The 56,220-nt window shown below is 68.1% G+C and carries 59 protein-coding genes and 1 pseudogene (1 of these 60 running past the window's edge); 20 read left to right on the plus strand and 40 right to left on the minus strand.

Going from position 1 to position 56,220, the window contains the following annotated elements:
• The 4 genes and pseudogenes from MSZK_RS28235 to MSZK_RS28250 form a co-directional block, all read right to left on the minus strand.
• A pseudogene (locus MSZK_RS28235) lies at positions 1 to 204 on the minus strand (hypothetical protein); the annotation flags it as partial.
• A gap of 144 nt (positions 205 to 348) precedes the next feature.
• Entirely contained in the window at positions 349 to 1,578 is a 1,230-nt protein-coding gene (locus MSZK_RS28240; RefSeq protein ID WP_371411401.1) for an MFS transporter, read from the minus strand.
• Positions 1,579 to 1,627: 49 nt separating this feature from the next.
• A complete protein-coding gene (locus MSZK_RS28245) occupies positions 1,628 to 1,918 on the minus strand; it encodes a metal-sensitive transcriptional regulator (protein ID WP_099251832.1) in 291 nt (96 codons plus the stop codon).
• Complete coding sequence (locus MSZK_RS28250; RefSeq protein WP_099251833.1) at positions 1,919 to 2,515, minus strand: DUF305 domain-containing protein; 597 nt, start codon at positions 2,513 to 2,515, stop codon at positions 1,919 to 1,921.
• Between the two features lie 80 nt (positions 2,516 to 2,595).
• Here MSZK_RS28250 and ilvD point away from each other — a divergent pair, with 80 nt between their 5' ends.
• Complete coding sequence (ilvD, locus tag MSZK_RS28255; protein WP_099251834.1) at positions 2,596 to 4,293, plus strand: dihydroxy-acid dehydratase; 1,698 nt, start codon at positions 2,596 to 2,598, stop codon at positions 4,291 to 4,293.
• 137 nt (positions 4,294 to 4,430) lie between these two features.
• On the opposite strand, the gene MSZK_RS28260 is transcribed toward ilvD, so the two are convergent.
• The 3 genes from MSZK_RS28260 to MSZK_RS28270 form a co-directional block, all read right to left on the minus strand.
• The gene (locus MSZK_RS28260) at positions 4,431 to 5,789 is read right to left on the minus strand and encodes a PE-PPE domain-containing protein (protein ID WP_158230652.1); all 1,359 of its coding nucleotides are present in this window, start codon (positions 5,787 to 5,789) and stop codon (positions 4,431 to 4,433) included.
• Positions 5,790 to 5,994: 205 nt separating this feature from the next.
• A complete protein-coding gene (locus MSZK_RS28265) occupies positions 5,995 to 6,777 on the minus strand; it encodes a DAPG hydrolase family protein (RefSeq protein WP_099251836.1) in 783 nt (260 codons plus the stop codon).
• Positions 6,777 to 8,117, minus strand: coding sequence for an FAD-binding oxidoreductase (locus tag MSZK_RS28270; protein WP_099251897.1), 1,341 nt, complete (start codon positions 8,115 to 8,117; stop codon positions 6,777 to 6,779). Before MSZK_RS28270 ends, MSZK_RS28265 begins: the two co-directional genes overlap by 1 nt.
• Positions 8,118 to 8,204: 87 nt before the next feature.
• Between MSZK_RS28270 and MSZK_RS28275 the strand changes: the two genes are divergently transcribed.
• The gene (locus tag MSZK_RS28275) at positions 8,205 to 8,960 is read left to right on the plus strand and encodes an IclR family transcriptional regulator (protein ID WP_233211559.1); all 756 of its coding nucleotides are present in this window, start codon (positions 8,205 to 8,207) and stop codon (positions 8,958 to 8,960) included.
• A 196-nt stretch (positions 8,961 to 9,156) separates the two neighbouring features.
• Positions 9,157 to 11,376, plus strand: coding sequence for a molybdopterin oxidoreductase family protein (locus MSZK_RS28280; RefSeq protein WP_099251837.1), 2,220 nt, complete (start codon positions 9,157 to 9,159; stop codon positions 11,374 to 11,376).
• A 14-nt stretch (positions 11,377 to 11,390) separates the two neighbouring features.
• On the opposite strand, the gene MSZK_RS28285 is transcribed toward MSZK_RS28280, so the two are convergent.
• Both MSZK_RS28285 and MSZK_RS28290 read right to left on the minus strand, forming a co-directional pair.
• On the minus strand, positions 11,391 to 12,515 hold the full coding sequence (locus tag MSZK_RS28285; protein ID WP_099251838.1) for a sensor histidine kinase: 1,125 nt from the start codon (positions 12,513 to 12,515) through the stop codon (positions 11,391 to 11,393).
• The gene (locus tag MSZK_RS28290) at positions 12,509 to 13,162 is read right to left on the minus strand and encodes a response regulator transcription factor (RefSeq protein WP_099251839.1); all 654 of its coding nucleotides are present in this window, start codon (positions 13,160 to 13,162) and stop codon (positions 12,509 to 12,511) included. Before MSZK_RS28290 ends, MSZK_RS28285 begins: the two co-directional genes overlap by 7 nt.
• A 328-nt stretch (positions 13,163 to 13,490) precedes the next feature.
• Between MSZK_RS28290 and MSZK_RS28295 the strand changes: the two genes are divergently transcribed.
• Both MSZK_RS28295 and MSZK_RS28300 read left to right on the plus strand, forming a co-directional pair.
• Complete coding sequence (locus tag MSZK_RS28295; RefSeq protein ID WP_233211560.1) at positions 13,491 to 15,317, plus strand: ABC transporter ATP-binding protein; 1,827 nt, start codon at positions 13,491 to 13,493, stop codon at positions 15,315 to 15,317.
• A gap of 41 nt (positions 15,318 to 15,358) precedes the next feature.
• Positions 15,359 to 15,997, plus strand: a complete 639-nt coding sequence (locus tag MSZK_RS28300) for an MspA family porin (protein WP_099251840.1) — start codon at positions 15,359 to 15,361, stop codon at positions 15,995 to 15,997.
• Between the two features lie 21 nt (positions 15,998 to 16,018).
• Here the strand turns inward: MSZK_RS28300 and MSZK_RS28305 are convergent, their stop codons facing one another.
• The 5 genes from MSZK_RS28305 to MSZK_RS28325 are packed head-to-tail and all read right to left on the minus strand — an operon-like array spanning position 16,019 to position 19,810.
• The gene (locus MSZK_RS28305; RefSeq protein WP_099251841.1) at positions 16,019 to 16,633 is read right to left on the minus strand and encodes a pyridoxamine 5'-phosphate oxidase family protein; all 615 of its coding nucleotides are present in this window, start codon (positions 16,631 to 16,633) and stop codon (positions 16,019 to 16,021) included.
• Positions 16,634 to 16,644: 11 nt separating this feature from the next.
• On the minus strand, positions 16,645 to 17,142 hold the full coding sequence (locus MSZK_RS28310) for a TIGR04338 family metallohydrolase (protein WP_099251842.1): 498 nt from the start codon (positions 17,140 to 17,142) through the stop codon (positions 16,645 to 16,647).
• Positions 17,139 to 17,888, minus strand: a complete 750-nt coding sequence (locus tag MSZK_RS28315) for a DUF2786 domain-containing protein (RefSeq protein WP_099251843.1) — start codon at positions 17,886 to 17,888, stop codon at positions 17,139 to 17,141. Before MSZK_RS28315 ends, MSZK_RS28310 begins: the two co-directional genes overlap by 4 nt.
• A 48-nt stretch (positions 17,889 to 17,936) precedes the next feature.
• A complete protein-coding gene (locus MSZK_RS28320; protein WP_099251844.1) occupies positions 17,937 to 18,974 on the minus strand; it encodes a S9 family peptidase in 1,038 nt (345 codons plus the stop codon).
• Entirely contained in the window at positions 18,971 to 19,810 is an 840-nt protein-coding gene (locus tag MSZK_RS28325; protein ID WP_099251845.1) for an alpha/beta hydrolase, read from the minus strand. The genes MSZK_RS28320 and MSZK_RS28325 overlap by 4 nt, the downstream gene beginning before the upstream one ends.
• A gap of 62 nt (positions 19,811 to 19,872) precedes the next feature.
• Here MSZK_RS28325 and MSZK_RS28330 point away from each other — a divergent pair, with 62 nt between their 5' ends.
• Positions 19,873 to 20,880: a sigma-70 family RNA polymerase sigma factor gene (locus MSZK_RS28330; protein ID WP_099251900.1), complete on the plus strand. Its 1,008-nt coding sequence runs from the start codon at positions 19,873 to 19,875 to the stop codon at positions 20,878 to 20,880.
• Between the two features lie 6 nt (positions 20,881 to 20,886).
• Here MSZK_RS28330 and MSZK_RS28335 read toward each other — a convergent pair whose 3' ends face one another.
• The 4 genes from MSZK_RS28335 to MSZK_RS33270 all read right to left on the minus strand — a co-directional run bounded on the left by MSZK_RS28335 (position 20,887) and on the right by MSZK_RS33270 (position 23,817).
• A complete protein-coding gene (locus MSZK_RS28335; protein ID WP_099251846.1) occupies positions 20,887 to 21,309 on the minus strand; it encodes a nitroreductase family deazaflavin-dependent oxidoreductase in 423 nt (140 codons plus the stop codon).
• A gap of 17 nt (positions 21,310 to 21,326) precedes the next feature.
• Positions 21,327 to 22,280, minus strand: coding sequence for an L-lactate dehydrogenase (locus MSZK_RS28340; RefSeq protein WP_099251847.1), 954 nt, complete (start codon positions 22,278 to 22,280; stop codon positions 21,327 to 21,329).
• Positions 22,281 to 22,318: 38 nt separating this feature from the next.
• Positions 22,319 to 23,281, minus strand: coding sequence for a hypothetical protein (locus tag MSZK_RS28345; RefSeq protein ID WP_099251848.1), 963 nt, complete (start codon positions 23,279 to 23,281; stop codon positions 22,319 to 22,321).
• Between the two features lie 215 nt (positions 23,282 to 23,496).
• Positions 23,497 to 23,817, minus strand: a complete 321-nt coding sequence (locus MSZK_RS33270; protein ID WP_233211568.1) for a hypothetical protein — start codon at positions 23,815 to 23,817, stop codon at positions 23,497 to 23,499.
• Here MSZK_RS33270 and MSZK_RS28350 point away from each other — a divergent pair.
• Positions 23,729 to 24,073: a heme-binding protein gene (locus MSZK_RS28350; RefSeq protein WP_371411404.1), complete on the plus strand. Its 345-nt coding sequence runs from the start codon at positions 23,729 to 23,731 to the stop codon at positions 24,071 to 24,073. The two genes, MSZK_RS33270 and MSZK_RS28350, sit on opposite strands and share 89 nt — an antisense overlap.
• Before the next feature lie 73 nt (positions 24,074 to 24,146).
• Here MSZK_RS28350 and MSZK_RS28355 read toward each other — a convergent pair whose 3' ends face one another.
• On the minus strand, positions 24,147 to 24,605 hold the full coding sequence (locus tag MSZK_RS28355; protein ID WP_099251850.1) for a MarR family winged helix-turn-helix transcriptional regulator: 459 nt from the start codon (positions 24,603 to 24,605) through the stop codon (positions 24,147 to 24,149).
• Positions 24,606 to 24,696: 91 nt separating this feature from the next.
• On the opposite strand from MSZK_RS28355, the gene MSZK_RS28360 reads away from it, so the two are divergent.
• Together MSZK_RS28360 and MSZK_RS28365 are read left to right on the plus strand one after the other, a co-directional pair.
• Positions 24,697 to 25,452, plus strand: coding sequence for a pirin-like bicupin family protein (locus MSZK_RS28360; protein ID WP_099251851.1), 756 nt, complete (start codon positions 24,697 to 24,699; stop codon positions 25,450 to 25,452).
• The gene (locus MSZK_RS28365; protein ID WP_099251852.1) at positions 25,433 to 26,704 is read left to right on the plus strand and encodes a sorbosone dehydrogenase family protein; all 1,272 of its coding nucleotides are present in this window, start codon (positions 25,433 to 25,435) and stop codon (positions 26,702 to 26,704) included. Before MSZK_RS28360 ends, MSZK_RS28365 begins: the two co-directional genes overlap by 20 nt.
• Positions 26,705 to 26,709: 5 nt before the next feature.
• On the opposite strand, the gene MSZK_RS28370 is transcribed toward MSZK_RS28365, so the two are convergent.
• Positions 26,710 to 26,988, minus strand: a complete 279-nt coding sequence (locus MSZK_RS28370) for a GlsB/YeaQ/YmgE family stress response membrane protein (protein ID WP_099251853.1) — start codon at positions 26,986 to 26,988, stop codon at positions 26,710 to 26,712.
• Positions 26,989 to 27,227: 239 nt separating this feature from the next.
• On the opposite strand from MSZK_RS28370, the gene MSZK_RS28375 reads away from it, so the two are divergent.
• On the plus strand, positions 27,228 to 28,307 hold the full coding sequence (locus MSZK_RS28375; protein ID WP_099251854.1) for a phosphodiester glycosidase family protein: 1,080 nt from the start codon (positions 27,228 to 27,230) through the stop codon (positions 28,305 to 28,307).
• A 67-nt stretch (positions 28,308 to 28,374) separates the two neighbouring features.
• Here the strand turns inward: MSZK_RS28375 and MSZK_RS28380 are convergent, their stop codons facing one another.
• The 15 genes from MSZK_RS28380 to fadD5 form a co-directional block, all read right to left on the minus strand.
• Positions 28,375 to 29,199, minus strand: coding sequence for an SDR family NAD(P)-dependent oxidoreductase (locus tag MSZK_RS28380; protein WP_099251855.1), 825 nt, complete (start codon positions 29,197 to 29,199; stop codon positions 28,375 to 28,377).
• A gap of 14 nt (positions 29,200 to 29,213) precedes the next feature.
• On the minus strand, positions 29,214 to 29,897 hold the full coding sequence (locus MSZK_RS28385) for a YoaK family protein (protein WP_099251856.1): 684 nt from the start codon (positions 29,895 to 29,897) through the stop codon (positions 29,214 to 29,216).
• Positions 29,898 to 29,922: 25 nt separating this feature from the next.
• The gene (locus MSZK_RS28390) at positions 29,923 to 30,567 is read right to left on the minus strand and encodes an Mce protein (RefSeq protein WP_099251857.1); all 645 of its coding nucleotides are present in this window, start codon (positions 30,565 to 30,567) and stop codon (positions 29,923 to 29,925) included.
• Positions 30,534 to 31,091: a mammalian cell entry protein gene (locus tag MSZK_RS28395; protein WP_099251858.1), complete on the minus strand. Its 558-nt coding sequence runs from the start codon at positions 31,089 to 31,091 to the stop codon at positions 30,534 to 30,536. The genes MSZK_RS28390 and MSZK_RS28395 overlap by 34 nt, the downstream gene beginning before the upstream one ends.
• On the minus strand, positions 31,088 to 32,068 hold the full coding sequence (locus tag MSZK_RS28400) for an RDD family protein (RefSeq protein ID WP_099251901.1): 981 nt from the start codon (positions 32,066 to 32,068) through the stop codon (positions 31,088 to 31,090). The genes MSZK_RS28395 and MSZK_RS28400 overlap by 4 nt, the downstream gene beginning before the upstream one ends.
• A 23-nt stretch (positions 32,069 to 32,091) precedes the next feature.
• Entirely contained in the window at positions 32,092 to 32,787 is a 696-nt protein-coding gene (locus tag MSZK_RS28405) for an Mce protein (RefSeq protein ID WP_099251859.1), read from the minus strand.
• Entirely contained in the window at positions 32,757 to 34,307 is a 1,551-nt protein-coding gene (locus MSZK_RS28410; RefSeq protein WP_099251860.1) for an MCE family protein, read from the minus strand. The genes MSZK_RS28405 and MSZK_RS28410 overlap by 31 nt, the downstream gene beginning before the upstream one ends.
• Positions 34,308 to 34,321: 14 nt before the next feature.
• Entirely contained in the window at positions 34,322 to 35,476 is a 1,155-nt protein-coding gene (locus MSZK_RS28415) for a virulence factor Mce family protein (protein WP_099251861.1), read from the minus strand.
• Entirely contained in the window at positions 35,473 to 37,092 is a 1,620-nt protein-coding gene (locus MSZK_RS28420; RefSeq protein WP_099251862.1) for a virulence factor Mce family protein, read from the minus strand. The genes MSZK_RS28415 and MSZK_RS28420 overlap by 4 nt, the downstream gene beginning before the upstream one ends.
• Positions 37,093 to 38,640: a virulence factor Mce family protein gene (locus MSZK_RS28425; RefSeq protein ID WP_099251902.1), complete on the minus strand. Its 1,548-nt coding sequence runs from the start codon at positions 38,638 to 38,640 to the stop codon at positions 37,093 to 37,095. It abuts the gene before it with no gap.
• Complete coding sequence (locus MSZK_RS28430) at positions 38,637 to 39,677, minus strand: virulence factor Mce family protein (RefSeq protein ID WP_099251863.1); 1,041 nt, start codon at positions 39,675 to 39,677, stop codon at positions 38,637 to 38,639. The genes MSZK_RS28425 and MSZK_RS28430 overlap by 4 nt, the downstream gene beginning before the upstream one ends.
• A complete protein-coding gene (locus tag MSZK_RS28435) occupies positions 39,674 to 40,885 on the minus strand; it encodes an MCE family protein (protein ID WP_099251864.1) in 1,212 nt (403 codons plus the stop codon). The genes MSZK_RS28430 and MSZK_RS28435 overlap by 4 nt, the downstream gene beginning before the upstream one ends.
• Before the next feature lie 4 nt (positions 40,886 to 40,889).
• Positions 40,890 to 41,675: an MlaE family ABC transporter permease gene (locus MSZK_RS28440; protein ID WP_371411405.1), complete on the minus strand. Its 786-nt coding sequence runs from the start codon at positions 41,673 to 41,675 to the stop codon at positions 40,890 to 40,892.
• Between the two features lie 85 nt (positions 41,676 to 41,760).
• Positions 41,761 to 42,477, minus strand: a complete 717-nt coding sequence (locus tag MSZK_RS28445; protein WP_371411406.1) for an MlaE family ABC transporter permease — start codon at positions 42,475 to 42,477, stop codon at positions 41,761 to 41,763.
• A gap of 314 nt (positions 42,478 to 42,791) precedes the next feature.
• Entirely contained in the window at positions 42,792 to 44,417 is a 1,626-nt protein-coding gene (gene fadD5 / locus MSZK_RS28450) for a fatty-acid--CoA ligase FadD5 (protein WP_099251867.1), read from the minus strand.
• 145 nt (positions 44,418 to 44,562) lie between these two features.
• On the opposite strand from fadD5, the gene MSZK_RS28455 reads away from it, so the two are divergent.
• Entirely contained in the window at positions 44,563 to 45,255 is a 693-nt protein-coding gene (locus MSZK_RS28455; RefSeq protein WP_199203525.1) for a GntR family transcriptional regulator, read from the plus strand.
• Between the two features lie 8 nt (positions 45,256 to 45,263).
• On the opposite strand, the gene MSZK_RS28460 is transcribed toward MSZK_RS28455, so the two are convergent.
• On the minus strand, positions 45,264 to 45,707 hold the full coding sequence (locus tag MSZK_RS28460; RefSeq protein ID WP_099251869.1) for an SRPBCC family protein: 444 nt from the start codon (positions 45,705 to 45,707) through the stop codon (positions 45,264 to 45,266).
• A gap of 36 nt (positions 45,708 to 45,743) precedes the next feature.
• Complete coding sequence (locus tag MSZK_RS28465; protein ID WP_099251903.1) at positions 45,744 to 46,394, minus strand: TetR/AcrR family transcriptional regulator; 651 nt, start codon at positions 46,392 to 46,394, stop codon at positions 45,744 to 45,746.
• Between the two features lie 133 nt (positions 46,395 to 46,527).
• Here MSZK_RS28465 and MSZK_RS28470 point away from each other — a divergent pair, with 133 nt between their 5' ends.
• Genes MSZK_RS28470 through MSZK_RS28480 form a run of 3 tightly spaced genes read left to right on the plus strand, consistent with a single transcriptional unit; the run spans position 46,528 to position 48,275 of the window.
• Entirely contained in the window at positions 46,528 to 46,638 is a 111-nt protein-coding gene (locus tag MSZK_RS28470) for a hypothetical protein (RefSeq protein ID WP_005142555.1), read from the plus strand.
• A gap of 18 nt (positions 46,639 to 46,656) precedes the next feature.
• On the plus strand, positions 46,657 to 47,805 hold the full coding sequence (locus tag MSZK_RS28475; protein WP_199203526.1) for a low temperature requirement protein A: 1,149 nt from the start codon (positions 46,657 to 46,659) through the stop codon (positions 47,803 to 47,805).
• Positions 47,802 to 48,275: an acyl-CoA thioesterase gene (locus MSZK_RS28480; protein WP_233211562.1), complete on the plus strand. Its 474-nt coding sequence runs from the start codon at positions 47,802 to 47,804 to the stop codon at positions 48,273 to 48,275. The genes MSZK_RS28475 and MSZK_RS28480 overlap by 4 nt, the downstream gene beginning before the upstream one ends.
• A gap of 55 nt (positions 48,276 to 48,330) precedes the next feature.
• On the opposite strand, the gene MSZK_RS28485 is transcribed toward MSZK_RS28480, so the two are convergent.
• Both MSZK_RS28485 and MSZK_RS28490 read right to left on the minus strand, forming a co-directional pair.
• Positions 48,331 to 49,536: a sensor histidine kinase gene (locus MSZK_RS28485; RefSeq protein ID WP_099251871.1), complete on the minus strand. Its 1,206-nt coding sequence runs from the start codon at positions 49,534 to 49,536 to the stop codon at positions 48,331 to 48,333.
• Positions 49,529 to 50,173: a response regulator transcription factor gene (locus MSZK_RS28490; RefSeq protein ID WP_099251872.1), complete on the minus strand. Its 645-nt coding sequence runs from the start codon at positions 50,171 to 50,173 to the stop codon at positions 49,529 to 49,531. Before MSZK_RS28490 ends, MSZK_RS28485 begins: the two co-directional genes overlap by 8 nt.
• 150 nt (positions 50,174 to 50,323) lie before the next feature.
• On the opposite strand from MSZK_RS28490, the gene MSZK_RS28495 reads away from it, so the two are divergent.
• The 4 genes from MSZK_RS28495 to MSZK_RS28510 all read left to right on the plus strand — a co-directional run bounded on the left by MSZK_RS28495 (position 50,324) and on the right by MSZK_RS28510 (position 52,962).
• Positions 50,324 to 50,503: a hypothetical protein gene (locus MSZK_RS28495; protein ID WP_099251873.1), complete on the plus strand. Its 180-nt coding sequence runs from the start codon at positions 50,324 to 50,326 to the stop codon at positions 50,501 to 50,503.
• Between the two features lie 28 nt (positions 50,504 to 50,531).
• On the plus strand, positions 50,532 to 50,735 hold the full coding sequence (locus tag MSZK_RS28500) for a hypothetical protein (protein ID WP_099251874.1): 204 nt from the start codon (positions 50,532 to 50,534) through the stop codon (positions 50,733 to 50,735).
• 209 nt (positions 50,736 to 50,944) lie between these two features.
• Positions 50,945 to 52,171, plus strand: coding sequence for an acyl-CoA dehydrogenase family protein (locus tag MSZK_RS28505; protein WP_099251905.1), 1,227 nt, complete (start codon positions 50,945 to 50,947; stop codon positions 52,169 to 52,171).
• Positions 52,168 to 52,962 carry a tyrosine-protein phosphatase gene (locus MSZK_RS28510; protein ID WP_099251875.1) on the plus strand — a complete coding sequence of 265 codons (795 nt, stop codon included), beginning with the start codon at positions 52,168 to 52,170 and terminating at the stop codon, positions 52,960 to 52,962. Before MSZK_RS28505 ends, MSZK_RS28510 begins: the two co-directional genes overlap by 4 nt.
• On the opposite strand, the gene MSZK_RS28515 is transcribed toward MSZK_RS28510, so the two are convergent.
• Positions 52,951 to 53,436, minus strand: coding sequence for a DUF456 domain-containing protein (locus MSZK_RS28515; protein ID WP_099251876.1), 486 nt, complete (start codon positions 53,434 to 53,436; stop codon positions 52,951 to 52,953). The two genes, MSZK_RS28510 and MSZK_RS28515, sit on opposite strands and share 12 nt — an antisense overlap.
• A gap of 293 nt (positions 53,437 to 53,729) precedes the next feature.
• Here MSZK_RS28515 and MSZK_RS28520 point away from each other — a divergent pair, with 293 nt between their 5' ends.
• Positions 53,730 to 55,262 carry a Re/Si-specific NAD(P)(+) transhydrogenase subunit alpha gene (locus MSZK_RS28520; protein WP_099251877.1) on the plus strand — a complete coding sequence of 511 codons (1,533 nt, stop codon included), beginning with the start codon at positions 53,730 to 53,732 and terminating at the stop codon, positions 55,260 to 55,262.
• 1 nt (position 55,263) lies between these two features.
• Positions 55,264 to 56,220: the 5' portion of a Re/Si-specific NAD(P)(+) transhydrogenase subunit beta gene (gene pntB / locus MSZK_RS28525; protein WP_099251878.1), read on the plus strand. Its footprint extends 465 nt past the window's final position; 957 of the gene's 1,422 nt are visible here — the first part of the coding sequence; it begins with the start codon at positions 55,264 to 55,266; its stop codon lies beyond the right edge, outside the window.

Consider the following 56,220-nt stretch of genomic DNA (forward strand, 5'->3'; position numbering starts at 1 on the left):
TGGCAGCGCGGCCGGGTCGGCCGGCGGCGCGAGCGGATCGGGCGGCGGGGGCGGGACCTGGACCGGCGGCACGTCGACGATCCCGGGGTCGACGGGCGACTGGTCCGGATCGGCCAACGCCGATCCGCTGCCGAGACTGATTCCGGCGGCCACCCCGACCACGCACAACGTGGCGGCGATCGCCCCTCGCACTCGCAGCGCCATAACCAAAACTCCCTCGAAACCGACTCCGACCAGTCTGACACAGCCGAGCCGGGTGCCCTTTCGGACGAATTCGCTGGCGAACCCGGCCCCAATCGTTGGCAGCGTCCTGAACTGTGCGGATAGTCGCCGGTCCGGGGACAGGCGTTACATTTCGCTGGTAGCCGGGTCCATCGCGAACAGGCCTCGGCGTAGCGCCACACAGGCCAGAGCGCCCAGCATCAACAGCGCCGACGCGCCGAGCATGGCCACCACCCCCACCCGCTGGTAGAGCAGCCCGCCGGTGAGCGATCCGGCCATGATGCCGACCTGGAAGGCAGCCACGTACAGGCCCGACGCCCCGTCGGGGTCGGCCGGGGAGTGGCGCATGGCGGCCGCCTGCAGCATCGGGGGCATCGCGTTGGCGGTCGCCCCCCACAGCACGATCGCCACCGCCCCGACCAGCGCGGCGGCGAACACCCGCCACTGCGCGTGGCCCAGCATCGCCAACACGGCGAACGCCACCGACGACCCGGCCAGGCAGGTCAGCACCGCCGCTTTGGGCCGCCGGTCGCCGGGCCGCGCCAGCACGGCCATCCCCGTCAGCCCGGCCACGCCGTACGCGGCGAGCAGCCAGGCCTGATGGGCGCCGTGCACACCGACCACGTCGCGGATGATCACCACGATGAAGGTGTAGGAGATGAAGTGCGCGGTGACCCCGACCAGGGTCAGGACGCACAGGACCACCAGCGGCCGGTTGCGGTGATGACCGCCCCGCCGCGGCCCGGCCCCGGCCACCGCACCGGCCGCCGCCATGGCGGGCAGCGCCACCCGCGCGGCCGCCAGCACCAGCACCGAGGCAGCCGCGATCGCGCCGACCGCGGGTCGCCAGCCCCACAGTTCGCTCATCGCCGCGGTCAGCGGACTGCCCACCACCAGGGCGAGCCCGGTACCGACGTAGACCGCCATCGTGGCGCGGCCGGCATGGCTCGGCGGGACCAGCCGGGCACCGATCGGCGCGATCACCGACCACATCAGCCCGTGGGTCAGCGCGCACAGCACCCGGCCGACGGCCAGCACCGCGAACGTCGGAGCCAGGGCCGAGATCAGTTGGGACACCGACAGGCAGGCCAGCGTCAGCAGCAGGGTGCGCCGCCGCGGCCAGGTCGCGGTCCAGCGCACCAGCGGCATCGTGGCCACCGCGGCCACCAGCGCGTAACTGGCCAGCAGCGTGCCGACCACGGCCTCGCTGACCTGCAGGTCGCGCGCGATGGCGGACAGCGCGCCGACCGGCATGATCTCGGCGGTGACGTAGATGAACGCCGCGGCGGCGAGCACGCCCAGCGCGATGGTGACTCTCGGTGTCCACGGGCCGGTGCGATGGGGCACGGTGGACACCCGGCCACGGTATCGGCTGCCTAGCCGAAACCGGCGGACATTGCCATGCTCAGGAGCGCACCAGCCGAGCGATCGCGGCCGAGGCCTCGGCCAGTTTCTTGTCGGCCTCCTCGCCGCCCTCGGCGACCGCATGGCTGACGCAGTGACTGAGGTGTTCTTCGAGCAACCCGAGCGCCACCGATTGCAGCGCACTGTTCACGGCGCTGATCTGGGTCAGGACGTCGATGCAGTACTTGTCCTCGTCGATCATCTTGGCGATCCCGCGGACCTGTCCCTCGATGCGGCGCAGCCGTTTGGCGTAGTTCTCCTTGCGCGGCGAATATCCGTGTGCGCCGGTCATTTACCCTCCCAGCATCTGCTTCATCTGGTCGATCTCCGCCTGCTGCGCGGTGACCATGGTCTTGGCCATCGCGATCATGTCGGCGCTGCGGCCGTTGGCGATCTCGGCCTTGGCCATCTCGATGGCGCCCTGGTGATGGCCGATCATGGCCTGCAGCCACAGTGTGTCGAATTCGGGGCCGTTGAGCGACCCGAGCCTGGCCATCGTCGCGTCGTCGACCATGCCCTGCATCGCCCCGCCGTGCCCGGCGTGGTCATCCATGGCGTCCGGGTCGATCTCCCACTGCAGCAGCAGTGCCTTCATCGCCTGGATCTCCGGCTGCTGTTGGGCGGCGATGGCCGACGCCAGGGTCAGCAGCGCCTGGTTCGAGGTGTGTTGCGGCGCCAGTCCGCTGAGCTCGACCGCCTGCTGATGATGCGGGATCATCATCTGGGCGAACATGACGTCGTCGGCGTTGTGCGCGGCCACGGCCGCGGCGCTGGTGGTGGCCGAGGTGGCGTGCTGGCTGTGGTCGTCGGCCTTGCTGCAGGCCGCGACGACGACGGCGGTGGACAGAGCTGCGGCGACCGCGACGATGCGGCCGGGTGTGGACGTCATCACCCCACCGTACCTTCAATACCCCTCGGGGGTATAAAAAGCAATTTGGTGACCACCCACGACCACGGCATACTTGTGCGGTGACTCAAACGCCCGATCTCAAGCCCCGCAGTCGTGACGTCACCGACGGTCTGGAGAAGGCCGCCGCCCGCGGCATGCTCCGCGCGGTAGGCATGGGCGACGAGGACTTCGCCAAACCCCAGATCGGGGTGGCGTCCTCGTGGAACGAGATCACCCCCTGCAACCTGTCGCTGCAGCGGCTCGCGCAGGCCGCCAAGGAGGGCGTGCACGGTGCCGGCGGCTACCCGATGGAGTTCGGCACCATCTCGGTGTCCGACGGCATCTCGATGGGCCACGAGGGCATGCACTTCTCGCTGGTGTCCCGCGAGGTGATCGCCGACAGCGTGGAGACCGTGATGATGGCCGAGCGCCTGGACGGCTCGGTGCTGCTGGCCGGCTGCGACAAGTCGCTGCCGGGCATGCTGATGGCCGCCGCCCGCCTCGACCTCGCCGCGGTGTTCCTCTACGCCGGCTCGATCCTGCCGGGCCGGGCCAAGCTGTCCGACGGCACCGAGATGGACGTGACGATCATCGACGCGTTCGAGGCCGTCGGCGCGTGCGCGCGCGGGCTGATGTCACGTGACGACGTCGACACCATCGAGCGGGCGATCTGTCCCGGCGAGGGCGCGTGCGGCGGCATGTTCACCGCCAACACGATGGCGTCTGCGGCCGAGGCGCTGGGTATGTCGCTGCCGGGCAGCGCGGCGCCGCCGGCAACCGACCGCCGCCGCGACGGGTACGCCCGCCGCAGTGGTGAAGCGGTCGTCGAGCTGCTGCGCCGGGGCATCACCGCCCGCGACATCCTGACCAAGGAGGCGTTCGAGAACGCGATCGCGGTGGTGATGGCATTCGGCGGGTCCACCAACGCGGTGCTGCATCTGATGGCGATCGCCCACGAGGCCAACGTGAAGCTGGATCTGGCGGACTTCACCCGGATCGGCGCGAAGGTGCCGCACCTGGCCGACGTCAAGCCGTTCGGCAAGCACGTGATGTTCGACGTGGACCGCATCGGCGGCGTGCCGGTGGTGATGAAGGCACTGCTCGACGCCGGGCTGTTGCACGGCGACGTCATGACGGTCACCGGCGAGACCATGGCGGCCAACCTGGCGCACATCGCGCCGCCGGACCCGGACGGCAAGGTGCTGCGCGCGCTGAGCAATCCGATCCACCCCACCGGCGGCATCACGATCCTGCACGGTTCGCTGGCCCCCGAGGGCGCGGTGGTCAAGTCGGCCGGCTTCGACTCCGACGTGTTCGAAGGCACCGCACGGGTTTTCGACGGCGAGCGGGCGGCCATGGATGCCTTGGAGGACGGCACCATCGTGCCGGGTGACGTCGTCGTCATCCGCTACGAGGGCCCCAAGGGCGGCCCCGGCATGCGCGAGATGCTGGCGATCACCGGCGCGATCAAGGGCGCCGGGCTGGGCAAGGACGTTCTGCTGATGACCGACGGCCGGTTCTCCGGCGGTACCACCGGCCTGTGCGTCGGGCACATCGCACCGGAGGCTGTCGACGGCGGGCCCATCGCCTTCGTCGCCGATGGCGACCGGATCCGCCTCGACGTCGGCAAGGGCACGTTGGACGTGCTGGTCGACACCGACGAATTCGATTCCCGCAAGGCGGGATTCACCCCGCCGGCGCCCAAGTACACCACCGGCGTGCTGGCCAAGTACCGCAAGCTGGTCGGCTCGGCGGCCAACGGCGCCGTCTGCGGGTAGGGCGCAGACCCGACCGCCCCAACATTGGCAAGTGTGAGAACCCGCCGCGGGGCGTGTGCTGTCACAGAACGTGATAGCACCCGTGATATCGCGTTCTGGACAAACACACGATGGCGCCCGGACCGGGGCGCCTGCGACTAACTGGCCCGCTTGGACCCGCCCACGCCCTTCTTGGCCGAGGGCTTCGGCGCTGAAGCCTTCTTGCTCGACGTCGAACTCGACTTCTTCGACGGCTTGCCGGACTTGGCGGCCGGCGACGGTACGGCCGCCAATGTCGTCGCTACGGCAGCCGCCGATGAGGTGGGTTCTGGGGCCGGCGTCGGCGCAGGCGCAGTCGTGGACTTGCCGCTCAACACATCTCGGAAGCCGTTGACCAGTGCCTTGACCACGTCCCCGGGGACCGCGGCCCATTCCTGCGGCGTCAGCGTCGCCTGCGAGAGGAACGGAACGTACTGCCCCGATTGATCATACGTCCGGTTGTAGGTACCGCCCTCGCTCGGGGTCTGCACATCCGTGTAGCCGGTGTTGACCAGGATCGTCAACGCGGGCTGCAACGCATCGGCAAGGGGCGTACCGAGCTTGATCGGCACCCCCGCCGCATCGAAGACCGCGTTGAGGATTCGCGACGGCAGTCGCAGCGGCTCCAGCAGCGGCAGGTCGTTCGGTACCAGGGTGCTGTAGGTGGTGCTGGGGGTGCCCAGGGTGAGCAGTGCGATGAGATTGCCCTCGATCGTGTCGACGCTGGTGCCCTTCAGCTCGACTCCGTCGAGCAGGTAGGTGGGCAGCACCGTGGCCATGACGGAGTTGGCCAGCGCGAACGGGTTCAGCGTCGCCGGGAAATCCGACAACATGTCGTAGCCGAGTGCGACGTTGACGAATGCGCCGTTGAATCGGATACCGAGGCTTGAACCGGAACCGGCAGTGGGGCTGACCGGGTTGGACCCGAACAGGTTGAAGATAGGGGCAAACCGCGCGTACAGACCCCCGTTGGGTGTTTCGGGGTTGCGCAACAACGCAATCGGCAGGTTGGTGACATTGGTGCCCTGGACGCAGGTAATGCCCGACGAACACGGCTGGCCGGTGATCGAGCTGACCTTGCCCGCGGCGACCAGCGGGTCGTACCCGGGCAACGTCGTGCCGTTGGCGCTGGACAGCAGGGCCTGATAGGTCTGGATCGCCTCCGGAACGCCGGTGCCCGAGGCGATCAGCAGCGGCCCGGTCGGACTTGTCGTCAGGATGTTCGGTCGGGTCGCGGTTCCGAGGACGTAGCCGCTGAACGGTTCGGCATTGAGGAGGTTGTTCAGCTGGACCGAATCGGCCTTGTGCCAGTCGAACGCCAGCGTGATCGAGCCGACCACCGGGATGTTGTCGAACGTGTAGCTGTCCACCCCGAGGGCGGAGACCAGCCACAACAACGGTCCGGTCGTGGTCGTGTCGAGAGTGAGCGCGGCGTTTGCCGAGGGCGCCACCGGCGCCGCCACGCTGCCCATCGTCATGGCCACCGCCGTCGCAGCCGCCGCCCCGAACAGCGCGGCCTTCCTGCCCCCCGCCTTCGAACCTCGGCGAATCCTGCTCGTAAACCCTGCAGCTACCATATGCCCATCCCCTTGTGCCGACCCTCAGGCTGCTGTGGGGAAGATAACCCCTGTGGTCGACCCCGGTGGGGAATTGGCAATCTCCGGGTGGCGCGAGCCCGGTCCGTCAGGCCCCAGCGAACTCGGCGTGGATGGCGGGCAGGATCGCGGCCAGGTGGTTCATCTCCTGCGCGCAGTGCACCAGCAGGTCGCGGGGCTCCGGCAGCTGGTGGGCGGCGATCGGGCGGATCACCGAGTCGGCCAGTCGGTTGCCCCGGCGCACGCCGATATACGGGCCGCCCATCCAGAATCGGGACCGCATCTCGGCCCCGTCAGGGGTGGCCCGGACGTGGTGGATGAACCAGCCGATGTCGACCGGCACCTCGCTGGACCCCAGCCGCGCGCACACCGCGATGTCCGTACCCAGGCGGGACGGGTCCAGCCCCATGGCCGACGGCTCGAGGAACGCGATGGCGGCTTTGGCGTAGGCGGAGCCCAGATACTCCTCGATGATCGAGGTGCGCCCGACGTATCCGGAGCCGACCTGGCCGTCGCCCCAGTGTGCCGAGGCGTGCGCGCGGGGGTGCCAGAGTTTGTAGCGGGTGGAGTCACTGCCGTGCCAACCGAACCACCAGTCCCACATCGCCGGCGTGACGCCGGGCATGTCGGTGCGGATCGCAACATGGAACCCGCCGCCGCGCAGCGTGCCGTAGCCGTTCTCGGTCTGGTGGTAGCCCTCGTCGAGAATGGTTGCGGCGGCATCGAATCCGAGCAGCGTCTGGTCGGCCTGCGGGCCGTGTTCGAGCGCGACGACGGCGTGGCGGGGCAGGTCGGCCATCTCGGGGTTGAAGTACTTTCCCCACGCGGTGTCGCCGTCGCCGGGCCGGTAGCCCAGATAGGTGTCGGCCATTACAGGCGCCCCATCCAGCTGTGGAACCGCCCGTCGGGATCGTAGTGGGCGCGCACCCGGTCGAGCCTGGCCATGTTCTCGTCGGTGACGAACTTGGCCGGACGCTGGCCCAGGTTCTCGTCGGCGAGCTGGATGCCGGTGGCCAGCGGTGCCATCGCCGCCATGTTGGAACGCGGCCAGTCGCTGTACTTCTCGTCGTCGGCCGGGTCCATCCAGCCCGCGTACAACGCCAGATAGATCTCGCTTTCCAAGCTGTAGGCCATGTCCTGGCGCTGCGGTGACGGGCCCCAGTTCAGCCAGAGGAAATGCGCCGGGTGCGGCGGCAGGGTGTCCAGGATGCGGTGGATGCCGGGCAACAGTTCGGCGGCCGAGGCATTGGTCCACATGTTGTCGGCGGTGTAGCGGTGATCTTCGAGGTAGTTGCTCATCACCGCGGTGTACCAATCCGGCAGGCCCATCGGCGCGTACGGCACGGCAATCAGCGCCTTGTCGACGACCGGGCATCGGTCCAGCAGGCCGAAGGCTTCTTTGGCCTCCTCCTCGGTGTCGGCGAAGGCCGGGGAGGCCATCACGATCGCGGGCCGGTCGATGCCCGCGTTGGGCACGCTGCTGCTGGCGACGATCTGCAACTCGACCCGGCGGTCCACCTCGGCGGAGATGCCGCGGGCCCAGGTGAAGATCTCGTCGGCGAGTTCGATCGGGTAGGCGTAGAAGCTGCTGCCCAGCACGGCGGGCTTCTTGTAGAGCTTGAGGTGGAACGCGGTGACCACGGCGAAGAAGCCCGGTCCCGAGCCGCGGGCCGCCCAGTACAGATCGGAATGGTGTTCGGCGTCGATGAAGATCTTTTCGCCGTCGGCGGTCACCACGTCCAGGCCGATCACGCTCTCGCACGCAGGGCCGACCACCCGACTGTTCCAGCCGTAGCCGCCTTGCAGCAGATAGCCGCCGATGCACACGCCCTTACAGTGGCCGGCCGGGAAGAACAGTCCGGCCGCGTCGAGTTCGGCGGCCAACACGCTGCCACCCTTGCCGGGGCCGGCGACGGCGGTCATGCCGTCCACGTCGATGCTGGTCTGATCCACCCGGCTCATGTCCAGCAGCACGGCGCCGTCGCGCAGGTGGCTGGCGGCCCAGCTGTGACCGCCCGACTTGATGCTGACCTGCTTGTTGTGGGCCTTGGCATAGCGCACCGCGGCCACCACGTCGTCGGCGTCGACCGCCGCGACGATGACGTCCGGGTAGCGGTCGGGCACCCGCTGATTCCACACCGTGTTCCGGCGTGCCTCTTCATACCCATCGTCGCCGCGGAAGAAATGACGACCCTCCGGAAGTGACCCCACCAATGCCTCCTGATTCACATTGCGGATCGGTATGATCCGTAATGCGGCACACTACCGTGGTGACAACACGGAGGGAAGGGACAAGAGTTGACGGATCCGAAAATTTCCGTGGTGCAGCGTGCGGCCACCGCCCGCGACGACGGCATCCAGGTGCTGCGCCGGGCCGCCGCCGCCCTCGACGAGATCGCCACCGCCCCGGGCCGGCTGCGGCTGGTCGACCTGCACACCCGGCTGGGCCTGGCAAAATCCACCACCAGACGCCTGCTGGTCGGTCTGGTCGAGATCGGTTTCGCCGCCGTCGACGACGACGGACGCATCGTCCTTGGCGACCGGCTGCTGGGCCTGGCCAGTGCCAACGCCGCCCACCTCACCTCGGCGTTCCGGTCGACGCTGGAGCGGGTCGCCGACGCCACCGGCGAGACCGCCGACCTCTCGGTGTACCGGGGCGGGCAGATGTTGTTCATCGACCAGATCGAATCACCCCATCGGCTGCGCGCGGTCTCCGCGATCGGCGGCCGATTCACCTTGACCGACACCGCCAACGGGAAGGCGGCACTGGCGCTGCTCACCGACGCGGAGGCCGACGCGGCCTTGGCCGCCCTCGAGCCGGGCGTCGCCGCCAGGGTGCGCGCCGAGCTGCGCGAGATCCGCACCACCGGGGTGGCCTTCGACCGGGACGAGCACACCGACGGCATCTCGGCCGCCGGGATCGCGGGCCGGGCGGCCGGCGGCAACATCGTCGCCATCTCTGTTCCCGCCCCGACCGAGCGGTTCCGCGAGCACGAAGACCGCATCGTCGCCGCGCTGCACACGGCGCTGGAGTCGCCCGTCTGGACGGGCTGAACCAAATGTGACCATCCGGTTGGTCGGGCTTGCCACCGGGGTCGGTCGCGGAGCACAGTGACTGCTATGAGCGACGCTTGCGGAGCGAATCACCAACCGAGATGCGGAACCCGAGCCTGCGAGGGGGCAGCATGAGCGACGCTTGCGGAGCGAATCACCAGCCGAGATGCGGGACCCGAGCCTGCGAGGGGGCCGCATGAGCGACACCGCGTTGCGAATCTGTCCGCTGTGCGAGGCCACCTGCGGGATGGTCCTCACCATCGACGACGACCGGGTCATCTCCGCCCGCGGCGACCGCGAGGACGTGTTCAGCCACGGCTTCATCTGCCCGAAGGGCGCCAGCTTCCCCGAACTCGACAACGATCCCGACCGGCTGCAGCAGCCGATGGTGCGTCGCGACGGCGAGCTGGTCGAGACCACCTGGGCGGACGCCTTCGCCGCGGCCGCCGAGGGGCTGGGGCGGGTCATCGCCGCCACCGGCGGCCCGTCCGTGGCGGTGTACCTCGGTAACCCCAACGCGCACACCATCGCCGGCGCGCTCTACGGGCCGGTCGTGATCAAGTCGCTGGGCACTCGCCAGGTGTTCTCGGCCAGCACGCTCGACCAGATGCCCAAGCATGTGTCGTGCGGCTACCTGTACGGCAACCCGGTGGCCTTCACCATCCCCGACCTGGACCGCACCGACTTCCTGGTGGTCATCGGCGGAAACCCGTTGGTGTCCAACGGGTCTCTGGCCACCGCGGCCGATTTCCCCGGCAAGCTCAAAGCGTTGCGCCGTCGCGGCGGCACCCTGGTGGTGATCGATCCCAGCCGCACCCGCACCGCCCAGCTGGCCGACCGTCACCTGGCGGTGCGTCCGGGCACCGATGCCGCGCTGTTGTTCGCGATCGTGCACGTGCTCTTCGACGAAGACCTGGTCGACCTGGGCCGGCTGGCCGACCACGTCACCGGCCTCGATCGGGTGCGGGCGGCCGCGCTGGACTTCCCGCCGGGGGCCGTCGCCGCGCACTGCGGGCTGGATGCCGACGAAATCCGGACGCTGGCACGCGATATCGCCGCGGCCCCGAGTGCGGCGGTCTACGGCCGTATCGGCACCTCGACGGTCGAGTTCGGCACGCTGACCAGCTGGCTGGTCGACGTCGTCAACATCCTCACCGGCAACGTGGACCGCCCGGGCGGGGTGATGTTCGCCAGCTCGCCGATCGCCGGTGCGCCGCGACCGGCGCGGCCCGGCCGGGGTTTCGCCACCGGCCGCTGGCGCAGCCGGGTCTCGGGTCACCCGGAGGTGCTCTCGGAGCTGCCCGCGGTGGCGCTGGCCGAAGAGATCGAGACCCCCGGCGAGGGGCAGATCCGCGCGATGATCACGATCGCGGGCAACCCGGTGCTGTCGGCGCCGGACGGTGCGCGGCTGTCCGAGGCCCTCGACCGGGTGGACTTCATGGTCTCGGTCGACCCCTACCTCAACGAGACGACCCGGCACGCCGATGTCATCCTGCCGCCGCCTCCGCCTTCTCGCACAGCGCATTTCGATGTGGCCCTCAGTGCCGCTGTGGTACGCAACAACGCCCGGTTCTCCCCACCGGTGCTGCCGCTGGCCGACGGCCGCCCCGACGAGTCGGAGATCCTGTCCCGGCTGGCGCTGATCGTCCTCGGGATGGGCCCGGACGCCGATCCGGCGCTGGTCGACGACCAGGTGATCTCCTCCACGCTGGGCAAGGAGGTGGCCGACGAGCACTCCCCCGTCGCGGGCCGCCCCGTCGAGGAATTGTCCGCCATGCTGCCCGACGGCCGCGGCTACGAGCGTCGGCTGGACATGATGCTTCGGCTGGGGCCGTTCGGCGACGGCTTCGGCGCCAACCCGAACGGACTGACCCTGCAGCGGGTCAAGGATGCCCCGCACGGGGTGGACCTCGGCGCGCTGACCTCCCGGATTCCCGAGATCCTCCGAACTCCCTCGGGGACAATCGAATTGGATCCGGACCCGATACTTGCCGATGTCCCCCGGCTGCTCGCGTCGCTGGCGGCCGAGCCGGGATTCCTGCTGATCGGACGGCGCCACCTGCGCTCGAACAACAGCTGGATGCACAACCTGCCCGCGCTGTCCGGCGGCTCCAACCGCTGCACCCTGCAGGTCCATCCCGACGACGCCGCACGGCTCGGCCTTGGCGAGCTCGCCCTTGTCACCGGCCCAGGCGGCAAACTCGAAGTGCCCGTGGAGATCACCGACGCCATCCGCCCGGGTGTGGTGTCGCTACCGCACGGCTGGGGTCACACCGAGCCGGGCACCCGGATGCAGGTGGCGGCGCGCGAGCCGGGCGTCAACGTCAACAACCTCAACGACGGCACGCTGCTCGATCCGCTGTCGGGAACCGCGGTGCTCAACGCGCTACCGGTGGAGGTCGCACCGGCGGGCTGACGAAGGCGCGCCGACTATTTCGAGGGCGCGCCGTGAATCGGCAACGTCATGCAGAGCTCGAATCCGTCACCGCAGGGGCCGGCACGCAGCGAGCCGCCGAGCAACTCCGCGCGTTCCTCCAATCCCAACAGCCCGTGATGGGCGCTGGGGAGCCCTTCGGGGTCCCGGGTGGGCCTGGTGTTGGTCAGGGTCAGGCTGGCCTGCCGGTCATCGAGACGCAGGACCAAGCGCGCACTGGCGCCGGGGGCGTGTTTGGCGATATTGGTCAAACCTTCCTGTGCGGCACGGTAGATCGCGCGCTGCACGGCGGCCGGTGGGTCCACGTCACCGGCGCGCACGACCTCGATGGTCGTGGGCACCTGCGACGTGGCGACCAGCGCATCCAGATCCTCGATACTGGGCTGCGGCGCCAACTCGACGCGGTGGCCCGCCGCCGGCCGCAGCACGTCGACCATCTCTCGTAGCTCGTCGAGGGTGCGAACGCTCAGCGTCCGGATCGTGCGGGCCGCTTCCACCGAGGCGCGATCACTGGCCGTGACTTGCAGTGCACCAGCCTGCACCGCGATGAGACTCACCTGATGTGACACCACGTCGTGCATTTCGCGGGCCAGCGCTGACCGTTCGGCGGCCACCGCCTTCTCGATGACCAACTCCTCTTCGTGTCGGCGCGCCCGCTCGATCTCCGCCAGCTTCTCGGACAGATCGGAGCGCGCCTTGACGAGCAATCCCAGCCAGACCGGTGCGGCGGTGAACACCGTTGCGTACACCAGGTTCAACACCGTGTCCACACCGGAATACGGTTGGCGCCACAGGGCGGTCCAGCAGACGAAGAACGCCAACGCGCTCAACACGATCAGGTACGTCCGTTGGCTGCGCTGCGCCACCGTGAACAGCGCGATCAGGGCCGCGATGGCGACGGTGCTGGACACCAAGGCGGGCAGGGTCAGAGCCAGCGCCAGATAGGGTGCGCGTTCTCGGATCGTCAGCGCCGCCACCGCGACGGCAGCGAGCACGACCGCCCCGATGGTGACGCGACCGTCGCCCAGAATCGACGCGACCGCGTCGGCACCGGCGAGGCCGATCATCACGCCGTCCATCAGCATCCTGCGCCGGTTCGGGCTCAGTGCAGTGCTCAGCATGAGTCTTCGTCGAGCAGTCGGGCGCGCTGAGCGACGATCGCGGCTTCCACCCTCGACTTCACCCCCAGCTTGGCCAGAATCGAACTCACCTGGTCTTTCACCGTACCGACGCTGGAATACAGCGTCGCGGAGATCTCGCCGTTGGAACGCCCCTGCGCGAGCAGCTTCAAAACCTCGGCCTCCCGGTCGGTCAGCGCGCGCAGTGCGTCGACTGCTGCCGAGTCCGGGTGGTCACCGAGATATCCGGCGATGACTCGCGGGCCGACTTTGTCCGAGAGAACGAGTCCGCCGGCGGCCAGGGTCCGCACCATATGCGGAAGCTGTTCTGGATCAGTGTCTTTCAACAAAAATCCGGATGCCCCGAGGCGTAGCGCCGAGGAGATGTACTCGTCGGCATCGAAGGTGGTCAGAACGGCCACAGTCGGCGGTGACGCGAGCGCCCGGAGTTCCGCCAGCACACTCAGACCGTCCTTACCCGGCATCCGGATGTCCAGCAGCACAACGTCGGGACGTAATTCGGCGATGGTCTGCACGGCATGGCGGCCATCGCAGGTGGCGACGACATCGATGTCCTGCGCCGCTGACAGGATCAACTTGAAGCCGGAGCGGATCAAAGCCTCGTCGTCGACGATGACAACCCGTATCACAGGGCCCTCCTCTCTCCCGGATCGCGCTCACGGCGGCATGCCGTATGCCCTCGTTGGCGACATAGGCAATTGTGCCCGACGGGGTCGAGTGCATCGGCGGTTCGCCTGGCAGGCGGCGATCCAGCCGGCCACTCGAAAATCCGCCTCCTGGCTGGCGTAAACAGCCACTCGGCGGATGGCGTCGGCCCGGCCACGGGCCCAGCATGGCTGGGGTGACCGGGTGAATGCCAGTACCCCGCATCCCAGGTCCGGCCGCGACCGACACGTGGTCCGGCGACATTCAGAACAGGAGTACATCCCGATGTACGGCAGCGCCCGGCAACGGCGCGTGAGTGACCCACGACCGGGCCGGCTACGACTGCTGTGGTCGTTCACCGCGCCACACCGCCGTACGCTGGCCCTCGGCGGCGTTCTCGGCTTGATCGGCTCGGCCGCCGGCCTGGCGACGCCGATGATCACCAAAGCGGTGCTGGACTCGCTGGGAACCCCGGCGTCCATCGCGATTCCGGTTGCTGTGCTGCTGACATTGTTGGTTCTCAGCGTCTGCGTTCGAGCACTGCAGAGCATCGTGCTCGGTGTGGTGGGAGAGCGGATTGTGTTGGAGGCGCGAGAATCCATGGTGCGGCGGCTGATCCACGGGACCGTGCAGTCGGTCACCAGCCGCCCGGCGGGTGAGCTCGTCACCCGGGTCACATCGGATTCGGTGCTGCTTCAGGAAGCAACCTCGACGAGCGTCGTCGGCCTGATCAACGGCTCGGTGATGCTGGCGGGCACCCTGGTTCTGATGGGCGTGCTCGATCGCCCACTCCTTGCCACCACGGTGGCCTGCATCGTGGTGGTGTCGATTGTCTTCCTCCTGCTGATGCCAGGTGTCGCGGATCACCGACAGGCTGCCCAGCAACAACTCGGGCGGGTCGGGGGGCTGCTGGAGGCAACGTTGCGCGCCATCCGCACGGTGAAGGCCAGCCGCGCGGAGCAGGTGCAGTCAGCGGTCATCGTCGATGCTGCCGAAGCGGCCAACCGTCATGCCGTGCAAGCCGTCCGTCGCGAGTCGGTGGCCGAGGCGATCGCCTGGGCCGGAGTGGATCTGGCCATCATCGTGATCCTCACAGTCGGCGCCTGGCGAGTGGGCCACTCAGCGATGGAATTGTCCACCCTGGTGGCATTTCTCCTGTATGCGTTCGGGTTGATCGACCCTGTCACGGAGCTGTCGAGCAATGTCGCGACCGTGCAGAACGGGATCGCCGCCGCAGGCCGGATCCGCGAAGTTCAGGACATGGAGGTGGAGACTTCCCTGGCCCCGGCAAACCCGCCGGCAGTGAGCCCGCACAGCGGAACCACTCCGGTCCTCGAACTGCGCAATGTGACAGCCGGTTACGGCCGTGGGACGGCAGCTGTCGCCAACGTCGACATCGCCATCCCGCGGTACGGCCACACCGCGATTGTGGGTCCGTCGGGGTCGGGAAAGACGACGCTGCTCTCGCTGATCCTCCGGTTTCTGGAGCCCAGCGACGGTGAGCTGTTCCTGAACGGCCGGTCGTACCGTGAGCTCACCCACGCCCAGATTCGCGAGCAGTTGGCGTACGTCGAACAGGACACGCCCACCCTTCCGGGCAGCATCCGCGACAACCTCGTCTACCCGGGCCGGACGGTCACCGACGAGAAGATCCGCAGTGTGCTCGCCGAGGTGGGTCTGCTTGACGATATCGCCGAGTTGGAACGCGGTGTGGACACCGACCTGACCGCTACGGTCTTGTCCACCGGCCAACGTCAGCGAATAGCGCTGGCACGCGCGATGATCCAGCTGTCACCGGTGCTCATCCTGGATGAGGCGACGGCTCATGCCGACGGGTTGAGCGAGGCGGCCATTCAGTCGTGTATCCGGCTGCGTGCCGAAGTCCAGTCTGTCGTCACGGTGGCACACCGGCTGTCCACCGTGGTCGACGCCGACACCATCGTCGTCATGCAGGGTGGCCGTGTTCGAGCTCAGGGCACCCACACCGAGTTGCTGACGACCGACGAGCTCTACCGCGACCTGGTCGATGCGATGCGAATTCCCGGCTCCTGGGCGCCCGGACCGCCGACTTCCAGCCAGTCGGCGGCCGGCTCTGGCCAGGTGGGGGATGACGCTGCACGGGAACACCGGTCAGGCTGAGTCAGCCGCAGTTGGCCGAATTCGATTCCGCTGGAGTACCTATGAAGATCCTCTCTACGACGTTGGCTGCCGGGGTCGCAGCGTTCGTCGCCTTGAGCCCGAGCAGTGCCGTGGCACAGGCGAGTCTCGACAACCAACTGAGCATCGTCGACGGCAGCGGCCGAACGCTGACCGTCCAGCAGTGGGACACCTTCCTCAACGGCGTTGCCCCGCTGGACCGTAACCGGCTGACTCGCGAGTGGTTCCACTCCGGCAAGGCCGAATACAGTGTCACGGGCCGCCGCGCCGACGACTTCGCCGGAACGCTGCAGCTGGGTTATCAGGTCGGGTTTCCGTGGTCCCTGGGCGTGGGTGTCAACTTCAGCTACACCACGCCCAATGTCTTGATCGACAAAGCCTCGGTCTCCCCGCGTAAATTCAATCCGCTCGGCTCGGTCATCACGCCGAATCTGTTTCCCGGAGTGTCGGTCACGGCGAATCTCGGCAACGGACCCGGTGTCCAGGAAGTGGGCACCGTGTCCGTCGACGTGACGGGAGCCAGCGGTACCGTGGCGGTGTCCAACGCGCACGGCACGGTGACCGGCGCGGCCGGCGGAGTGCTCCTTCGCCCGTTCGCACGGCTGACGTCGAAGGCCGGTGACAGTGTCACGACCTACGGTGACCCGTGGAACATGAATTGACGATGGACTTGCACCGGCAGGCTAGTAGAGGACCTTGCGAATGTTGTCCTCGCAGTAGCGTGCCTCGAGCTCGTCGTCACTCCAGTCCTGCCGCAACGCCTTGGCCAGCTGGGCCACACTGGGCAGTGCGGTCGGATTCCAGGTCTCCGGTTTCCAGCAATCCGAGCGCAGGAAAGCCTTGGAGCAGTGGAAGAACACCTCCTCGACGGCGACCTCGAGCACCAGCAGCGGCCGCTTGCCCGCCACCACCATGGTGTCGAAGTAGTCGGCGTCGGCGAGGATGCGCGCGCGCCCGTTGATCCGCAGGGTGTCGCCGCGGCCCGGCACCACGAACAGGGTTCCGACCTGAGGGCGCTCCAGCACGTTGCGGTAGCCGTCGACGCGACGGTTGCCCGGCCGGTCCGGGATCGCGATCGTCGCGTCGTCGATGACATGGACGAATCCTGCCGGATCGCCCTTCGGTGAAACATCAACGCGGCCTTGGGCATCGGTAGTGGCGACGAATGCCAGCGGAGAATGTGCCAACCAGTCGCGCTGCACTGCGGAGAGCCGGTCTTTGACCTTGTTGGCCACGTAGTGATCGGGCTCGCCGATGATCGCCCGCAGGTCGGCGACGGTGGTGACTTCTCGATCCATCACCCGATTATCTACCGCACGCCCTCTTTGGCGTAGACCACCCGCAGCACGTGCCCGGCCTCCGGCCCCATCACCAACCCCACCAGTTCGCAGAACGTCGCGACGAAGTCGCGGCCGTGGGCGGGCCCGGCCGGGGCCAGGTGATGGGCGATCTCGTGGAGCAGCACCAGTTCCCGCATGGCCCAGTCGGCGCTGTCGCGATCCGGAACGGCGATGACGCCTGTGCCGTCGGCACTTTCGTAGTGGGCGGCACCCGCCGCGCGTCTGGGTCGTACTCGAAGGGGCCCGGTCACCGGCCACCGCGCGGTCACCGCCGGCAGCGCGAGCACCTCGTCGACATAGCGTTGCACCGACTCCATCGAGGCGAACCGGCCTTCGGGCGGCAGAGTGAGCGAGGTGCCGAAAAAGTCGATGGTGCGCGAACTGTGCTGGGCCGCACGGTCGAAAACGGTGCGCACGAACTCCTCCGCGGCGTAGACGCGGGAACGCTGGCTGTCGCGCGCCGTCACCTGGGCAGCCGGGTCCGGGTTCCCGGCAGTTCGGGACTGGACCCCAGCCGGGCCTGCTTACCCGCCCGATCACCGGCACGCCGGGCGGCCGACGAATATCCGGCCGACGCACGGCTGGCCTGCCAGGTCCCGCGGGCCTTGGAGTTCTTCCGGTAGTGGTCTCGCAGCTCGAGTTCCTTGTCGCGTAGGGCAAGCGCCGTGCCGGGCGCGGTCTTGCGGTCCCGGGTGGCCTCCTGGCGGGCCTCGTCGCGGGCCTGCGCCAGCCGCTGCGCCACCCGGGCGCCGAACGCCAGCTGGAAATTGAGCCGGGCCGTGATCGTCGGGGTGGGCCGGTGCGCCCCGGTGGCCAGATACGCGTCGCACGACCGCACCATCTGGACCACCAGGCTGGCGTACAGGGCGTGGCTGGCGTCGATGTCCTCGGCAAATCCGTAGGCGTAGACGAACGTCGAGTTCGAAGCGACGTCGCACTGCACGTCGTTGGCGGCGGCGATACCCGCGAACAGCTGCACATAGGTGCGCAGGCCGCGGGCGCCCGGTTCCCCGATGGTGATGGTCCGCTGGGTCGGTGCCTGCCCGGCGGTCCGGGTGGCCGAGTGTGCGCGCGCGACGGCAAGGTCGATCGAGGTCGCGGTGGCCAGTCGCTGGGCGGCGGCCATGAACGCCTCGGCCTCGTGGACGTTGTCGGTGCCTTCGGCCTGGCGCAGAAGTGCCGCGATCCGCGCCAGCATCTTGTCGTCGGTCACGATTGGCAACCTAGCCGAGCACCGTGACATCGGCGCACCCGCGAGCGCCTACTTGTTGAGAAACGCGCCCAGGGCCGCGGTGAGCTGGGGTGAGAGCGGCCCCGGCTTGGCATAGTTGCCGACGTTGTCGGTCGGATCGTCGCGCAGCACGTGGTTGACGCCTTTGAGCTCGACCAGGGTCAGCGACGTGTGACCCAGCGCGTCGGCAAGCGGCTTCATATCGGCGCAGTTGGCCTGGGCATCAGAATCCGAGCAGGTCAGCAGCACCGGTGTGCCGCCAGGGATGCGGGCGGCCAGATTCAGCGGATCGATGGCGTCGGCCTCGACGACCGCCTTGACGTTGCCGGGGTTGACGATCGCGCTCAGGCCCTCGGGCAACTTGGCGGGCACGGTGGATTTCGTGCGCGCCTCGTCGACCGCGGCGTTCCACTCCGCGAGCACCTGATCGGCCTGCTGCTGCGTCTTCTGGCCACTTTTCACCGCGGCGGCCATGTCGGTCCGGACCCGCGCGCTGATCAGGTCGAGGTAGCGGCCGGCCAGCGGCTGCAGCAGCCCCAGCGAGTGGATCTTGGGCGCCCCGGCCGATGTGTCGTCGGCCAGCGTCATCGCGTGCACGGTGCCCTCGCCGAGGCCGTAGACCGAGATGCGGTCGGGGTCGGTGCCCGCCTCGCCGGCCAGGAACCGCACGGCCGCTTTCGCTCCGGCGCTGTAAACGGCGCTGCCCACGTCGGCCGGGTGATCGGCGAACGGCCCGAGACCGGTCTGCCCGGTGCCGACCTTGTCGTACCGCAGGGACGCGACGCCGTGGTCGGACAGATACTCGGCGAGCTGGCGCATGTTGCCGATCGGCCCGGCGACGTTGTTGTCGCCGTTGCGGTCGGTGCGCCCACTCTCCGAGATCAGCAGGGCGGCCGGGCCTCGCCGATCGCCGTGTTGGTGGCGGTAGGTGCCGTGCACGGTCAGGCCGTCGGCGACGAACGTCACCTCGTCCTCGACCCAGGCGTCGTGGGACGGGCTGTTCGACGAGCAGCCCGCGAACAGCACGAGTGCCATCGCCGCCAGGGCGATGCGGCGGCTCAGTCTCACAGCCGGGCTTCGATCCACGCGGTGACGTCGTCGAGCACCCGGTCGCGCTCGGGCTCGTTGAAGACCTCGTGATAGAGCTCCGGGTACACCTTGCGGTTCACGTCGGCCGAGCCGACGCATTCGACCAGTCGCTCACTGCCCGCGGCGGGAACCAGGGAATCGGCGCCGCCGTGCACCACCAGCAGCGGCGCGGTCAGCCGGCGCGCGCGCTGCGGCATGGTTTCGCCGACCTTCAGCAGCGCCTTGGCGATACCGGCCGGGACCTTGCCGTGCCACACCAACGGGTCGGCGTTGTAGGCGGCCACCACGGCGGGGTCACGGGATACGGCGTTGGCGTCGAGTTCCTCGACCGGCAGGTTCGGCAGCAGCGAACCCACCGCCTTGCCGAAGAACGCCTTGACCGGCGGTACACCGACGTTGGCGGCGACCGCGGGGCCGGACAGCACCATCAGGTCGAAGTTGCCCGCGTGCTCCACCCCGTAGGTGAACACGATGGCGCCGCCCATGCTGTGGCCCAGCACGATGCGGGGCAGATCCGGGTGCTCAGCAGTGGCGATTTTGACCAGGGCGTCGAAGTCTGCGGTGTATTCGTCGATGTTGCGCACCATCACCCGCTTGCCGCCGGAACGGCCGTGGCCACGGTGGTCGAGGGCATAGGTGATCAGCCCGGCCTGGCCGAAACGCTCGGTGACGTGGCCGTAGCGGCCGGCGTGCTCGCCGAGACCATGGGACAGGACGATCACGCCGCGCGGTTCGGTGTCGGGTGTCCACACGTCGTAGACGATGCGGACGCCGCCGACCCCGTCGAACGTGCGCTCGGTGCGTGTTGTGACCATCAACGGAGCGTAGCGGTGTGCGATCGTGCCGGCTGTCGGTGCTCGTGCGTAAGCTCGGCACAGTGAGCGTGCTCGCACAGAGTCTCGAGGACGGGCCGGACCCGCACCGCGGTGACTTCCTGGCCCAGGCCGAGCCGTACCGCCGCGAATTGTTGGCCCACTGCTATCGGATGACCGGGTCGTTGCACGACGCCGAGGACCTGGTGCAGGAGACCTTCCTGCGGGCGTGGAAGTCCTATGACCGCTTCGAGGGCAAGTCGTCGGTGCGCACCTGGCTGCATCGCATCGCCACCAACACCTGCCTGACCTCGCTGGAGGGCAGGCAACGCCGGCCGCTGCCGACGGGTTTGGGCGCGCCGAGTTCGTCGCCGACCGACGAGCTCGTCGAGCGCGCCGAGGTGCCGTGGCTGGAGCCGCTGCCCGCGACGGTGCACGACGATCCGGCCGACCCGTCGGTGATCATCGGCTCGCGGGAGTCGGTTCGGCTGGCTTTCGTTGCGGCGCTGCAGCATCTGTCGCCGCGGCAGCGGGCGGTTCTGGTGCTGCGCGATGTATTGCAGTGGCGGGCCGCCGAGGTCGCCGAGGCGGTCGGCACCTCTGTTGCCGCGGTCAACAGTCTGCTCCAGCGGGCCCGCGCGCAGCTCGACGCGGTGGGGCCCAGCCAGGACGACGCGCTCTCCGCGCCGGAGTCGCCCGAGGCGCGGGACCAGCTGACCCGCTACATCTCGGCATTCGAGGACTACGACATCGAGCGACTGGTGGAGATGTTCACCGCCGACGCCGTGTGGGAGATGCCGCCGTTCGACGGCTGGTATCGGGGCGGTGCCACCATCGGCGCGCTCATCCACCACAACTGCCCGGCCGAGAAGGCCGGCGACATGCGGCTGGTGCCGCTGATCGCCAACGGACAGCCGGCCGCGGCGATGTACATGCGGCTTCCCGATACCGGCGGGCGGCACGTGCCGTTCCAGTTGCATGTGCTCGATGTGACCTCGGACGGCATCTCGCACGTGGTGGCGTTCCTCGACACCAGCCTGTTCCCGAAATTCGGCCTGCCCGAAGTGCTTTAGCGGACGTCAGGACCGCTGTAGCTCGACCACCGGGATGATCCGCGAGGTGCTGCGCTGGTAGTCGCCGAACTGGGGTTCGCGGGCGACCTGCTTGGCATACACCTCGTCGCGTTCGTCCCCGGACAACACCCGGGCCGTGACTGCGAACGTCTCGGTACCCAGCTCGACGGTGATGTCGGGGTGCGCAACCAGGTTGTGGTACCAGTCCGGGTTGGTGTCGGCGCCACCCTTGCTGGCGAAGATGAAGATCCGGCCGTCGTCGAGCAGGGGCACCAGCGGCGCGATGCGCTCGGTGCCGGATTTGGCGCCGATGTGGTGCACCAACACCAGGGGCTTGCCCTCGAACATGCCGCCGGCTTTGCCGCCGGTGGCCCGGAATTCCTCGATGACCTTTCGGTTCATCTCGTCGAAGCTCAGCGAGTCCGTCATGGCTCCCACGGTAACCGCTAGAGGCCGAGCGCGTCCTGGGCGCCGCGCAACGTACCGGCCGACGCCTGCAGCCCGAGGAGTTCGGGCACCGCGAGCGGCACCTGCAGCACCTCACCGGCGCCGCCCGCCGATACGACGGTCGGCAATGACAGTGCCACATCGGAGATTTCGTACGCGCCGTGCTGGACGGTCGACACGGGCAGCACGCGGTGCTGGTCGCCGAGCACCGCTTCGATGATCCGCGCGGTGGACAACCCGATGGCCAGATTCGTAGCGCCCTTGCCGTCGATGATGGCGTAGGCGGCATTGACCACCTCCGCCGAGATCGCCGCGCGGGCCGCCTCGTCGAACGCCGCCGACCCGTCGATGCGGAACTGGTCGGCCGGCACACCGCCGATGGACACACTCGACCACAGCGAAATCTCCGAATCGCCGTGCTCGCCGACGATGAATCCGTGCACGTTGCCCACGGCCACCCCGGCCCGCTGGGCGACGAGGAACCGGAACCGGCTGCTGTCCAGCACCGTCCCGGACCCGAAGATCCGGCCGGATGGCACGTCGACGGATTGGGCGGCGGCGTAGGTGACCACGTCGACGGGGTTGGTGACGAAGATGACCACCGCGTGCGGCGAGAGCTCGAGCAGTTGCGGGGTAAGTCGTTGCGCCATCGCGACATTCGTGGCGGCCAGCTCGAGCCGGCTTTGACCGGGATGCTGTTTGGCTCCGGCGGTGACCACGATGATCGCCGAGCCGGCGGTGATGTCGATCTGCTCGGAACCCGTCACCGTGCAGTGCGGGACGAACTGGCTGCCGTGGTTGAGGTCGAGGACCTCGGCCCGCACCTTCTTGGCGTTGGTGTCGTAGAGCGCGAGCGCGCCTGCCGATCCGCGGATCAGGCAGGCGTACGCGATCGCGGTGCCGACGCTACCGACCCCGATGATGGCGACCTTGTGGTTGCGTTGTTCGGTCACCCCACCATCATCGGGGACGGCATGCGGCGTCTGCGCGGTCAGTCGATTCCGACGATCTCCTGGGCGATCGCGGCCACCCGTGTCTGGGCGGCCGAGACCAGCCGCTGACGGTTCTTGTGCTGCTCTTCATAGGCGACCACCGCGCGCAGATCGGCCGGGTCGTCGAGCTCCTTGACCGCGGCGACCGCGTCGGTCAGGTTGAGATCGTCGTAGCCGGCGATCGGCAATTCCTCGGGGGCGAGCACACCGGTCGCGGACCGCATGGCGTGCAGCGCGTCGGCGGCGCCGTCGGCGCCTTCGCGGCGGGCCACCCGCTCGGCGGTCTCCAGCGCGGCGTCGCGCGATGCGGTGGCGGCCTTGACCGCGACCTCACCGGCATGGGCACCGCGGGTCACCAGCTGATCCACCACCGGGCGGGTGTTGCGCAGCGCGTCCAGCGCGCGGTCGATGCCGCGGACCGAGGAGATCACCGGCCAGTTGGCCATCCGCACGGTGAGACCGGTGAGGATCTGCAGCGGCGTGCGGCGCAGCGCCGCCGGGCCACCGAGTGCGTCCTCGGCCAGCACCGTGGTCAGCCAGTCGACCGTCGCAGAGTGCGCGATGATCAGCCGATTCGCCAGGGCTTCCACCTCGGGCTGGTGCGCGGCGACGGCCAGCGCCTTGACGTAGCGGGCGCGGTCGAGCAGCTGCCCTTCCAACGCGAGATCGCCCAGCAGGGCCTCGTCGAACGGTTGGGCCTGCTCGGTCAGGGCCTTGACGGCCGCGGCCGCCCGGCCGAAGAACGGGCCGATGACGTCCGGAAAGCCGCCGAGCTCACGGATGGCTTCTTCGATGGCCTCGGCGCGTTCGCGACCATTGGCGGCGTTCTGGGTGAGCTCGGTGCGCACCGCGTCGGTGCGGGCCTGCGCCACCCTGGTCTCGGCGATCTGGATTTCGGTGTTGGTCAGGTCGAGGATCGCCCGCAGTTGGGCGAGCAGAGTCGTGGTGTCTTGGGTCGTCATAGCGTTTCTCCCCTGAATGCGTTGACAGTCGGCGCGGGGTTGTGCGCCTCGTCCAGTGCTCTACCCGCTCTGCGTGGTCGGTATTCGCGCGCACCGGTCCACGCAGGTCCGGCGGCTGATCGCAGCGCGGCTGCGGTGGGGGTTTGCCGGTATCACGATTGCGTCACAACGAATATCACGATCAATTAAGGGAACTGCGACGGCGCTGAGAACTCTCAGTAACCGATCACGCTGCCCCGGAGCCGGGTGGCAAAACTGAGAAGAAAATCACCGCAGACGCTGTAACGCCCGCGCCGTCGTCCGAATCTCGTTGGTAGCACGAAGTTTTGCTGCAAAACCTCATGGGTACTTTGGGTTTCAGGACGGGGGAATCCAGCGAAAGAGAGATTGATCATGAAGTTCAGCGGTATCGCGCCGAGTAGGAAGGCTGCGGCCGTGTGCACCGGTGTGATCGCGGGGGGCATGGCAGCGGCGACGATCGTCGCGCCGATGGCCTCGGCGGCACCGGACTGCAGCAGCGCGGGCGTTGCCAACACCGTCAGCTCGGTGACCGGGTCGGCACACCAGTACCTGGCCACCCATCCCGGCGCCAACCAGGTGCTGACGGCGGCCTACACGCAGCCCCGCCCGCAGGCCGAAGCCAACGTCCGCGGCTACTTCACCGCCAACCCCGGGGAGTACTACGAACTGCGCGGGATCCTGGCGCCGCTGGGTGACACCCAGCAGGCCTGCAATGTCACGGTGTTGCCGCCCGATCTGGAATCGGCGTACAACGCCTTCATGGCCGGCTGAGTCAGGCCCCAGCAGAAGCCGCCGTCACAGCGCCGCTGTGGCGGCGGTTCTGCGATTCAGCTGTCACTGTCTGTCACTGTCTGTCAATGTCCTCGAGCCGGCCCAGCGCCGTGGCGATCACCTCGTCGAAACCCCGCAGCCGGCTCTGGGGCGTTCCGTCGAAGAGCACCGAGCGCACCAGCGCGACGTGGTCGGGTGCGGCGGCGGCCAGGGCATCGCGGCCTGCCGCGCTGATCTCGACCGTGGCGCCGCGTCGGTCGTGCTCGCTGTCGCGCCGGTCGAGCAGCTCGCGGGCTCGCATCCGGCGCAGCTGGTGGGAGACCCGGCTCTGCTCCCAGCCGAGCTCGGCGGCCAGCTCCAGCACCCGGATCGGTCCCCGCTCCGAGAGCGCGACCAGTACGTCGTAGTCGGCCAGCGACAATCCGCAGCGCGCATGCAGTTGGCGGTTCATCGCGGCCTCCAGGCGATTGCCCAGAGCCAGGTAATTGCGCCAGATCCGCTGTTGGTCCCCGGTCAACCAGCGTGCCGCCATGGCATCACGATAGCGGAATACATGACACGTCATCAATGTTGTGGCCAGACAGCCCGCCACCTAGGCTGGCAACGAACCAAGGGGTGATCACATGGCCGCAACCGTCGACATCAGACGTGCCGCCGACCGCGCCGCGACGAAGATCGACTGGCTGGATTCCAAGCACTCGTTCTCGTTCGGGCACCACTACGACCCGTCGAACACCCACCACGGCCTGCTCCTGGTGAACAACGACGACATCGTGTCACCGGGTACCGGCTTTGACACCCACCCGCACCGCGACATGGAGATCGTCACGTGGGTGCTGCAGGGATCGCTGGTACACCAGGACTCCACCGGCCACTCCGGCGTGATCTACCCCGGACTGGCCCAACGGATGTCGGCGGGACGTGGCATCCTGCATTCGGAGAAGAACGACTCCTGGACGCTCACCGGCGACCAAACACACAGTGAGCCAGTTCATTTCGTTCAGATGTGGGTGGTCCCCGACGAATCCGGGATCGATCCCGGCTACCAGCAGCTCGAGATCGACGACGAATTGCTGCGCGGCGGCCTGGTGACGATCGCCTCCGGCATGCCCGAGCACAAGGATCAGACCGCGATCGCGATCCGCAACCGCTACGCCGCACTCCACGGTGCGCGATTACAGCCCGGCGACACCGTCGAACTGCCCGAGGCACCGTATCTGCACCTGTTCGTGCCGCGCGGCGAGGTCACCCTGGAGGGTGCCGGCCGGCTGCACGACGGCGACGCGGTCCGATTCACCGCCGCAGGCGGCCGGCGGGTCACCGCCACGCAGCCCGCCGAGATCCTGGTCTGGGAGATGCATGCCGGGTTGGCTGGCTAGGGTCGCCTGCCTCGGCGCCGTCGCGCTGGCGGCGGCGTGCGGCCAGCCCGCGCCGCCCGCCCCGCCGGCGGCGGCGCCCACCGGCCTGGTGCCGGTCACCGTCGAGGTACCTGCCGAGCTGCGGGGCGCGCCGTTCGACACAGCGCGGCGCGCCCTGGTACCGGCGGGCTGGACCATGGCGGTCTGGGCCCGGGTGCCGCGGGCCAGGCTGGCCGCCTGGGCACCCGACGGCGCCCTGCTCGTCTCGGTGCCCGGCGCCGGCCAGGTCATGCGCCTGGTGCCCAGCGGTTCACGGGCGCAGACCTCGGTGCTGCTCGACGGCCTGGACCAGCCGCACGGCCTCGCGTTCGCGTCCGGCACGTTGTACGTGGCCGAAAGCGATGAGATCGGTGCGTTCGATTACGCCGACGGGACGGTCGCCAACCGCCGGGTTCTTGCGGCCGGTCTGCCCGATGCCCGCAGCCCCGACCTGCGCGGTGCGTACGCGCACGCGCTCAAAAGCGTTGCCGTCGGCCGCGACGGGGCGGTGTACTTCTCCATCGGCTCCACCGGCAACGTGACGGCGGCCGACCGGCGGGCCGACCCGCCGCGCGCGACGATCATGCGAATTCCCGCCGGGGGTGGCGAACCGGCTCCCTTCGCCACCGGTGTGCGCAATGGCACCGGTCTGGCGATCGCGCCGGACGGGGCGGTGTGGACCGCGGTGAACAACCGCGATCAGATCGCCAACCCACACCCGGGCCCGGATTACGGCACGGTCGGCGACTACGTCAATGATCATCCGCCGGAGTCGATCGCCCGGCTCACCGAGGGACGCGAATTAGGTTGGCCCTATTGCCATCCCGATGTCGACGAGACTCCGCGATTCTTACGGGACGTCCAGACCAATGCCGACGGGTCGCAACTGGACTGCTCGGCGCTGGCGCCGGTGGAGCAGACACTCGGCGCGCATTCCGCACCGCTGGGGTTGAGTTTCACCGAGGGTGCACTTCCCCCGCCGTTCGCCTCGGGCGCACTGGTCGGGGTGCACGGATCGTGGAACCGGACTCCGCCCCGGGCCCCGGAGGTCGCGTTCTTCGCTTGGCGCGACGGCACTTTGGGCCCGCAGCAGACCTTGGTCGGAGGATTTCAGGAACCGGACGGCGGGCGCTGGGGGCGCCCGGTGTCCGCGGTGGTCGGCCCGGACGGCGCGGTGTACGTCACCGACGACTACGCCGGTGCGGTGTACCGTCTCGCGCCGCCGGGCCGCTGACCGCGCTAGTGGTGAACTCGGTTGCTACGTCCGGTGATTGCGACGTAGATCCCGATCAGCACGACGGCGACGACGATGCCGACCAGGAAGGGAATGATCGCAAAGCCGCCGTTGGAGTTGGAGTAACCGACCTGGTAGGAGATCCACGTCCCCAGGAAGGAGCCGACCGCCCCGAGCAGGATCGTCATGATGATGCCGATGTTCTGCTTACCGGGCATCACCAGGCGCGCCAGCGCGCCGACGATCAGGCCGACGACGATCGCTCCGATAATCGTTCCGATCATTGCTGCTCCTCGTGTTCCGGCGGGGCCCCGGCGGGCTCCGCGCCAAGCAGTAGTTCCCCACCGGCCACGCGGATAATCGTCCCGACACAGACCAAATTGTCGCCGCGGCAACCCATTCGCCCTGGTCGTGACGACGCCGGTGCCGAACCGCTGCACACCTGTTACCAAAGTTGACTGTGTGGTTACTGAGAATGATGCTGTACCTGCCGTAAAGGACCCGCCGTCACGAAAGGGCAACTGTGCCAACCGTCGCCGCCACCTTCCGCCGCCTGGGCGCGGTCGGCATGGCCGCGGTGAGCTGGATGACGTTGGCGGCCACCCTGGGCCTACCGGTGGCGTCCGCCGACGGCCGCGACCAACTGGCGCAGGCCATCGCCACGACCCGGGGCAGTTACCTGGTCTACAACTTCGGAAGCGGCTACCCCGCGCCGATGCTCAGCGGCAGCGGCAACTGGTACGAACTCACCAACGGCGGCCACCTGATGATCATCAAGGCCGCGTCGGCGCGCTTGACCCCGCGGCTGCTGGTGGACACTCACACCGGGTATCAGGCGCGCTGCGAGCGCACGCCGGGCACCCGCACCCGCGAAGGCTTGGTGCAGGCGTCGGAGACCTACACCCCGCTGCAGGCGTGGCAGGCGCTCGGCCAACCAACCATCGCGGTCAACGCGAACTTCTTCGATGTCCGTGGGCAGCAAGCGGGTTCGTGGAAATCGACCGGGTGCAGCTCGCCACTGGGCGCCTACGTCGACAACACCCAGGGCCAAGGCCGGGCCAACGCCGCGGTGACCGGGACGCTGGCCTACGCGGGCAAGCAGGCGCTGTCCGGCGGTGACGAGGTGTGGACGGCGCTGACCACGATGATCCTTCCGGTCGCGGGCGCGCCCTACGTCGTCACACCCAAATCCCCCGACGACTACGACGCCGCCACCCCGGTCATCCAACGCCTGCTGGACAGCGGTACCCGGTTCGCCGCGGTCAGCGGACTCAAACTGTTGGCTCCTGGCGACACCGGACAGTTGAACGATCCCGGCCCCAGCGCGGCCCGCACCGCGCTGGCCTACGCCAGGGACAAAGACGAGATGTACATCTTCCAGGGCGGCAGCTACACGCCCGACCAGATCCAGGATCTGTTCCGGGGCCTGGGCAGCGACACCGCGATCCTGCTCGACGGCGGCGGATCGTCGGCGATCGTGCTGCGCCGCGACACCGGCGGCATGTGGGCGGGCGCCGGCGTGCCCAGGGGGTCATGCGACACCATGGCGGTGCTCTGCGATTCTCGCGAACGTGCCCTGCCGGCGTGGCTCGGGTTCAACTGACGCCCGCGCGCTAGCGATTTCGGCGCGCAAACCGTCGCTCTGCGAACGTTTCCGCACCGAAACCGCGTCACGGTTGGCCGAACACCCGGCGCAGAACCGCGTCACGCACGCGGGTCGGGAGCTTCGTCATCAGGGTCATCTGCACCGCGGTGGTCACCCCGACCGGGTAGCGGGCCCGCGGCTTACCCGCGCTGAGCGCCTCGAGCACCACCTTGGCCACCTTCTCCGGCTCCACGGCCAGGCGCTGTGACATCGGGATCGACTTCCGCATCCCGGCGATATGCCTGCTGTAGAGAGCCCGGTGTTGCGGCGTCATCGCCGCTTCCATGTCCGCGACGCTCTGGTCGGCGCTGCGCCACATGTCGGTGTCGGTCTGGGCGGGCTCGACCACGCTGACCGAGATATGCCACGGGCGAAGCTCGAGTCGCAGAGCGTCCGCGGCCGCCTCGAGGGCGAACTTCGACGCGCTGTAGGCACCCACCATCGGCGCCGAGAGCTTCCCATTCACGCTGGAGATGAAGACGATTCGGCCCTGCGACTCGCGTAGCAGCGGTAGCACCGCCTGGGTGACGGCGAGCTGGCCAATGACGTTGACCTCCATTTGCCGGCGGATCTCGTCGATGGTCAGCCCTTCCAACGGGCCGCTGACCGCGATGCCGGCGTTGTTCACCACCGCGTCCAGACGGACCGGCAGTGCCTGGGGCAGCGCGGCGAGGTGCGCATCGTCGGTGACGTCGAGGACGACCGCACTGACCCGCGGCAGCGCCGCCAGCGCCTCGGCGTCGGCCGCGCTGCGTACTCCGCCGATGACATCCCAACCCGCGGCCGCCAGGTTGGTCACGATCGACCTGCCGATACCCCGGGCCGCGCCGGTTACCAGGACAGTAGGCATTCGCCCGAGTCTAGTTAGCCAGCCACCGGTTTGGGCCCGTAGCGGAAGACCGCCAGGCTGGCGGCCACCGCGACGGCGGCCAGGCCGATCACCGGCGCGACCATGAAGCGGGAGATCGTCGCACCCACCGTGGCCCCGGCGCACAACGTCAGCACCACGCTGTAACGCAACTTCTCCCGCTCGCCGCTGCCGCCGGCGAGGCGACTGTCGACACCGATGCCCACCAGGGTCGAGGTGAGCACCGTGGTGCTGAGCTCCTGGATACCGAATTGGCGCGCCGCGGCGTTCTGCGATCCGAAGGTCAGCGCCAGCCCGGCGATCAGGATCAGCTTGCCGTCGTCGTGGTAGTTCACCACCCCGGTGCCGGCGAGCACTGCCAGCACGGTCAACAGCACGACCTCGCTGCCCAGCGCCGCGGTCAGCCAGCCGCGCACCTCGCTGTCGAAGTGACGGGCAAACCGGCCACCGAGCACAGTCCCGATCAGGAAGCTGACGAACGAGATCACCGCGGCGGTCATGTCGACCCCCGAGTGGGGGACGAACCAGAACCCGAGGAACACGACATTGCCGGTCATGTTGGCCACGAACACGTGCCCGAGCGCCAACACACTGATCGCGTCGACCAGACCGGTCGCGAACGTCAGCAGCAGCAGCGCGACGACGGTGGAGCGTTCCGAGACGGGCGAGGCGACGGCCATCGGCCCAGTATCGCCAATGGATCGCTCAGAGTTTGGGTGTCAGATCCAGTGAGGTCACCGTGGTCATCTTGGTGACCAGCCAGCGCGAGCCGTCGCGAGTCAGCTGCACGCGGTAGGACAAGTACTTCGTCGAGGGGATGTCCTTGCTCAGCGGGCTTTTGGATGTGGTGTTGGTGTAGACGATCGCGGTGGCCTCTGAGCCGTTCAGCGATTCGACGGCAGCACCGACCACCTCGGTGCTGTTGGTGACCTTGGCCTGCTTGTTGGTCGGCACGATGGCGTCGACGTACTTGCGGTACTGATCCTGGAAGTCCCCGGACAGGTACTTCGCCGACCGGTCCGGGAGCTTGTCCATGTCGTCGGGGGTGTAGGTCCACAGCGTCGTGATCGCCTCGGCGGCGGTGCGGGCGATCGTGAGCTTGGTGTCGACGGCCGCGCGATCCATCAGGTACGGCGCCATGGTGGCGCCGGCGAAGCCGCCCGCGGCGACGAACAGTGTCGCCGACATTGCGACCGCCAAGGTTGTCTTGTTGCGGCTCAACCAGTTTCGTCGTCGCGGCTCGGCGGGTTCCGACTCCGCGGTCTCGGCCTCGACGGCATCGGCCGTCTCGGTGACCTCGTCGGGTGCAGCGTCGGTCAGATCACCTGCAGCAGGTTGCTGATCTTCCACGGACCTCCTGCACCTCCTTCTTGGGTCGCGGTGACCACCCACCGGCTGCCGCTTTCGACGGTCTTGCCGTCGGGCATCCGGGTCTTGGTCGTGGCGGCCACGACGACGTCGGCGCTGCCGTCGCGGTTCCACCGTTCGATGCCGAGGTCCTGCACGGTGCCCGTCGTCGGCTCGGCGCGGGCCACCTGGATGACGACCTCGTTCATCCTGTCCTGGTACAGCTTGGCGAACTGCCCGGTGCCCTGAGCCAGCACCCGGTCGGCGTAGTCGTTGGCGTGGAACGGGTCGATGGACGTGTACTGCGTGACGAAGCTGCGCACGAAGCTCAGCACGGCCACGTCCCGGACCGCATCGTGGCGCTGGGTTTCGCGTTTCACCAACAGCAGCGTGCTGATCGTGAGTGCGGCGAGCACCGCCACCGCCGCCACGCCGGCGATCAGCGGCAACACCCACCGGCGCGGTTGCGGGTCGGGCAGCCGGAACAGCTCCGCGCTGTCGGGCTCCACCCGGCGGCGCGGGCTCACTTCGCCTCCCCCGCCGGGTTCGGCTTGGCCAGCACCGAGAGGTTGGCGACCTGCCATGCCCCACCGGCCGATCGTTCGAAGTCCACCCGGACGGTGGCGGTGATCAGCCGTTGGTTGGGCACCTCGCCGCGCTGACCCTGCATGAGAAGCAGCATCACCGCCCGATCGCGGGTGTTGGTCAGCACCGCGCTGTTGGTCACCCAGTAGTCGTTGTCCACCGGGCCCGCCTTGCGCACCGCGTCCTGCTGGGCGATCAGCTGCGGCCGATAGCCGTCGGTGACCAGACCGCGCGCCCGGGCGAAGTCGGCATCGATGCTGGCGACGTTGTAGCTCAGCATCTGCCGCACGATCGTCGGGCCCTGCACCGCCAGCTGCTGGCGGGTCTGCTCTACGGCGAGTTCCGGCCGGTAGACACGTAGATAGCCCAACGCCGTGACCGCGCCGCCCACGATGGCCAACGCCACGAGCACCGCACCGGCCAGCCGGCGCCGGTTCGGCCGGGCCCCCTCGACGCGGTGCACCTCGGTGCGGGTGATCAGGTCGGCGAAGGTGCGCCCGCGCGAATCCCACAGCGGCCACAGCCAGCCCAGGAACAGCGCGGCAGTGTCGAGCAGGTGTGCCAAGTCGCGGACCAGCAGACGCCAGGGCCCCACCGGTGCACCGTCCCGGGTGACGACGCGGATCCCGGCCAGGCAGCGTCCCAGGGTCCAGCCGGTGATCGACGGCAGCAGCAGCCGGTTGAAGGCCATCGCCAAGAACACCGCTGCGGCCAGCCCGGCCGCACCCCAGCGCAGCCAGCCGATGCCCGACAGTGAGGCGGATTGTGCCACCAACAGGCTGGTGACCACGACGGCAGCCGGAAAGAACACGTCGACCGTGATGGCGCCGGCCCGGGCCGGCCAGGTCGCCGTCAGCCAGGCCGGAACACCCTCGACTGGGTCGCCCACCTCGACGGCGACGGCCTCGGTGGTCTCCATGGTCTCGGCGGTCTCGGTCACCGTCACTTGCTCACCTGGTCGAGTTTGGCGATCTTGTAGGTGCCGGCATCGGGCACCATCCGAACCCGAAGGCGGTAGCCCTGCTCCTGGTCCTGCGACTGGCTGTTGGACACCTTCACCCGGACCGCCACCAGGACGTCCATCGAACCGTCGTCGTTGTGGCGTTCCACCGCCGCACGCATGTTGGAGACCTGCACGGAGACCTTGGCGGCCTGGTAGGCGTCGACCAGCAGCCCGCTGTAGAGCGTCGCCTGCGCGCCGAAGTCGCCGGTCGCGCACTCGATGATCTTCTGCTGGCTGGCGGCCATCGCGGCGGCGTCGGGGGCCTGGGTGGCGGTGACGCAGTCCTTGGCCGCGGCCAGCGCGACGGTCTCGGCCTGCGCGGCCGCCACGCTCTTCTGGTGCGAACGCAGCGCGAGGACACCACCGGTGGCGACCAGCAGGCTGACGATCACCAGCGCCGCGCACACGCCGGCAAGCCGGCGTCCGCTCAGCCGCGATCCGTGCGGCGGTTCACCGTGGGCTGCTTCGGTTTCGTCGACCGGGTCCTGATTCGCCGACTCCTGCGCCTCACTTCGTTCGGCCTCGTCGTCGTCAGCGATCATTTTCGCCGACTCCTCAGCCTCACTTCGTTCGGCCTCGTCGTCGTCGGTGGGCGGGTTGGGGGTCAGCCGGCCGGAGCCAGCATCTCCTTCCATCCGTCGTCTCCTGTACTGCTCGAGTTGCTGACGTTGTACTTCACACCGTCAGGACCAACCAACTCCCCGCTCTGCGGGCTGTAGATGGCGGTATTGCTTGCGGCCGGGGTGTACGTGCAGGGGTTGGGCTGCTGGCCGTTGCACTGCACGGTGCCGGTGCCCGGTGGGCTGAGGGCGTCACTGACCGGCGGTGTGGGCCCTGGCAGCAGATCGGCCGGCAGCGGGTTCATCCCGTTGTTGATCGACGGTGCCGGTATCACGGTACCGGGGTTGACCGGCTGGTCGCATCGAGCGCCCGGCGCCGGGCAGTTCAGCACCTGGTTCGGATCGCCGTACCACGGGTTGTTGCCCAGCGGGGTGTACGGCTCGTTGGAGCGGCATTCCATCGGAGTCGCCGCCCGCTTGCCGGGCACGTCCGCGCACGGGAAGTTGCGGGCACCGCGCACCACGTTGGCCGGGGTGTCCTTGGGGATCTTGCAGTACAACCCGTTCTCCACCGGCATCACCCTGGTGTCCGCGGGCGCCCGCCACTGGCTGGCCGGCAAGAAGCCGGTCAGGCACGGCGGCGGCTGGTTGATCGTCAGACCGAAGTCCAGCGCGGCCTGCCGCGGGTAGGGCGCCGACACCGACTGGGCGACCGACGCGCCCTGCGGCAACAGCACCAACGACTGCTCGACGCCCTTGTTGTAGCGCTTGAGCATGTCCAGGATGATCTCGAGGTTCGCCAGAGTCTGCGGCAGCGCCTCACGCACATCGCTGAACACCGCGTTGACCGCGTCGGCCGTCGGCGCGGCCTGGCTCAGCCCGCTGCGCAGGGCCTGATCCTGCGCAGCGGTCTGCGACGCGATGCTGTTCAGGTTCGCCGCCCACTGCTGGATCGCATTCGAGGAATTGACCTGACTGTCCACGATGGCGGGCGAGTTCGCGATGATGTCGTTGACGTCTTGGATGTTGGTCTTGAAATCACCCACGATCGCCTGGGTCCCGTCGACCAGACGCTGCAGCGACGGGCCCAAACCGCCCACCGCCAGGGCGGTTTCGTTCAACAACACCGGGATCTTGTCGGCGGGCAGGGCCGCCAGTCCCCGGTTGGCGGCATCCAGTGCCGGGCCGATCTCCTCCGGCACCGTCGACTTCGTGATGGTCTGCCCGCTGGCGAAGTACTGACCGGGGTTGCCGTCGGACACCAGGTCCAGGTACTGCTCGCCGACCGCGGACACCGAATGCACATTGGCGGTCGCGTCGAGCGGGATCTTGTACTTGTCACTGATGCTCATGGTGGCCCGGACACCGGTCTCGGTCGGCTGCACGTCGGTGACGCGCCCGATCGTGACGCCGCGATAGGTGACGTTGGCCGTGGCATACAGGCCGCCCGACGACGGCAGGTCCGCCTTGAGCTCGTACTGTCCGACCCCGGCCAGCGTGGGCAGGCGCAGGAAGTACCAGCCCAGCACCAGCAGGGCTACCACGGTCAGCACACCGAACACGACGAGCTGGGTCTTGATGAAGCGCGTCAACATCTACTCGTCACCCCTTATTCGCCGCGCTCGACATACGGTCCACCGTCGGTCATGTTCGGGTGAGGCGTGAACCTGACATCCGGGATCATCGTCTGCGGATCGCGACCCCAGGCCTGCTCGAGCGCACGCAGCATTCCGGAGACACCGGTACCGGTGAGGAACGCGTTGTCGATCGCACTGAGCGTCAGGTCGAAGGTGGCCGAGGTGTTGATGTAGTCACCACGGATCACCTTGGGGATGTTGTCGATCGGGTACGGAGCCGTGATGACCAGCTTCAGCGAGTCGATCAGGTACGGCGCCGCACGGCCGAGCTGCTTGAGCGGCCGCTGCAGCAGCGCCAGGTTGGTGTCGAAGTCGGCCCGCGACTGCGACAGCGTCTGGTCGGTGATCCGGCTGAACCGGCCCAGCGCCTCCACGGCACCGGTGAACCGATCCCTGGCGTCCGCGAAGTACTTGATCAGCGGCGGGAATTCGGTGAGCACCCGGTCCAGGGTCGCGTTGCGGGCGGCCGCGATCGACACCAGTTCGTTGGTCTTGTCGATGGCCCGGGTCAGGTCGTCGCGCTGCTGGTTGAGCTGGTCGGTGAAGGTGTCCAGCTTGGCCAGGAAGTCACGGATCTGCTCGGCGTTGCCGTCCAGGATGTTGGCGACCTCGGTCTGGATGATCTCCAGGTTCGGGATGCCGCCACCGCGCAGCACGGTGGCGATGCTGGCCAGGGTGCGTTCGGTGGTCGGGAAGGACTGCGAGTTCTTCAGCGGGATCGTCGCTCCGCTGCGCAGCGGCTCGGACGACGGGTTCGGCGGCGGATCCAGCTCGACGTGCTGGGTACCCAGCAGGCTGGTCTGACCGATCCGCGCAATCGCGTTGGCGGGCAGCTTGACTCCGGGCTCCAGATCCAGCGTCAGGGTGGGGATCCAGTTCTTCAGCTCGATGGCGCGCACCGAACCGACGAACACATCGGCCACCCGAACCCGGCTGTTGACGTTGAGCGCCAACGTATCCGGCATCTGGACGTAGACCGTCATCTTGTCCCTGCCGGTGCCCGGGCCACCGGGCATCGGCACGTTGGCGATACCGCGCCAGCCGCAGGACGTCAGCACCAGGGCGGTGACCACCAGAACCAGACCGCGCCAGCCAATCCGGCGGGTGGTGCTCAGGATCGTGCTCACTGCCCACCTCCCATCTCAGCGGGCAACGCCGGGCCCGCCGGTGCCGCGGGTGCGGCCGGGGCCGGGGCCCCGCCGATCTGCTGCGAGACCGGCAGCGGTCCGGGGACCACGTCCGGGCCCGGCGGCGGCGGCGGTATCGCCCCCGGGTACCAGGGCGGCGGCAGCGGGTTGTTCTGGTCATAGGAGTTCGACGGTGCGCCACCGCGCGGGCCGCCGGGCGGATACGACACCGGGTCCGGGCCGCCCATCAGCGCGGCCAGCGAGTCGGGTGTGAGCATGTTGGCGGTGAACGCCTGCACGTCGACGCCCTGCATGCCCGGTGCCACGATCCAGCCCGGCTCGTGGTTGCCGTGGGAGAACAGCGTGTCGCGCGACCAGATGCCCGGCACCGTCGTGTCCTTGTACCCCGGCGGCGGACGCAGCCGCTCCTCGGAGTAGGCAACGTACTTGGGCAGCGTCTCCGCGGTGGAGAACTGGTTCACACCGAACGGCGGGAAGTTGAACTTGATCGCGTCCATGATCGGCGCCAGGTACTGCGCGCACATCTCCGCCGAATCCTGGTAGCCGAGCCGGCTGCCCGACTGGATCGCGCTACAGATGAACTGCAGCGGGTTGGCGAAGCTCGCGACGGTCGGAATCGCCACCAGCGCACCGTGAGTCGGGTGGTAGATGTTCTGCAGGTTGGCGGCCAGGTTCGGGTAGACGTGCAACACCGTCTCCAGGCCGTTGCGCGCGTCCGGCTGCAGGATCGCGTTCGTCACGTCGGCGAGGTTGTTGATGTCCTTGCTCAACACCGAACCGTTGTCGTTGACGAACTTGCGCGCCGTGGTCAGCAGCGTGTCGATGTCCTTGACCGCCTTGGCCACTTCCTGATCGGAGTTGGTGAAGGAGTTGGTGAACGTGGCCAGGTCGGTGTTCAGCGCCACCAGCTGCTGGTCGCTCTTGTGCAGCGCGTTGACGAACAACGCCAGGCTCTTGAGCACGGCGAAGAAGTCCCCGCGCCCCTCGTTGAGCGCGGTCACCGCGTCGGACAGCGCGCGGAAGGTGGTGTTGATCTGCTCGCCCTTGCCTTCGAGCCCGTTGGCGAAGGACTCCAGCACCTCACCGAAGGGGCCCTTGGGTTGCTCGGGTGTGGGGCCGAGTTTGGTGACGATGTCGGAGATCTGGTTGCGCAGGTCGTCCCACTCCACCGGCACCTGGGTGCGCTCGATCGGGATCACGGCGTTGTCCGCCATCACCGGGCCGCCGCTGTAGGGCGGCGCCAGCTGGATCACCCGGGACGCGACCAGGCTCGGGTTGAGGATCGTCGCGGTGGCGTTGGCCGGCACCTTGTACTTGCTGGCGTAGTTGAAGGTGACCTTCATCTTGTCGCCGGCCGGCTCGATCTTCTCGATGTTGCCGACCTGCACACCCATGATCTGCACGCGGTCACCGGGATACAGCGCCAGCGCCTCGGGGAAGTACGCCACCACGGTGTTGGTGGTCAGCTTCTTGTAGAGCTGATAGCCGACCAGTGCGGCGACCAACCCGATGATCACCACCAGCGTGCCGACGATGACCGACATCCGAGACATCTTGGGCAGGCCCAAATTACGGACACTGAAGACTGTCGACACTTACGCTCCCCCTCCCTGATCGACGGGCGCCAGGTCACCGACGGGCGGCACCTGCGGGCCCGGGCCCGGCGGCGGGATCGGTCCGATGAGCGCGTTCGGCGGCGGGGCGTAGCCGGGGATGTCGGTGGCCGGGCCCGGGGTCGGGGCGACCGGCACGGTGCGCGCTCCCGGCGGGCCGGGTGCCAGCGGCGGAGCCGGTACGCCCTGGATCGCCGGCGAGAGCTCACCCGGGAAGGCGGCAGACGGGACTCCCGGGCTGTAGCCCGCGGCGGGGTTGGGCGCCGAGATCGGCACGTCGGCACTCGGGTACTCCGGTCCGCCGAACGGTCCCTGGGTCAGCCCGGCACACGGCAGCGGGTTGGCGTTGGTCGGAATGCCGTCCGGGGGCGGGGTGTACGAGCACGGCGAGCCGGGGCCGACGGCGGGTCCCGGATGGTCCGGGGTGCCTTCCAGCGGGGTCGGGGCCGGCGGCGGAGCACCGTTGGGCTGGCGCTGGCCGTTGGGATCGGGGAACCGGAAGGCCGGCAGGCCCGCGTTGCGCCAGAACTCCTCCGGGTCGATACCGCGCTTCTTGAACGCGGCGTCCACCCACGGCTGCAGGATCTGATAGGGCACCAGGTTGACCACGAGCACCTTGAAGTACGGACCCGACCCGATGGCCTCGGCCAGCGCGCCCATGAACTTCGATGCCGTGATCAGCACGTCGGCAAGATCCGTCTTGTGCTTCACCAGCACGTTGCTGATCGTGTTCAGTTGCTGCAGAACGTGATTCAGGTTCGGGTTGTCGTTGATGAAGCCGGCGAACTGCTCGGAGACCTGGGAGACGTTGGCCAGCAGATAGTCGATCTCGGAGCGGCGCTCGTTGACCGCGGCCAGCAGCGTCTGGGCGTTGACCGCCAGCCGGTTGATCTGCTCGCTGCGGTTGCCCAGCACGGCGGCCACCTTGTTGGCGTTGGCCAGCAACTGCTTGAACTGCTCGTCACGCTTGCCGATGGTGTCGGAGAACCGGGCCACCCCGTCCAGCGCAGCGCTCAGGTGCGGGTAGGTCTGGTCGATGGTTTCCGACAACACGTTCAGCGACCGCTTCACGGTGTCGATATCCCACCCGGCCGCGGCCTTGGTCACGTCGAACACCGCGTCGTAGATCTGGTAGGGCGTCGCGGTCTGCCCGACCGGCAGCACCCCGCTGGCCTCGAGCTTCTTCCCGCCGCGCGGCTCGATCTCGAGCACCCGCTTGCCCAGGATGGTCTCGGTGCGGATGGCCACCCGGCTCTCGGTGCCGATCTGCCGGGCGCCCAGGTCGAATCCGATCAGCACGTGATCGCCGTCGATCTTCAGCGACTTCACCGTGCCGACGTCCATCCCGGCGATGCGGACCTTGTCACCGGGGTTCAGGCCGGCGCTGTCGGTGAACTGGCCGTAGTAGATGGGCTGGGCGAACAGCTGCGGAATACCGGAGAAGCTCTGCCCCACCGCGACGACCAGCAGCACGATCAAGATGCCGGCCAGGCCGTTCTTGATCCGGTTGGGAGTCTCTAGCGTCCTCATTGCGGCGTGCACCTACCCGTGGGCTGCTGAGTGATCTTCACGGTGCGGACCGGGCCACCGGGCTGCAGGCCGTTGAGCTTCAGGTTGATGTCGCACAGGTAGAAGTTGAAGAAGTCGCCGTAGATGCCGCCGGCGCGACCGATCATCTTGACGGCCTGCGGCAACCTGGTCAGCAGATCGTCAAGGCGGTCCTGGCCGTCGGCCAGCGGTTGCTGGATGGTCTCGAGCTTGGCGATCGTGTCCTTGAGCTGCGGGCGATCGTCGGCCAGCAGGTCACCGAGAGTGCCTGCGGCGCTGCTGATGTCGGCCGTCGACTGCGCCAGCGGATCGGCGCGGTTGCGCAGCCCGGTGATCAGGACCTCGAAGTTGTTGACCGTCTGGTCGAAGTCCTTCTCGTGCTTGACCGTGGTGTCCAGGACGGTGTTGAGGTTGGTGATCACCTCGCCGATCGCCTGGTCGCGGTCGGCCAGCGCGGAAGTGAGCTGGGCCGTCTGGTCGAGAATGTCGTTGATGGTGCCGCCCTGCCCCTGGAACACCGTGACCAGAGACGAGGCGATGGTGTTGACCTTCTGCGGGTCCAACGATTTGAACAGCGGCTTGAAGCCACCGATGAGCGCGTCGAGGTCCAGGGCCGGCTGGGTGCGCGACATCGGGATGAAGCCGCCCGCCGGCAGGATCCGATCTGCCCCTTCACCGGTGCCGCGGTCGAGGTTGACGTAGCGGTTGCCGATCAGGTCCTGGTAGCGGATCTGGGCGGTGGTCGACTGGTACAGCGGCAGGGTCCGGTCCACGTTCAGTGTCACCAGCACGCGGTCGCCGTTCCCCGCGAGCGTGACGTTGGAGACCTTGCCGACCTCCACGCCACCGGCACGGACGAACTGGCCGTCGCGCAGACCGCTGGCATTGCTGAACTCGGCCGTGTAGGCGGTCGTCCGATCGAAACGGAACTGCCCGAACACGATGACGATGATCGCGGTGAAGAGCAGGAGCACCAGCGAGAATGCTCCGAGTTTGACTGCGGTGCCGGTGATTTTCATGGGTTGATCGTGTTCTCCCCGACTTGGCGGCCCCACACGTACTCGGTGAGGATCGGCTGGCCGAGCTCGAAGTGGTTGTACGGCGCGAGCGAGGCACCGTCGTCGACCACGAGGTGCGGCGCGGGCCAGAAGTTCCGGTCGATCTTCTGCCAGCAGCCCGGTGCGCCGCCGGGTCCGCCGCGGCCGTTGATCCGGGGCAGGTTGTCCGGGTAGACGTACGGGTTGGGGGCGCCGAGGAATTCGGTGACGGTGTCCAAGGAGTAACCGTTGCCGCCGAACGCAGCCAGCGCATCCGGCAGCGCCTCGGCCTCACCCTTGATCTGGCAGTAAAACTGCGGGCTGTAGGTGTCGAGCAGTTTGGCGGTGGGGATCAGGTCGGCCTGGCCGCGCACGTAGTAGGGGCCGCCGCGTTCGAAGATGTCGGCGCCGGTGTTGCCGAAGCCCGTCGACGCCAACAGGGCGGCATCGAGATCCTTCTGCTGGTCGTTGAGCGTGCGGGCGGTGGTGACCGCGTGGTCGAGGAAGTCCCACAGGTCCGGGCTGGCCTTGGTGTAGACGTCGGCCAGTTTGGACAGCTGCTGGATGTTGCTGCGGATCTGGGGCATCTGCGGGTTGATGTCGTCGAGCACGGCGTTGCCGTTGACGATCGACTGCCCGAACTTGGTGCCCAGCCCGTCGAGCGCCTCGGCGGCCGCGCTCAGGGTCAGGTTCAGCTTGACCGGGTCCACCTTCTCCGAGATCGACGTCAGAGTCTCGAACAAGGTGTTGAACTCGGTGGTGACCCCGCTGGCCGTGATCACGTCCGCGGGCGAGATCCTGGTCTTGACCGGATCCTTCGGGCTGGTGAACGCCACGTACTTGTTGCCGAAGACCGTGCTCGCCTTGATCTGGGCGTCGACGTTGGCCGGGATCAGCGAAATGTAGTGCGGGGCGACCTGCAAGGTCAGCTCCGCCACCGATTTGCCGTCGCGGTCCACCGCCGCCACCTTGCTGACGCGGCCGATCTCGACCCCGTTGTATGTCACCTTGGAGCCGGGGTCCATCACCAGGCCGGCACGGTCGGAGACCATGGTGAGCTGCGTCTTGGGCGTCAGGTCCCCACGGAACTGCAGATAGATCAGCGTCACCAGCACCAGGGCCAGCAGCAGGAAGATCACGCCCGCCAACTTCAGTGGCGGGCGCCGGGACGAGTTCAACGGCTGCGTCATACCGCTACACCGTGAGATTGAAGTTCGGGTTGGTGCCGTAGAGCGCCAACGAAGCCAACAGAACCACCATCGCCACGGCGACCAGAGAAGCCCGCATCGAGATACCGACGGCCTCGCCCACGCCGACCGGACCGCCGCTGGCGTTGTAGCCGAAGTAGCAGTGGTTGATCATCACGAACATCGCGATGATGATCGCGACGACGAACGACCAGAACACGTCGTCGGGCCGCAGGAACGTGCGGAAGTAGTGCTCGTAGGTGCCGGTCGATTGGCCGTAGAGCACGGTCGTGGTCAGCTGGGCAGCCAGGAACGACAGCAGCAGCGCCATCGCATACAGCGGGATGATCACCACCATGCCGGCCAGGATGCGGGTCGAGACCAGGTAGCTGATGGACTTGATGCCCATCACCTCCAGGGCGTCGATCTCCTCGCTGATGCGCATGGCACCCAGCTCGGCGGTGGCGCCGGCGCCGACCGTCGCGGCCAGTGCGTGCCCGGACACCAGCGGGGCGACGACGCGGACGTTGACCAAGGCGGCGACGAAGCCGGTGAACGCCTCCACACCGATGTTGCCCAGCGAGGCGTAGCCCTGGATGGCGATGAGCGAACCACCCGACAACGTCACGAAACCGACGATGGCGATGGTTCCGCCGATGACGGCCATCGCGCCGGTGCCCATTCCGATCTCGGCGATCAGCCGCAGCGTCGCGCGGCGGTAGTAGCGCAGCGCGTGCGGGATCTGGCCGACGGCGCTGACGGTGAACCACGCCACGTCGCCGACCCGGGTCATGAACCGGCCGGGCGCCGCCGCCAGATGGGTGGCCCGGGTGTAGGCGCGGGGGTACCGGCCGCGCAGGACTGTGGCAGTACTCATGTCAGTGCCCCGTTCCGAACCGAACACCAATCGTCGTCAGGACGACGTTGACCGCGAACAGCGCGACGACGGAGAGCACCAGGGTCTCGTTCACCGCGGTGCCCAGACCCTTGGAGCCGCCCGACACCGTCAGCCCGCGGTAGCAGCCGACCAGCCCGGCGATCAGGCCGAAGGTCAGCGCCTTGACGATCGAGATGATCACCTCGGGAAGCCCGGTGACCAGGGTGAGGGTGGAGACGTAGGCACCGGCGGAGATGTTCTGCATGTACACGCCGAAGATGAACCCGCCGACCAGGCCGACGGTGATGACCGCGCCGTTGAGCAGCACGGCGACGAACGTCGAGGCCACCACCCGGGGCAGCACCAGACGGTGGATCGGATCGATGCCGAGCACCTCGAGGGCGTCGATCTCCTCGCGGATGGTGCGCGCGCCGAGGTCGGCGCAGATCGCCGTCGACCCGGCGCCGGCGACCACCAGCACGGTCACGATCGGACCGAGCTGGGTCACGGCGGCCAGCGCGGCGCCCGCTCCGGAGACGTCCGCGGCGCCGAACTCCACCAGCAGGATGTTGATCGTGAAGATGATCAGGATGGTGTTGGGGACGGCGACCGCGATGGTCGGCAGGAACGTCACCCGGAACTGGAACCAGCCCTGAAGGATGAACTCACGCCACTCGAAGGGCCACTTCGTCGTCGCCTTCGCGGTGAGCACGCACATGCGGAAGAAGCCGCCGATGGCGGTCAGCGCGGGCCGCGCCTTGTCCTGGAGGTAGCCGCCGACCCCGGCCGTCGTCGCCGTCACTTGAACACCCACAGGACGGGACCACGTCGGTCGCGGTGCAACGGCAGTCCGTCTGGCACATACCCTCCTTGCCCCGACCCGCAGTGAGTGAGTGTCGTCTCCCTACTAACGAGTAGTAAGGAGGACCACAGGAATGTACCCGATGGCCGAGGGCGCGTGCACCGCATCTGCACTATTGACTCTCCCTCGTTATTCGGCGAAATTTATCGTGCTGGTAAGTGGTTCGGGGTCTAGTTGGGATCGGCTGCATCCGAAGCATTTTCGCCCACGGAATTCGCTGTGCTACTGGCGCTGAATCGAATCCGTAACTCGGTCTTCAGCACCTTGCCAGCTGGGTTGCGGGGCAAGGCATCGACGATCTCGAGGCCCTTGGGATGCTTGTAGCGGGCCAGGCGCTCGGCGAGGAACTCCTCGAGTTCGGCCAGCCGGAGTTCGGCTGCGGAGATCGCGGCGACGGCGATGGGCACCTCACCCCACTTGGGATGGGACCTGCCGATCACCGCCACTTCGACGATCGCCGGGTGCGCGGCCAGCACGTTCTCCACTTCGGCACAGTAGATGTTCTCTCCGCCGGAGATGATCATGTCCTTCTTGCGGTCGACGACCCAGACATAACCGTCGGCGTCCATCCGGACCAGGTCACCCGAGTGGAACCAGCCGCCGGCGAACGCCTCGGCGGTGGCCTCCGGGTTGTTCCAGTAGCCGGCCATGAGAGTCGGTGCGCGATAGACGATTTCGCCGACCTCGCCGACCGGGACGTCGTTCATGTCCTCATCGACCACCCGCGCCGCGACAGTCGGGATGACTTTGCCGACCGATCCCCGCTTACGGATGGCGTCGTCGCCGAGCAGCATGCAGGTCACCGGAGACATCTCGGTCTGCCCGAATGCGGCGAGGATCTTGCTGTCAGGGAACGTTTCCGACATCTGCCGCAGCAGGGTGTCCGAGGCCGGTGCGGCACCCCAGGACAACGACCGCAGCCTGATGTCGCGCGGCTTGGCCTGCTGGGCTGCGCAGACGGCCTGCCACTGGGCCGGGACCAGGAAGATGCCGGTGACCCGCTCGGCCTCGAGCACGTCGAGCAGTTGGCCGGGGTCGAATCCGCCCAGCGGGTGGATCACGGTCGGGGTGCCCAGCAGCAGACCCCCCAGGGTGTTGCCGATCCCGGCGATGTGGAACAGCGGAACCCCGATGAAGCCGACGTCGTGGTTGATGTCGGGGCCGGTGGTGTACATCGCGGTCATCGCCTGGCCGGCCAGGTTGGTGTGGGTCAGCACCGCGCCCTTGGGCCGGCCGGTGGTGCCCGAGGTGTACATGATCAGCGCCGGGCTGTCGTTCGGGATGTCCACGGGATCGTGGTGCTCGCCTTCTTCGACGACCAGGTCCTCATAACCGAGCACGCCGTCCTCGGTGGCGCCACCGGCGACGATGACCGTCTGCAGCGCGGGCGCGATGTCGCGGACCGCCTTGGCGACGTCGGCCAGCACGGTCTCGGTGACCACCACCGCCGCCTCGCAGTCGGCAACCAGGAAGGCCAGCTCGGGCGGGGTCAGCCGGAAGTTCACCGGGACCGCGATCGCGCCGAGCTGGTTGGCGGCCAGCGTCGCCTCGACGAACTCCGGGCGGTTGAGCATCAGGATCATCACCCGATCGCCGAACCCGACGCCGCGGCGGTGCAAGGCGTCGGCCAGCGCCGTGACCCGGCGGTCGAACTCGGCCCACGTCGTCGTGCGCCCCATGAACCGCAGGGCGGTCGCATCCGGCTGCATCAGGGCGTGCCGGGCCAGCTGGTTCGTCCAGTTCTGGCGGCGCGAGAGATACGGCTGGTCGGTGGCCGCGGTCAGCTGTCTGGTCACTAGTCCTCTTTGTCCATCCCTCTGGCGTGAACGTTGCGTGAACCCGATGCTGGAGAACGCAGGAATCGTTATATTTGATCAAATCTGGTGTTGCTTGGGTCACATTATTGCCTCGCCGCTCGCCACACAAGTCCTCGGAGGTCACGTGAACGCACCGGCTTCCGCACGGCTCGAGAGCCGCCGCCGACGGCCTCGTTCCCAGCTGTCCGACGAGGTCGCCGCGCATCTGCGGGAAGCCATCATGACCGGTGTGCTGCGACCGGGAACCTTCATCCGGCTCGACGAGACCGCCGCCCGGCTCGGGGTCAGCATCACCCCGGTCCGTGAAGCGCTGCTGACCCTGCGGGGTGAGGGCATGGTGGCGCTCGAGCCGCGCCGGGGCTACGTGGTGCAGCCGCTGAGCCGCCAGGACGTCGCCGACATCTACTGGCTGCAGGCCACCATCGCCAAGGAGTTGGTGGCCAGCGCCGCCGACCGGCTGACCGACGAGCAGATCGACGAACTCGACGAGGCCAACGACAGGCTGGCCGCGGCGGTCGACGCCGGGGATCCGGCCGAGATCGGCGCCGCCGAGTTCGCCTTCCACCGGCTGCTCAACCGGGGGGCCGGCCGGATGAAACTGGCCTGGTTCCTGCTGCACGCGGCCCGCTACATGCCGCCGCAGATCTACGTGACCGACGCGTCGTGGGGCGATTCCGCCATCGGCATCCACCGGCGGCTGATCGCCGCGCTGCGCCAGCGTGACAAGGCCACGCTGGTCGAGTTGTCCGGCGCGGAGTTCAACGACGGGGTGCAGCGGCTGATGGAACAGCTGGAGCGCAACGGGATGTGGCGGTAACCGGCCGACTATGAGCTGGCGGCGAGCTGCTCGGCGCGGGCCTTGAGATTGTTGGCCAGGTGCTCGAGCACGTCGTTGACCAGCTTCTTGACCATCATGTCCGGCACCGGCAGCGAGACCTCGACGTCGAGGTCCACGGTCAGCAGGCTCGACGGGCCCATCGACACGACCGAGAACAGCTGATCCTGCTTGGTGAACACCTCGCCCTGCTGCAGCACGGTCTGGATCTGGCCCGCACCGGGGTAGTAGACGGCCTGGATGAAGGTGCCCGACTGCCCCTGGATCTCCATGTCGAGGCGCAGCTGGCTGGGCCGGCCGTCGTCGTAGCGGGCCAGTACGTACACGGCCTTGGCCTCGTCATTCCACTGCGGGTAGGCCTCGAAGTCGGCGACGATCCGCAGGATCGAGTCGGCATCGGCGTTGACCTCGACGGTCTTACTGACGAGTGGCATCGGGCGAGTCTATCGAGCCGGATCGGGCCGGTGCCGTCACGCGGGCGTCGTGGTGGCGTCGGCCGCCGGCCCCAGCGGGGTCTGCACCCGCACCGTCTCGTCGCGGATCAGCCCGCGCAGCAGTGCCGTACTGAACTCGGCGGCGATCTCCTTGGCGGTGCGGCGACCGTCGGGCCGCAGCCAGCGGTAGGCGCCCAGCGTCATGCCGATGTAGCCCAGCGCCACCACGTGGGTGTCGCACTCGAAGAACTCGCCGCTGGCGATGCCGCGGCCGATCAGGCCGTGGACGTGTTCGTAGACCTGGGATTCCTTCTCCCTGACTTCGGCGACCTGCTCCTCGGTGAACCACTCGGTGATGTAGGGCGCCTCCTGGAAGTACACCGCCGCACCCTCCGGGTTCTCGGCAATGTTGGTCAGCAGCCGGACCGTGTACTGATACAGCGCCTCGCGCGCGGTCCAGGACGGATCGTCGTGAACGGCTTCCAGCGTGTTGTCCGCGGCTCGCTGGTAGATGTCGAACAGAATCAGCGACTTGCTGGCGTAATAGTGGTAGACCGTGGCCTTGTTCAGGCCGACGACATCGGCGACGTCATCCATCCTGGTGCCGTGATAGCCGCGCGCGGCGAAGAGCTTGGTGGCGACGGCCAGCAGTTCTTCGCGCCGGGTCATCCCGTTCTCGGATGCCATGATGTCCTCGCTTGTGTTCATCCGACGAAGTCGGCTCTCTATCAACTAGTTGGATAGTTTAATGACCGGTATCGGGCGGGCAGCCTGCGGACTAGACTCCGGTTCATTGCGGTGGCGCTGGGAGGTGCGAGGGATGGATCCGAACCCGGATTACGACGCGAGCGACGAGGTCGAGTACTTCTTCAGCTGGCTGCCGTGGGCGCTACGTGGCGTCTACCCGCCGCCGGCCTACCCGCCCGTCTAAGCCGGCCAGACAGCACCTTTGCCGGCCGGCCTGCGGGCGATGCTCGCCCGCGACCCCGATGAACCGCACCGCGCGGCCAGCTCTCTCGAGCTTCTGTTCGACCTCGTGTTCGTGGTCGCCGTCTCCCAGGCTTCTGGCTCCTTGCACCATCTCTGGGAGGAGCAGCATTTCGCCACTGGGCTGGCGTCCTACGCGATGGTGTTCTTCGCGATTTTCAACGCCTGGATCAACTTCACCTGGTTCGCCAGCGCCTATGACACCGACGACTGGCTTTATCGGCTGACCGCATTCGTCCAGATGGCCGGTGCGCTGGTGATCGCCGCGGGCGCGCAGAGCGCGATGCTGGACAACGACTTCGGGGCGATCGTCGCCGGTTACGTGATCATGCGGGTCGCCACCGCCGCGCAGTGGATCCGCGCGGCGATCAGCGACCGTGCCTCCCGGGGCACCTGCGTGCGCTATGCGGTCGGCATCGTCGTCGTCCAGGTGTTGTGGGTGTCGTGGTACCTGCTCGACGGCCCGGTCTGGTGGTTTCCGGTGCTGGCGGTGGTGGACCTGTCGGTGTCACCGATCGCCGAACGGCACCAGCCCACCGCCTTCCATCACCATCACATCGCCGAGCGATACGGCTTGTTCACTCTCATCGTCCTGGGCGAATCGATTCTGGCCGCAGCCAATTCGATCATCGGCGGGTTGTCCAACGACGATGCCCGTGTCGGTCTGATCGCCGTCGCCGCGTGCTCACTGGCGATCGTCGCCTCGATGTGGTGGATCTATTTCGACCGCCCGCAACACCATCAGACCGCCACCGTGCGGCGCTCGTTCTTCTGGGGTTACCTGCACTACTTCATCTTTGCCTCGGCCGCGGCGTTCTCAGCCGGGGTGGAGGTCGTGGTGGCCGAGCACCTCGGTGAGAGTCATCTGCCCCACACGGTGGCGGGCCTGGCGCTGACCATCCCGCTGGCCGTGTTCCTGCTGACGACATGGTTGGTGCTCGACGCCGGGCGCCGCGACGCCATCCAGACCGCCGGTGTGCTGGTGCTGACCGCTGCGATGGTGGCCGCGGCGCTGCTGCCCGTGCCGACCGTCGGCGCAGCGGTGATCATGGTCGCGGCGGCGGCGCTGGTCAGTTGGCGGCATGCGGCGGCTAAGCTGTCGCACCTGTGACTGACTGGACCACCATTGCGGCACGCCCGCACGAGATGCGGCTTCGCCTGGATTCCTACCCGGTCGTCGGCACCGCGCAGGCCCGCTACGGCGACATGGACGCCAACGCCCACCTGAACAACCTGGCGCTGGAGTCGATGCACGAGAACGCGCGGGCGACCATGAACCAGAGCCTGTTTCCCGACATCTACGACGTGACCGCCCGCCGGCTGCGGCTGGTCACCTCGCAGAACGCCGTGCATTTCCTGGCCGAGGCGCATTGGCCCGCGACCATCGCGACCGGCGCCGGGGTCGGGCGGATCGGGCGCACCTCGTTCATCGCGTCCACCGGACTGTTCGTCGACGACCGCTGTATCGGGGTGTGCGACACCGTGCTGGTCCTGCTCGGCGATGATGGCCCGGTGCCGATTCCCGAGGACCGGCTCGCCGCCCTGGAGAGCGTTCGACTGGGTACGCCGAGATCGACGTAATGTCGCGCTCCACTCGCACTTTCGCGGCCAAAAGCCGGTTTGGGCGTTAGAGCGCTCATTCTGCGTGGACATCACCATTGGGCACGGTGACGACCGCCGTCGTTCCCCCGCCCACGGTGTCGACCAGCCGCACCGAGCCGCCCATCGCCTCGACCCCGACCAGCAGCGACGACAGCCCGATATGCCCTTCGGCCACCTTGCGATCCAGCACCGCCGGATCGAACCCCACCCCGTTGTCGACCACGCGCAGCACCAGCGATCCGGCCGGCTGATCGAGTTCGACGCGCAGCCGGGTGGCCCGAGAGTGCTTGTGGGCGTTGGCCAACAGCTCACGCGCCGCGCGATAGAGCAGGGCCTGCGAAGCCGGCTTGCCGACCTCCTCGACCACACAGTCGATCGGCACCCCCCACCGGCGTTCGTATTGGCCGGCCAGCTCATGCAGCGCGGCGCCGAGGCCGACCTGGGCCAGCACCTGCGGATGCAGGGTCGAGACGGCGCTGCGCAGCTCCTTGATGGCGTCCTGCAGCGCCGCGTCCACCCGCTCGAAGCCGTCGCTCGAGGGCTGCTCGCGCAGATCCTCCAGATCCAGCCGGGCAGCCAGCAGGTTCTGCAGCGGTCCGTCGTGCAGCTGCTCGGACAGCTGCCGGTTGCTGCGCTCGTCGGCCTGCATCGACTCCGAGACCAGCCGCCGGCGCACCTCGAGCAGGGCCCGCACCCGGGCCCGGCGCCGGGCCAGCACCAGACACAGCGCCGTCGTGGCCAGCGCCAGCCACGCCAGGCAGCCGACCTGGACGTAGACGATATTGGGCAGGCCCATCGTGTCGTCGCGCTTGGAGTAGAAGATCCACGCGCCCAGGTAGCCGACCGCGGTGCTCACACCGATCAGCGCGGTGATCTCCGGCCGGTCCAGAAACGAGACGGTGATCGGGATCAGGAAGAAGATCGGCAGCAGCCAGGTCGTCGCCCCGCCGGACGCCACGCACATGGCCAGCACCGCCACCACGTCGATGGCCGTCGAGGCCCAGCCGAACCACCACCGCAGCGGACTGCGCAGCACCACCACCAGCCAGACCGCGGCGGTGACGGTGTAGACGATCAGCACCGACCAGTACACGGCGGGCAGCCAGTGGTCGACGCCTTCGATCCACACCAGCAGCGCGATCAGGACGATCAGCGGCAGACGCAGAACGGCCGCGACCCGGACCGGCTCGGTGCCCAGGAAGTCGGCCGCGCGGGTCAGCGGGGCCGGCAGGTTACTCAAGCAGACCCCGACGCATCGCCTCGGCGACCGCCGCGGCCCGATCCCCGACGCCCAGTTTCTCGTACAGCCGCTGAACATGGGTCTTCACCGTCGACGGCGCCAAGAACAGCGCCTCGGCGATCGAGGGGATGGTGCGCCCGAGCGCGATCATCTTGAGCACTTCGCGTTCCCGCGAACTCAGCGTCGGCCCGGAAGGCTCTGCGCGGCGGCGGATTTCGACGGCCAGCCCGGACGCCAACCGGGGTGCCAGGACGTCGCGACCCTTGGCACAGTCCAGGACCGCGGCGACGATCTCGGAGCGGGTGGAGTCCTTGGGCAGATAACCGGCCGCACCCTGCTGCAGCGCGTGGTAGACGATTTCGGCGTCGTCGTGCGCGGAGACCAACAGCACCCGGGTCGGCAGCTCGTCGCGGCGCACGGCCGCGGCCACCTCGGCCCCGTCCAGCCCCGGCATCCGGTAGTCCAGGAGCGCCACGTCGGGGCTGTGCTCCTTGATCATCTCCAGCGCCGCCATGCCGTCCTCGGCCTCGGCGACCACCTCCACCTCGCCGCTGCCGGACAGCGCCCGTACCAGACCGTCACGGAACAGCGGATGGTCGTCACCGACGACGACGCGAACCTTGCGGTTATCGGGCATGCCAGGAGCTTTCCACAGGGGTCCACCAATCGGGGGACAAACACTTCATCCCTGCCAGGGTCCCATCGGCGGACAGACGGGGCACGGCGAGCGGGCAATAGTCGATGCATGGCCGACAGCGATCGGCCCCGACAGACAAGGGAGACGGACATGGACCGCACATTCACTCGCCGCTTCACCACCGCTCTGGCGGGACCGACGCTCGCGGTGGGCGTTTTGGCCGGCGCCCTGGTCGTCGACACCCCCGACGCCGCCGACACCATGGGCCTGAGCACCACGGCTGCCGGCGCCCCCGGTGCCCCGGCCCACCTGGTCACCATCAGCCTCTAGACCCACCTAGACCCACCGGAGAACTCAGATGAACCGCACCACCAAAATTCGACTCGCCGCCTTCGTCGCCGCCCCCGTCGCGGCGTGCGGAATCTTCACCGGAGCATTCATCTCCGGCCAGAGCCAGTCGACCAACCTCGCCGACTACGGCGCGAACGTCACCGCGCACATCGGCATGGAAGCCGCCCAGAGCGCGGGCGTGCGCCACCAGCACAACGGCGGGCAGGAGTAATCCCCGACCGCACCGGCAAAGGCCATTTCCCCCACCGACAGACCGACGAGACCCGCCGAACCCGCACGAGTGCAGGCCGGCAGACAGGAGGCGCGCTGACTGGCTAACCCTCTTACTCCACATGCCTACGAGGCCCTCCCTCTGGTCATAAGGGAGGGCCTCGTCGTGGATTGGACGGGTGTCATATCGTGGGCGGCATGGACTTCGCCATGTCTGCCAAGGGTGCTGACTACCACAAACGCCTCACCGAATTCATGGTCGAGCACGTGTTGCCCGCCGAGAAGTCCTACGACGAGTACCGGGCGGCCGCCGGGCCGAACGACTTCACCGTGCCGCCGGTGGTCGAGGAGCTCAAAGTGCTGGCCAAAGCGCGGGGACTGTGGAACCTGTTCTTGCCCGCCGAGTCGGGGTTGACCAACCTGGAGTATGCGCCGCTGGCGGAGCTCACCGGCTGGAGCACCGAGATCGCACCCGAGGCGATCAACTGTGCGGCCCCCGACACCGGGAACATGGAAACCCTGCACCTGTTCGCCACCGAGGAGCAGCGCAAGCAGTGGCTGGAGCCGCTGCTGGCCGGGGAGATCCGCAGCGCCTTCTCGATGACCGAGCCCGCGGTGGCCTCCAGCGACGCCCGCAACATCGAAACCTCGATCGTGCGCGACGCCTCGGGATCCGGGGACTACATCATCAACGGCCGTAAATGGTGGACCTCGGGCGCCAACGATCCGCGTTGCAAGATCCTCATCGTGATGGGCCGCACCAATCCCGACGCGGCGTCCCATCAGCAGCAGTCGATGATCCTGGTGCCGATCGACACCCCCGGGGTCAACATCCTGCGCTCCACATCGGTGTTCGGCTGGCAGGACCAGCACGGCCACGCCGAGGTGATCTACGACAACGTGCGGGTGCCCGCGTCGAACCTGCTCGCCGAGGAGGGTATGGGCTTCGCGATCGCCCAGGCTCGGCTCGGGCCGGGCCGCATCCACCACTGCATGCGCGCGATCGGGGTGGCCGAGCGGGCGTTGGCGTTGATGGCAGAGCGCGCTCGCACCCGGATCGCCTTCGGCAAGCCGCTGGCCGAGCAGGGCGTGGTTCAACAGCAGATTGCCTTGTCGCGCAACGAGATCGACCAGGCCCGGCTGCTGTGTGAGAAGGCCGCCTGGACGATCGACCAGCACGGCAACAAGGAGGCGCGCAACCTCGTCGCACAGATCAAGGCGGTGGCCCCGCAGATGGCCTGCAACGTGATCGACCGCGCCATCCAGGTGCACGGCGGCGGTGGTGTCAGCGACGACTTCCCGCTGGCCCGGATGTACGGCTGGCAGCGCGCCATGCGGATCTTCGACGGGCCCGACGAGGTGCACATGCGCAGCATCGCCCGGGCCGAGATCGGCGCGGAGCCGAGCGCGCTGGCTGCAGCGGTGACCAGAGGGTGAGCGCCGCACAGCTGCCCGGCGCGTGGAACTTTCGCGACGTCGCGGAGAAAACCGGTGTGCGGCCGGGGTTGTTTTTCCGGTCCAGTGAGATCAGCAGGCTCGACGATGATGGCCGAGATGTTCTGCGCGGCTTGGGCATCGGCGATGTCGCCGATCTACGTTCGCCGGTCGAGGTGGAGCGCCGAGGCCCGGGCGCGGTGCCGCAGGACGTAACGGTGCACCTACTGCCCTTCCCTGATCTGTCCCATGCGCCGACCACCGCACCCCACGAAACGGCGTGGGAGAAGATCATGAGCGAGGCCACCCCGGACGACGACGTGATCGCCGCCGGGGAGAAGTGGATGAACGACGAGTACGCGCGGTTCGCCACGCTGGCTGGCGCGCGGCGCGCCGTCCGCCGGATAGCGACGCTGCTCGCCGACAACCGGCCGGTGCTGGTGCACTGCTTCGCCGGTAAGGACCGCACGGGGTTCTCCATCGCGGTGGTGCTGGAAGCCATCGGCGTACCTCGGGATGCCATCGTGGCCGACTTCCTGCGCAGCAACGATGCCGTGGGCCGGTTGCGGGACCGGATTCTGGAGTCGGTGCGTAGCCGTGAGGGCATGACACCGGAAGTGGTGGCCTTCGCCGAGTCGCGCTTGCCCGACGGCGTACTCGGCGTCAAAGAGGAGTACCTCGCGACAGCCCGGCGCGTGATCGACGAGCAGTACGGCGGTCTGCCGGGCTACCTGGACGCCGCGGAGGTCAGCGCCGACGATCTGGCCCGGCTGCGCACGGCCCTACTGGGTTAGCACCACCCCGACCACCCAGGCCGCGGTGGCCACCAGCCCGCCGACCAGCTCGACGCCCACCGACAGGGCGACCGCCTTGAGCGCGAGTACCGTTGCCGCCCAGGCACGTCGCTGATCTCGCCGGGCGGCGAGTTCGGCGAGGTACACCCCCAGCACGAAGCCGACCAGCAAGCCGACGACCGGAATCACGAAGAATCCGATCACGCCGAGCACCGCTCCCGCCGCCAGCGTCCCCCTGCCGACCTGTCCGGCCCGCATCCGCCGGGCCGGCCACAGGTATTTGACCAGCAGGCTGGTCCCCAGTACCGCGGTGACCACGCCGAGCACCGCCCACGACACCGGGTCGTGTTCGACGACGGCCCACACCGCGATCGCGGCATAGATCAACAGCGTGCCAGGCAGCAGCGGTACGACGATGCCGACCAGTCCGATCGCGATGGCGAGCCCCACGAGAACGATGCCGCCGATGCTCACCCATCGAGCCTAGGGCCTCGTCATGCCGCTCAACTGGACACCTGTCGTGCGGATGGACACGTGGCCGCCCGTCGCACCCGCGGCGCGGGTGCAAGATGCGCACCCTGCCCGTGAAACCCGGGGTCGGAGAAACGGACAAGTGTCCATTTTAGTAATTCTCACGCCGGTGTAGCCCCAGTTTCAGACACCTGACCAGCGCCAACGGCGCCAGGGGTACGGAGTTCACCCTGCCATTCCATACACTGACATCTTCCATCCGGCCTCCGCAGGATCAACCAGATCGGATCGCATCGATGCTCATCGGGATTCCACGCGAGTCTCTACCGGGGGAGACGCGTGTCGCCGCCACACCGCAGACCGTCGGACAGCTCATCAAACTCGGCTATGACGTGCTCGTCGAGTCCGGTGCGGGTGTCGCGGCGAGCTTCTCCGACGAGGCATTTGTCGAGGCCGGCGCCGGGATCGGGACCGCGGCGGAAGCGCTGGCCACCGATATCGTGCTCAAGGTCAACGCACCCACCAGTGCCGAGATCGCCGCGCTGCGCGACGGGGCAACACTGATCAGCTTGATCTCCCCCGCTCTGAAACCCGAACTGGTCGAGGAGTTGTCCACGCGGCCCATCACGGTGCTGGCCATGGACGCGGTCCCGCGGATCTCGCGAGCCCAGTCCCTGGACGTGCTGTCGTCGATGGCCAATATCGCCGGCTACCGAGCGGTCGTCGAGGCAGCACATGCGTTCGGCCGCTTCTTCACCGGCCAGGTGACCGCGGCGGGCAAGGTACCGCCGGCCAAAGTGCTGGTCGTCGGCGCGGGTGTGGCCGGCCTGGCAGCGATTGGCGCCGCAGGCAGCCTCGGCGCCATCGTGCGCGCCACCGACCCGCGCCCCGAGGTCGCTGATCAGGTCAAATCCCTTGGTGGAGAATATCTTTCCATCGAATCCCCCGAGACCGAGGTCTCGGCCACCGGGTACGCCAAGGAGATGGGCGACGATTACAAGGCCCGCGAGGCGCAGCTGTACGCCGATCAGAGCCAAGACGTCGACATCATCATCACGACGGCGCTGATCCCTGGGCGGCCCGCGCCGCGCATCATCACCGCCGACATGGTCGCCTCGATGAAATCGGGCAGTGTCATCGTCGACATGGCCGCGGCCAACGGCGGCAATGTCGAGGGCACCGTCAAAGACCAGGCCGTCGTCACCGACAACGGCGTGACCATCATCGGCTACACCGACCTGGCCGGCCGACTGCCCGCCCAGGCATCGCAGCTCTATGGCACCAACCTGGTCAACCTCCTCAAACTGCTGACCCCGGAGAAAGACGGCACGCTCGTCCTCGATTTCGACGACGTCGTCCAGCGGTCGGTCACCGTGGTCCGCGACGGTGAGACGACGTGGCCGCCACCACCGGTACAGGTGTCGGCGGCGCCGGCACCGGCCGCGACGACCACCCCGGCAGTCCAGCAGACCAAACAACCGATGACGATGGGCCGCCGGCTCGGCATCACCTTCGGCGCCGCTGCCCTGCTGTTCCTACTCATCGCGTTGTCCCCGGCCGCCCTGCAGGTACACCTGACGGTCTTCGCACTGGCGATCGTGATCGGCTACTACGTCATCGGCCACGTGCACCACGCCCTGCACACCCCGCTGATGTCGGTGACCAACGCCATCTCCGGCATCATCGTCGTCGGCGCGCTACTTCAGATCGGCCACGGTGACGCCATCGTCACGACATTGGCTGCCGTCGCCATCCTGCTTGCCAGTATCAACATCTTCGGTGGCTTCGCGGTGACGCGTCGCATGCTCGCGATGTTCTCGAGGAGCTGAGTTGTTCACATTAGAGACGGCCGCCACCGCGGCCTACGTCGTCGCGGCCCTGCTGTTCATCCTGGCGCTGGCCGGGCTGTCCAAGCACGAAACATCGCGGGCCGGAAACACATTCGGCATGGCCGGCATGGTCGTCGCGCTGGTCGCCACCATCGCGCTGGCCCTGGCCCGCCATATCGAGCCGATCGGCCTGGGCCTGCTGGTCGGGGCCATGGCGATCGGTGCCGCGGTCGGGTTGTGGCGGGCCCGCGTCGTCGAGATGACCGGTATGCCCGAGCTGATTGCCCTGCTGCACAGCTTCGTCGGCCTGGCCGCGGTGTTGGTCGGCTGGAACGGCTACCTGCACGTCGAACACGATCTGGCCGGCGCCGAGGCCGCGATGCTCAACAGTGAGGGCATGCTCGGCATCCACTCCGCCGAGGTCTTCATCGGCGTGTTCATCGGCGCCGTGACCTTCACCGGATCGATCGTCGCCAACCTGAAACTGTCGGCACGAATCAAGTCGGCACCACTGATGTTGCCCGGCAAGAACTTTCTCAATGTCGGTGCCCTGGTGTTGTTCGTGGCGTTCACCGTCTGGTTCGTCATCGAACCGCAGCTGTGGCTGCTCGTCGTCGTCACGGTGTTGGCGCTGCTGCTGGGCTGGCACCTGGTCGCCTCCATCGGCGGTGGCGACATGCCGGTCGTGGTGTCGATGCTCAACAGCTATTCCGGTTGGGCTGCAGCCGCTTCGGGTTTCTTGCTGTCCAACGATCTGTTGATCGTCACCGGGGCCCTGGTCGGGTCCTCGGGTGCCTACCTGTCCTACATCATGTGCAAAGCCATGAACCGCTCGTTCATCTCGGTCATCGCCGGCGGGTTCGGCATCGAAGCAGGACCAGCCGAGGACAAGGACTACGGCGAACATCGCGAGATCACCGCCGAGGGAGCCGCCGAGCTCTTGTCGTCGGCCAGTTCG

It is taken from the genome of Mycobacterium sp. shizuoka-1, from assembly GCF_002723835.1.
Lineage (GTDB): Bacteria > Actinomycetota > Actinomycetes > Mycobacteriales > Mycobacteriaceae > Mycobacterium.

Bases quoted from the DNA above. Each gene is read 5' to 3' on its own strand.
- MSZK_RS28345 (WP_099251848.1), bottom strand. From the start codon at position 23,281: ATGACGACCCAAGACACCACGACTCTGCTCGCCCAACTGCGGGCGATC.
- MSZK_RS28495 (WP_099251873.1), top strand. From the start codon at position 50,324: ATGGACCGCACATTCACTCGCCGCTTCACCACCGCTCTGGCGGGACCG.
- MSZK_RS28500 (WP_099251874.1), top strand. From the start codon at position 50,532: ATGAACCGCACCACCAAAATTCGACTCGCCGCCTTCGTCGCCGCCCCC.
- MSZK_RS28265 (WP_099251836.1), bottom strand. From the start codon at position 6,777: ATGGCCGACACCTATCTGGGCTACCGGCCCGGCGACGGCGACACCGCG.
- MSZK_RS28300 (WP_099251840.1), top strand. From the start codon at position 15,359: ATGAAGATCCTCTCTACGACGTTGGCTGCCGGGGTCGCAGCGTTCGTC.
- MSZK_RS28250 (WP_099251833.1), bottom strand. From the start codon at position 2,515: ATGACGTCCACACCCGGCCGCATCGTCGCGGTCGCCGCAGCTCTGTCC.
- MSZK_RS28460 (WP_099251869.1), bottom strand. From the start codon at position 45,707: ATGCCACTCGTCAGTAAGACCGTCGAGGTCAACGCCGATGCCGACTCG.
- MSZK_RS28430 (WP_099251863.1), bottom strand. From the start codon at position 39,677: ATGAAAATCACCGGCACCGCAGTCAAACTCGGAGCATTCTCGCTGGTG.
- MSZK_RS28385 (WP_099251856.1), bottom strand. From the start codon at position 29,897: ATGGCCGTCGCCTCGCCCGTCTCGGAACGCTCCACCGTCGTCGCGCTG.
- MSZK_RS28285 (WP_099251838.1), bottom strand. From the start codon at position 12,515: ATGCTGAGCACTGCACTGAGCCCGAACCGGCGCAGGATGCTGATGGAC.
- MSZK_RS28490 (WP_099251872.1), bottom strand. From the start codon at position 50,173: ATGCCCGATAACCGCAAGGTTCGCGTCGTCGTCGGTGACGACCATCCG.
- MSZK_RS28425 (WP_099251902.1), bottom strand. From the start codon at position 38,640: ATGAGGACGCTAGAGACTCCCAACCGGATCAAGAACGGCCTGGCCGGC.
- MSZK_RS28325 (WP_099251845.1), bottom strand. From the start codon at position 19,810: ATGGTCACAACACGCACCGAGCGCACGTTCGACGGGGTCGGCGGCGTC.
- MSZK_RS28370 (WP_099251853.1), bottom strand. From the start codon at position 26,988: ATGATCGGAACGATTATCGGAGCGATCGTCGTCGGCCTGATCGTCGGC.
- MSZK_RS28465 (WP_099251903.1), bottom strand. From the start codon at position 46,394: ATGGCATCCGAGAACGGGATGACCCGGCGCGAAGAACTGCTGGCCGTC.
- MSZK_RS28400 (WP_099251901.1), bottom strand. From the start codon at position 32,068: ATGGAGACCACCGAGGCCGTCGCCGTCGAGGTGGGCGACCCAGTCGAG.
- MSZK_RS28380 (WP_099251855.1), bottom strand. From the start codon at position 29,199: ATGCCTACTGTCCTGGTAACCGGCGCGGCCCGGGGTATCGGCAGGTCG.
- MSZK_RS28260 (WP_158230652.1), bottom strand. From the start codon at position 5,789: ATGACGATGGGCAGCGTGGCGGCGCCGGTGGCGCCCTCGGCAAACGCC.
- MSZK_RS28245 (WP_099251832.1), bottom strand. From the start codon at position 1,918: ATGACCGGCGCACACGGATATTCGCCGCGCAAGGAGAACTACGCCAAA.
- MSZK_RS28520 (WP_099251877.1), top strand. From the start codon at position 53,730: ATGCTCATCGGGATTCCACGCGAGTCTCTACCGGGGGAGACGCGTGTC.
- MSZK_RS28470 (WP_005142555.1), top strand. From the start codon at position 46,528: ATGGATCCGAACCCGGATTACGACGCGAGCGACGAGGTCGAGTACTTC.
- MSZK_RS28360 (WP_099251851.1), top strand. From the start codon at position 24,697: ATGGCCGCAACCGTCGACATCAGACGTGCCGCCGACCGCGCCGCGACG.
- MSZK_RS28365 (WP_099251852.1), top strand. From the start codon at position 25,433: ATGCCGGGTTGGCTGGCTAGGGTCGCCTGCCTCGGCGCCGTCGCGCTG.
- MSZK_RS28440 (WP_371411405.1), bottom strand. From the start codon at position 41,675: ATGACCCGGGTCGGCGACGTGGCGTGGTTCACCGTCAGCGCCGTCGGC.
- MSZK_RS28505 (WP_099251905.1), top strand. From the start codon at position 50,945: ATGTCTGCCAAGGGTGCTGACTACCACAAACGCCTCACCGAATTCATG.
- MSZK_RS28355 (WP_099251850.1), bottom strand. From the start codon at position 24,605: ATGGCGGCACGCTGGTTGACCGGGGACCAACAGCGGATCTGGCGCAAT.
- MSZK_RS28405 (WP_099251859.1), bottom strand. From the start codon at position 32,787: ATGGAAGGAGATGCTGGCTCCGGCCGGCTGACCCCCAACCCGCCCACC.
- MSZK_RS28410 (WP_099251860.1), bottom strand. From the start codon at position 34,307: ATGTTGACGCGCTTCATCAAGACCCAGCTCGTCGTGTTCGGTGTGCTG.
- MSZK_RS28435 (WP_099251864.1), bottom strand. From the start codon at position 40,885: ATGACGCAGCCGTTGAACTCGTCCCGGCGCCCGCCACTGAAGTTGGCG.
- MSZK_RS28445 (WP_371411406.1), bottom strand. From the start codon at position 42,477: ATGTGCGTGCTCACCGCGAAGGCGACGACGAAGTGGCCCTTCGAGTGG.
- MSZK_RS28335 (WP_099251846.1), bottom strand. From the start codon at position 21,309: ATGACGGACTCGCTGAGCTTCGACGAGATGAACCGAAAGGTCATCGAG.
- MSZK_RS28305 (WP_099251841.1), bottom strand. From the start codon at position 16,633: ATGGATCGAGAAGTCACCACCGTCGCCGACCTGCGGGCGATCATCGGC.
- MSZK_RS28280 (WP_099251837.1), top strand. From the start codon at position 9,157: ATGAGCGACACCGCGTTGCGAATCTGTCCGCTGTGCGAGGCCACCTGC.